This window comes from Fulvivirga marina, assembly GCF_016775155.1.
In the GTDB taxonomy this organism is placed as follows: domain Bacteria; phylum Bacteroidota; class Bacteroidia; order Cytophagales; family Cyclobacteriaceae; genus Fulvivirga; species Fulvivirga marina.
Genome location: NZ_JAEUGD010000043.1, coordinates 173,015 through 225,063, shown reverse-complemented (window position 1 = coordinate 225,063; position 52,049 = coordinate 173,015). Strand labels below are relative to the sequence as shown.

General features: G+C 39.8%; 44 protein-coding genes. 12 read left to right on the top strand and 32 right to left on the bottom strand.

From position 1 onward, the window contains the following. Window positions 1–89: 89 nt before the first annotated feature. The 11 genes from JMN32_RS14645 to JMN32_RS14595 all read right to left on the bottom strand — a co-directional run bounded on the left by JMN32_RS14645 (window position 90) and on the right by JMN32_RS14595 (window position 12,512). The gene (locus tag JMN32_RS14645; protein ID WP_202857087.1) at window positions 90–962 is read right to left on the bottom strand and encodes a substrate-binding periplasmic protein; all 873 of its coding nucleotides are present in this window, start codon (window positions 960–962) and stop codon (window positions 90–92) included. A gap of 158 nt (window positions 963–1,120) precedes the next feature. Beyond that, the gene (locus tag JMN32_RS14640; protein WP_202857086.1) at window positions 1,121–1,981 is read right to left on the bottom strand and encodes a substrate-binding periplasmic protein; all 861 of its coding nucleotides are present in this window, start codon (window positions 1,979–1,981) and stop codon (window positions 1,121–1,123) included. A gap of 69 nt (window positions 1,982–2,050) precedes the next feature. Further along, complete coding sequence (gene uvrA / locus JMN32_RS14635; RefSeq protein WP_238354479.1) at window positions 2,051–4,909, bottom strand: excinuclease ABC subunit UvrA; 2,859 nt, start codon at window positions 4,907–4,909, stop codon at window positions 2,051–2,053. 96 nt (window positions 4,910–5,005) lie between these two features. Continuing rightward, window positions 5,006–5,911 (bottom strand): aldo/keto reductase, encoded by a 906-nt coding sequence (locus tag JMN32_RS14630; protein WP_202857085.1) that lies wholly within the window; start codon window positions 5,909–5,911, stop codon window positions 5,006–5,008. An 11-nt stretch (window positions 5,912–5,922) separates the two neighbouring features. Further along, the gene (arsM, locus tag JMN32_RS14625) at window positions 5,923–6,894 is read right to left on the bottom strand and encodes an arsenosugar biosynthesis arsenite methyltransferase ArsM (RefSeq protein WP_202857084.1); all 972 of its coding nucleotides are present in this window, start codon (window positions 6,892–6,894) and stop codon (window positions 5,923–5,925) included. Continuing rightward, window positions 6,894–7,712, bottom strand: coding sequence for a purine-nucleoside phosphorylase (locus JMN32_RS14620; protein WP_202857083.1), 819 nt, complete (start codon window positions 7,710–7,712; stop codon window positions 6,894–6,896). The genes arsM and JMN32_RS14620 overlap by 1 nt, the downstream gene beginning before the upstream one ends. A gap of 70 nt (window positions 7,713–7,782) precedes the next feature. Then, entirely contained in the window at window positions 7,783–8,838 is a 1,056-nt protein-coding gene (gene arsS, locus JMN32_RS14615; RefSeq protein WP_202857082.1) for an arsenosugar biosynthesis radical SAM (seleno)protein ArsS, read from the bottom strand. An 11-nt stretch (window positions 8,839–8,849) separates the two neighbouring features. After that, entirely contained in the window at window positions 8,850–9,185 is a 336-nt protein-coding gene (locus JMN32_RS14610; RefSeq protein WP_202857081.1) for an arsenosugar biosynthesis-associated peroxidase-like protein, read from the bottom strand. Window positions 9,186–9,311: 126 nt separating this feature from the next. Next, the gene (locus JMN32_RS14605; RefSeq protein WP_202857080.1) at window positions 9,312–10,283 is read right to left on the bottom strand and encodes a lytic transglycosylase domain-containing protein; all 972 of its coding nucleotides are present in this window, start codon (window positions 10,281–10,283) and stop codon (window positions 9,312–9,314) included. 178 nt (window positions 10,284–10,461) lie between these two features. Next, a complete protein-coding gene (locus tag JMN32_RS14600; RefSeq protein ID WP_202857096.1) occupies window positions 10,462–11,220 on the bottom strand; it encodes an LOG family protein in 759 nt (252 codons plus the stop codon). Between the two features lie 380 nt (window positions 11,221–11,600). Beyond that, window positions 11,601–12,512 carry a TIGR01777 family oxidoreductase gene (locus tag JMN32_RS14595; RefSeq protein ID WP_202857079.1) on the bottom strand — a complete coding sequence of 304 codons (912 nt, stop codon included), beginning with the start codon at window positions 12,510–12,512 and terminating at the stop codon, window positions 11,601–11,603. A gap of 195 nt (window positions 12,513–12,707) precedes the next feature. Between JMN32_RS14595 and JMN32_RS14590 the strand changes: the two genes are divergently transcribed. Beyond that, window positions 12,708–13,625, top strand: a complete 918-nt coding sequence (locus tag JMN32_RS14590) for a DUF6340 family protein (protein ID WP_202857078.1) — start codon at window positions 12,708–12,710, stop codon at window positions 13,623–13,625. 81 nt (window positions 13,626–13,706) lie between these two features. Here JMN32_RS14590 and JMN32_RS14585 read toward each other — a convergent pair whose 3' ends face one another. From JMN32_RS14585 to JMN32_RS14570, 4 genes are all read right to left on the bottom strand, one after another. Then, entirely contained in the window at window positions 13,707–14,843 is a 1,137-nt protein-coding gene (locus JMN32_RS14585) for a M12 family metallopeptidase (protein WP_202857077.1), read from the bottom strand. Window positions 14,844–15,074: 231 nt separating this feature from the next. Next, window positions 15,075–17,915 (bottom strand): TonB-dependent receptor, encoded by a 2,841-nt coding sequence (locus tag JMN32_RS14580; RefSeq protein ID WP_202857076.1) that lies wholly within the window; start codon window positions 17,913–17,915, stop codon window positions 15,075–15,077. 187 nt (window positions 17,916–18,102) lie between these two features. Next, window positions 18,103–19,653 carry a hypothetical protein gene (locus JMN32_RS14575; RefSeq protein ID WP_202857075.1) on the bottom strand — a complete coding sequence of 517 codons (1,551 nt, stop codon included), beginning with the start codon at window positions 19,651–19,653 and terminating at the stop codon, window positions 18,103–18,105. 217 nt (window positions 19,654–19,870) lie between these two features. Further along, complete coding sequence (locus JMN32_RS14570; RefSeq protein WP_202857074.1) at window positions 19,871–20,863, bottom strand: AAA family ATPase; 993 nt, start codon at window positions 20,861–20,863, stop codon at window positions 19,871–19,873. Between the two features lie 211 nt (window positions 20,864–21,074). Here JMN32_RS14570 and JMN32_RS14565 point away from each other — a divergent pair, with 211 nt between their 5' ends. Then, window positions 21,075–21,761 (top strand): metallophosphoesterase, encoded by a 687-nt coding sequence (locus JMN32_RS14565; RefSeq protein ID WP_202857073.1) that lies wholly within the window; start codon window positions 21,075–21,077, stop codon window positions 21,759–21,761. A gap of 63 nt (window positions 21,762–21,824) precedes the next feature. Here the strand turns inward: JMN32_RS14565 and JMN32_RS14560 are convergent, their stop codons facing one another. From JMN32_RS14560 to JMN32_RS14550, 3 genes are all read right to left on the bottom strand, one after another. Then, on the bottom strand, window positions 21,825–22,373 hold the full coding sequence (locus JMN32_RS14560; RefSeq protein ID WP_202857072.1) for a TlpA family protein disulfide reductase: 549 nt from the start codon (window positions 22,371–22,373) through the stop codon (window positions 21,825–21,827). 316 nt (window positions 22,374–22,689) lie between these two features. Beyond that, complete coding sequence (locus JMN32_RS14555) at window positions 22,690–24,255, bottom strand: alkaline phosphatase D family protein (protein ID WP_202857071.1); 1,566 nt, start codon at window positions 24,253–24,255, stop codon at window positions 22,690–22,692. Between the two features lie 141 nt (window positions 24,256–24,396). Further along, on the bottom strand, window positions 24,397–25,392 hold the full coding sequence (locus JMN32_RS14550; RefSeq protein WP_202857070.1) for a DUF6268 family outer membrane beta-barrel protein: 996 nt from the start codon (window positions 25,390–25,392) through the stop codon (window positions 24,397–24,399). Between the two features lie 244 nt (window positions 25,393–25,636). On the opposite strand from JMN32_RS14550, the gene JMN32_RS14545 reads away from it, so the two are divergent. From JMN32_RS14545 to JMN32_RS14535, 3 genes are all read left to right on the top strand, one after another. Further along, window positions 25,637–26,509, top strand: coding sequence for a DUF4846 domain-containing protein (locus tag JMN32_RS14545; RefSeq protein WP_238354478.1), 873 nt, complete (start codon window positions 25,637–25,639; stop codon window positions 26,507–26,509). A gap of 203 nt (window positions 26,510–26,712) precedes the next feature. Next, complete coding sequence (locus tag JMN32_RS14540) at window positions 26,713–28,764, top strand: PrsW family intramembrane metalloprotease (RefSeq protein ID WP_202857068.1); 2,052 nt, start codon at window positions 26,713–26,715, stop codon at window positions 28,762–28,764. A 19-nt stretch (window positions 28,765–28,783) separates the two neighbouring features. Further along, the gene (locus JMN32_RS14535; protein WP_202857067.1) at window positions 28,784–29,638 is read left to right on the top strand and encodes a hypothetical protein; all 855 of its coding nucleotides are present in this window, start codon (window positions 28,784–28,786) and stop codon (window positions 29,636–29,638) included. Between the two features lie 87 nt (window positions 29,639–29,725). On the opposite strand, the gene JMN32_RS14530 is transcribed toward JMN32_RS14535, so the two are convergent. Continuing rightward, window positions 29,726–30,142, bottom strand: coding sequence for a hypothetical protein (locus JMN32_RS14530; protein WP_202857066.1), 417 nt, complete (start codon window positions 30,140–30,142; stop codon window positions 29,726–29,728). Window positions 30,143–30,382: 240 nt separating this feature from the next. On the opposite strand from JMN32_RS14530, the gene JMN32_RS14525 reads away from it, so the two are divergent. The 3 genes from JMN32_RS14525 to JMN32_RS14515 all read left to right on the top strand — a co-directional run bounded on the left by JMN32_RS14525 (window position 30,383) and on the right by JMN32_RS14515 (window position 33,241). Then, window positions 30,383–31,432, top strand: a complete 1,050-nt coding sequence (locus JMN32_RS14525) for a sensor histidine kinase (RefSeq protein WP_202857065.1) — start codon at window positions 30,383–30,385, stop codon at window positions 31,430–31,432. Beyond that, window positions 31,429–32,100, top strand: coding sequence for a LytR/AlgR family response regulator transcription factor (locus JMN32_RS14520; RefSeq protein ID WP_202857064.1), 672 nt, complete (start codon window positions 31,429–31,431; stop codon window positions 32,098–32,100). The genes JMN32_RS14525 and JMN32_RS14520 overlap by 4 nt, the downstream gene beginning before the upstream one ends. Window positions 32,101–32,254: 154 nt before the next feature. Beyond that, window positions 32,255–33,241, top strand: a complete 987-nt coding sequence (locus JMN32_RS14515; RefSeq protein WP_202857095.1) for an MFS transporter — start codon at window positions 32,255–32,257, stop codon at window positions 33,239–33,241. Between the two features lie 18 nt (window positions 33,242–33,259). Here JMN32_RS14515 and JMN32_RS14510 read toward each other — a convergent pair whose 3' ends face one another. After that, window positions 33,260–33,541, bottom strand: coding sequence for a DUF427 domain-containing protein (locus JMN32_RS14510; protein WP_202857063.1), 282 nt, complete (start codon window positions 33,539–33,541; stop codon window positions 33,260–33,262). A gap of 103 nt (window positions 33,542–33,644) precedes the next feature. Between JMN32_RS14510 and JMN32_RS14505 the strand changes: the two genes are divergently transcribed. Beyond that, the gene (locus JMN32_RS14505; protein WP_202857062.1) at window positions 33,645–34,553 is read left to right on the top strand and encodes a diacylglycerol/lipid kinase family protein; all 909 of its coding nucleotides are present in this window, start codon (window positions 33,645–33,647) and stop codon (window positions 34,551–34,553) included. A 34-nt stretch (window positions 34,554–34,587) separates the two neighbouring features. Here JMN32_RS14505 and JMN32_RS14500 read toward each other — a convergent pair whose 3' ends face one another. The 3 genes from JMN32_RS14500 to JMN32_RS14490 form a co-directional block, all read right to left on the bottom strand. Then, window positions 34,588–35,097: an RDD family protein gene (locus JMN32_RS14500; protein ID WP_202857061.1), complete on the bottom strand. Its 510-nt coding sequence runs from the start codon at window positions 35,095–35,097 to the stop codon at window positions 34,588–34,590. Window positions 35,098–35,162: 65 nt separating this feature from the next. Beyond that, window positions 35,163–35,732: a class I SAM-dependent methyltransferase gene (locus JMN32_RS14495; protein WP_202857060.1), complete on the bottom strand. Its 570-nt coding sequence runs from the start codon at window positions 35,730–35,732 to the stop codon at window positions 35,163–35,165. Beyond that, complete coding sequence (locus JMN32_RS14490) at window positions 35,713–36,585, bottom strand: patatin-like phospholipase family protein (protein ID WP_202857059.1); 873 nt, start codon at window positions 36,583–36,585, stop codon at window positions 35,713–35,715. The genes JMN32_RS14495 and JMN32_RS14490 overlap by 20 nt, the downstream gene beginning before the upstream one ends. Window positions 36,586–36,694: 109 nt before the next feature. On the opposite strand from JMN32_RS14490, the gene JMN32_RS14485 reads away from it, so the two are divergent. Both JMN32_RS14485 and JMN32_RS14480 read left to right on the top strand, forming a co-directional pair. After that, window positions 36,695–37,228: a DinB family protein gene (locus JMN32_RS14485; RefSeq protein ID WP_202857058.1), complete on the top strand. Its 534-nt coding sequence runs from the start codon at window positions 36,695–36,697 to the stop codon at window positions 37,226–37,228. A gap of 192 nt (window positions 37,229–37,420) precedes the next feature. Further along, the gene (locus tag JMN32_RS14480) at window positions 37,421–39,943 is read left to right on the top strand and encodes a M14 family metallopeptidase (protein ID WP_202857057.1); all 2,523 of its coding nucleotides are present in this window, start codon (window positions 37,421–37,423) and stop codon (window positions 39,941–39,943) included. Window positions 39,944–39,961: 18 nt separating this feature from the next. Here the strand turns inward: JMN32_RS14480 and JMN32_RS14475 are convergent, their stop codons facing one another. The 9 genes from JMN32_RS14475 to JMN32_RS14435 form a co-directional block, all read right to left on the bottom strand. Further along, window positions 39,962–40,228 (bottom strand): phosphopantetheine-binding protein, encoded by a 267-nt coding sequence (locus tag JMN32_RS14475; protein WP_202857056.1) that lies wholly within the window; start codon window positions 40,226–40,228, stop codon window positions 39,962–39,964. Next, entirely contained in the window at window positions 40,212–40,841 is a 630-nt protein-coding gene (locus JMN32_RS14470) for a TetR/AcrR family transcriptional regulator (RefSeq protein WP_202857055.1), read from the bottom strand. Before JMN32_RS14470 ends, JMN32_RS14475 begins: the two co-directional genes overlap by 17 nt. Window positions 40,842–40,900: 59 nt before the next feature. Beyond that, window positions 40,901–42,310, bottom strand: a complete 1,410-nt coding sequence (locus JMN32_RS14465) for an efflux transporter outer membrane subunit (RefSeq protein ID WP_202857054.1) — start codon at window positions 42,308–42,310, stop codon at window positions 40,901–40,903. Window positions 42,311–42,326: 16 nt separating this feature from the next. Then, window positions 42,327–45,518, bottom strand: coding sequence for an efflux RND transporter permease subunit (locus JMN32_RS14460; RefSeq protein WP_202857053.1), 3,192 nt, complete (start codon window positions 45,516–45,518; stop codon window positions 42,327–42,329). Window positions 45,519–45,556: 38 nt separating this feature from the next. After that, on the bottom strand, window positions 45,557–46,726 hold the full coding sequence (locus tag JMN32_RS14455; RefSeq protein WP_202857052.1) for an efflux RND transporter periplasmic adaptor subunit: 1,170 nt from the start codon (window positions 46,724–46,726) through the stop codon (window positions 45,557–45,559). Window positions 46,727–46,807: 81 nt separating this feature from the next. Then, window positions 46,808–47,266: a GbsR/MarR family transcriptional regulator gene (locus JMN32_RS14450; protein ID WP_202857051.1), complete on the bottom strand. Its 459-nt coding sequence runs from the start codon at window positions 47,264–47,266 to the stop codon at window positions 46,808–46,810. A 236-nt stretch (window positions 47,267–47,502) separates the two neighbouring features. Beyond that, window positions 47,503–49,416 (bottom strand): M1 family metallopeptidase, encoded by a 1,914-nt coding sequence (locus JMN32_RS14445; protein WP_202857050.1) that lies wholly within the window; start codon window positions 49,414–49,416, stop codon window positions 47,503–47,505. A gap of 5 nt (window positions 49,417–49,421) precedes the next feature. Beyond that, on the bottom strand, window positions 49,422–50,588 hold the full coding sequence (locus JMN32_RS14440; RefSeq protein ID WP_202857049.1) for an AIR synthase related protein: 1,167 nt from the start codon (window positions 50,586–50,588) through the stop codon (window positions 49,422–49,424). Window positions 50,589–50,690: 102 nt separating this feature from the next. Beyond that, window positions 50,691–51,455 carry a LytR/AlgR family response regulator transcription factor gene (locus JMN32_RS14435; RefSeq protein ID WP_202857048.1) on the bottom strand — a complete coding sequence of 255 codons (765 nt, stop codon included), beginning with the start codon at window positions 51,453–51,455 and terminating at the stop codon, window positions 50,691–50,693. A gap of 140 nt (window positions 51,456–51,595) precedes the next feature. On the opposite strand from JMN32_RS14435, the gene JMN32_RS14430 reads away from it, so the two are divergent. Beyond that, entirely contained in the window at window positions 51,596–51,985 is a 390-nt protein-coding gene (locus JMN32_RS14430; RefSeq protein ID WP_202857047.1) for a MotA/TolQ/ExbB proton channel family protein, read from the top strand. Window positions 51,986–52,049: the final 64 nt, after the last annotated feature.

Below are 52,049 nucleotides of genomic sequence, written 5' to 3'. Positions count from 1 at the left end.
TAAAAAGGCTGGCGATAGAATTTTCGCCAGCCTTTCTTTTGAGAGACTTTTGAGACAGCCTCTTTTTGTTTTTTGTCACTGGATTATCCTTATTTCTTCAAAGTTTCAAAAAACTTCATAGCACTCTGACCAAGGTTATCAGCGATTATCTTCTTGTACTCTACACTTGTTATAAATTCATCACTCATAAACTGTCGAAGTAAAGGTGCCCAATCATTATTCTTTGGCATAATTATTCCGAATTGCTCAGTAGTTTCATCTCCACCCGGATGTCTTTTAACCGGTTGTCTGTTCTGAATGGCTTCAAAATAATAAGTAAAATCAACGTTAGTGAACTTTTTCGGGTCTGCGATAATCGCACCCATAGCCTTGCCGAACGAAGCAACATACTCTACCTTGAGTGCCGGATAATACTTTGACTTGATATCCATTATCCACTTCTCATTAGTAGAGTTCTTTATGGTGACCGCGGTCATTCCCGCAAACTTTTGGGCTATGTCGCTTATATTGTTCAATGTAGGCACTGAACTATGCGTAAGTACCATTCCAATATTAGTTATATAGGGAGGACTGAAACTGTAAGCCCTTTTTCTCGCATCAGTAATTGTTGTATTGCTTAGTCCAAATACTCCTCCATGACCCTTTTTAACTTCGTCTAGAAATAGGGTGAAATTATTGGGGTTTTTACCTTGATAGGTCACACTAACCTCAATGCCCTCCTTCTTTTCAACATACTCTTCAAATTTCTTCATCAGGTCTACAGTGATGCCTGTCATTTTTCCATTTTTCTTGGAAGCAAAACCAGGAGATTCCGCGTAGGTAAAAACCCAATTCGCTGACCCTTTGGATTTTGCTACAGCATATGTATCTCCCTTGAGCTGTCCAAACAGGTACGATGTACTAAGCATCAAAGTGAATACTAAGACAAACTGAATTTTTCTTTTGTTAACAAAACGGTTCATGATCATTATTAGTTAGAAAGAATTAACTCATAATAATGATGAATGAAACATGCAAATCAAAGTTTTCTGAACAAATTATGTGCAGATAATCAATTACTTATAAACTTTGGAGTAAATTATATTCATTTACCAACCCAAAACAATAACCGGGCTCTATCTTAGCGTTTAATAGTTTCAAAAAATTTCATGGCACTTTGCCCCAGGTTATCAGCTATTATTTTTTTATAAAGTACACTTTGAAGGAATTCCGTACTCATAAACTCTTCTAAAAGAGGAGCCCAATCATTATTTTTTGGCATAATAATCCCAAATTGTTCTGTATCAATATCACCGCCCGGGTGCCTTTTTACAGGCTGCCTATTTTGGATAGCCTCAAAATAATAGGTAAAATCCGCATTGGTAAACTTCTTTGGATCACGCATAACATACTGCATAGCTACACGTGTTGAAGGAACATATTCTATTTTTAAAGAGGGGTAATACTTATCTCTAATGTTAGCTAATACTTTTTCGTTTGTAGAGTTTTTAACAGTCACCGCAGTCATTCCCGCAAAAATTTTGTTGATGTCAGCAACATTCGCAAGTGTGGGTACTGAGTTATGAGACAATATCATACTGATATTGGTAATGTAGGGAGGGCTAAACGTATACACTCTCCTTCTTTCCTCCGTTATCGTAGTGCTGGTTAACCCAAAAACTCCCCCTTTCCCTTCTCTAACCTGCTTCATAAATAATATAAAGTCATCAGAGGCACTCGATTCATAAGAGATATTAACACGAATATTCTCTTTTTGCTCGACAAACTCCTTGAATTTATTCATCAAATCAAATGTGACACCGGTCATCTTGCCGTTGACCTTTGCTGCAAACCCCGGTGCTTCAGAATAGGTAAAAACCCAATTAGCAGTCCCTTTCGCTTTAGCTTCCGCATAGCTATCCCCATTAAGTTGCCCAAAGCAACTTAAATAGATTGTTTGAAATACAATTAAAGCTAGACACAGTTTCAGATATTTGTTCATTATACTAGTTTAGAATTGTTAAATGGGGCATCCTAAGTTTATTTCATAATGAACATAAAACCAAATATTTTATAATAATTCGTCTTTTAAGAATTTAGCCGTATAACTTTGATCGCTCTTAATAAGATCTTCAGGCGTACCTGAACAAACAATAGTACCTCCACCATTTCCTCCCTCAGGGCCTAAGTCTACTATATGATCTGCTACTTTGATTACATCCAGGTTGTGCTCAATAATCAAGACTGTATTGCCCTTGTCTACTAATCGATTAATTACATCCAACAAATGCTGTATATCCTGAAAGTGCAAACCGGTAGTGGGTTCATCAAGTATGTATAAAGTCTTTCCTGTGTCTTTTTTAGAAAGCTCAGTAGCAAGTTTGACTCTTTGAGCTTCACCACCAGAAAGTGTTGTTGCATGCTGACCTAATGAAATATAACCCAAGCCAACATCATTTAGGGTCTTTATTTTCCGAAGTATTTTAGGCTGGTGTTCAAAAAACTCCACTGATTCCTCAACCGTCATTTCCAATACATCTGATATAGATTTACCCTTAAACCGAACCTCCAATGTTTCACGGTTATAGCGTTTACCTTTGCAGGTTTCACAAGGCACGTGTACATCAGGCAGAAAATCCATCTCAATCAAACGCAACCCCGCTCCCTCGCAGGTTTCGCACCTACCTCCTTTAACGTTGAAGGAAAACCTGCCAGGTTTATAGCCACGGATCTTAGCCTCTGGAAGTTCTGCAAACAGCGCTCTGATATCTGTAAAAACTCCAGTATAGGTAGCAGGGTTAGAACGAGGAGTACGGCCTATAGGTGACTGATCTACTTCTATTACTTTATCAAGGTGCTCCAGACCTTTTACACTTTTATAAGTTAAAGGCTCTCTTCTAGACCTATAAAATTTCTGATTGAGAATCGGGAACAGTGTATCGTGGATTAAGGTAGACTTTCCACTACCTGACACACCGGTAACCAGAGTTAGAGTACCCAACGGCACTTCTAGGTTTACATTCTTTAGGTTATGTCCATTAGCTCCGGTAAGCTTGAGTTTTTTTCCATTGCCCTTCCTTCTTTCAGAAGGCACCTCAATATTGCGCTTGCCCTTAAGGTAGTCGGCTGTAGCGCTGCCTTGTTTAAGAAAATCCTTGGGAACACCCTGAGCCACTATGTGACCACCATGACGCCCAGCCCCAGGACCAATGTCTATAATATGATCAGATGCAAGCATCATATCTTTATCATGCTCCACTACTATGACAGAGTTACCAAGATCTCGCAAATCTTTGAGCGCCTTAATTAGCTTCACGTTGTCTCTTTGATGCAGGCCTATACTGGGCTCATCCAAAATATAAAGAACCCCAACCAGCTGCGTGCCTATTTGTGTTGCCAACCGGATACGCTGAGCTTCTCCTCCGGACAAAGTTTTTAATGGCCTGTTCAGGTGAAGATAGTCAAGCCCTACATCCAGTAAGAACCCGATTCTTTTCCTAATTTCTTTAAGTACTTCGGCTGCTATTACATTTTGCTTGTCAGAAAGCCTCAACTCAAGACCATCAAACCAACTCCACAAAGTCTTGATATCATACTCCGCAAGCTGAGATATATTCTGATTATCAATCAGAAAATGTAGAGCTTCCTTTTTTAGTCTGGCTCCATTACATGCCGGACATGTAACTGAAACAGTAAAGTCGTTGACCCACTGCTGGATCTTATCCGAACCGCCCTCTCTTTGCTTCTCCAAAAACTTAATAATCCCCTCAAACTTGGTATTCCAGTCAGTACCCGGGTATTTTACCGACTTTACAGCAACCGGAACGGAATCGCCGTAAAGCAAAGTTTTTATAACATCTTCAGGAATGTCTTTAATCGGCGTGGTCAGGTTTACTTTATACCTTTTAAGGATGGCTTCTATTTTTTTGAAAATCCAAATATCTCTAAATTCCCCAAGGGGTAATATACCTCCTCTACTAATACTTAGTGATTTATCCGGGATTACTGATTCCTCGGTTATTTCTTCAATAACACCTAATCCATTACATTTTGGACATGCACCATAGGGGGAGTTAAATGAAAAAGTATTTGGAGCAGGTTCATCATAAGACAGTCCCGATTTAGGGTCCATCAGGTATTTTGAGAAGTGGTGAGTTTGGTTTTCCTGATCTAAAAGCATCAATACACCTTCCCCTTGCTTTAGGGCTGTTGCCAGTGATTGGCTAATTCTGTACCGATCACCCTGATCAACCACTATCCTATCAATGACCACCTCAATATCATGAGTCTTGTATCGATCTACCTGCATTTTAGGTGTCAGTTCCTGTAGCTCTCCATCTACACGAACACGAGAGTAGCCACTTTTTCTAATCTGCTGAAAAAGCTCGCGATAATGCCCTTTACGCCCCTTAACCACCGGGGCAAGAATAGTCAGCTTCTCCCCATTGAAAGCTAACAATATATGATCAAGAATCTGATCCTCGGACTGCCTCACCATCTTTTCTCCGGTAGAGTACGAAAAAGCTTCTCCTGCCCGGGCATATAACAGCCTCATAAAGTCATAAATCTCTGTTACAGTCCCTACAGTCGAACGAGGGTTTCTTGAGGTTGTTTTTTGCTCAATGGAAATTACCGGACTCAGCCCGTTGATCTTGTCTACATCTGGCCTCTCTAGGTTACCGATAAAAGAACGTGCATAGGCACTAAAACTTTCCATATACCGGCGCTGCCCTTCTGCATAGATAGTATCAAAGGCAAGAGAAGACTTGCCACTACCACTAATTCCGGTAATGACTGTCAGTTGATTTCTGGGAAATGTAAGATTCACATTTTTTAGGTTATGCTCACGAGCCCCCAGTATTTCTATGTTGTCATAGCCGGTTATATCGTAGTCATCCCTTTGTTTCTTTGCGTCCTCGTCAGTAATCATAGGCTATGGTAATAGTTGATTAATAATCTACAAAATTGAGCTTTAGATTGCTTATATCCAACTGCTCTTTAACAATCCGGGCAATGCAGTAAGCTATTATGGAATAGGATACCCCCTGGCTATTTCGAGAAGCTCAAACCAGTCTTCTCTTTCCATGTCTGTATTCAAGGATTCAACTGATGATCTGACTCTTTCCGGGTTCATAGTGCCCATAACGGGAATTATAGCAGATGGATGCTTCAGTAACCATGAGAGAAGTAAATTTCCGGTTTCCACACCATATTTTGCCGCAATCCTCTTTACCTCCTGATTTTCAACTAAAGACATTACATTTTCCCTGCCTCCCAATGGCGACCATGCCATGGGGTTGATCGTATTGGCCATCAGGTAATCCAAAGTACCATCAAACATCGCTTCACTTTTAAACAAGGAAATTTCTATCTGGTTAGTGACCAAAGGCTGATCGCTATATTTAGACAATAATTCAAATTGTATATTAGTAAAGTTTGAAACGCCAAAGTGTAGCACTTTACCTTGTTCCTTTAATTGACTAAAAGCGGCACTCACCTCTTCTACCGGCATAAGCGGATCAGGCCGGTGTATCAGCAAAAGGTCAAGATAATCTGTCTGCAGATTTTTTAGGGATTGCTCCACGGAACTAATAATATGTGCCTTCGTGGTATCGTAATGTTGGATCCGGTGAGAGGGCCTCTGATCCGATATGAGCTTAATACCACATTTGGATATTAATTGTATCTTATCTCTTAGGACAGTGTTACCCTTCATCCATTGTCCAAAAACACTTTCACATGTATAACCACCGTATATATCCGCATGATCGAAGCTGGTTATACCAACATCAAGTGCTGCATTTATCAACTCTTCAAACTTTGCTTGTGTGAGTTCATTGACATGCCATTTGCCGAGCACCAACGGGGAAAGTTTTAATGGGGAATTTGACACTACTTTCAGCTGATTCATACTCAGTTTTCTATTCTCCATATTTTTAGCTATTAACAGCATCCACCCCCATCATAAAAATAAGTTGAGTCAGAGATGAAAATATCTTCTCTATTTAGTTTTGCCAATGCAGTTGCTGTTTTATCGCAAATTGCCAGTGGCTGATTCTGCATTAAAACGTGCCCTTTTTTATCATCAAAGTATTCATTTTCTCCATAGTAGATTGCTGTTTTACCAGTAAATACACAAGGTCCATCTTCTGGCATTGGATCTTTGATGGCGCATACCTCAACACTTTCAATGAATATATTTTCTGAAGTATCATAATGTTTTGAAGACAAAATACGGTAAGCTCGCTTGGCACGTACTTCTATTGTACCAAAACCAATATCAGTAATCATTTTGATGTAATCTTTTAGCGGTAGTGCACCGCTAAGACATAATGCTCTTAAACGTTCATCATTTTGAAGGTTCTCGGGCATCTCTTGCTCACAAACAGGATCCGACAACACTAACCTTCCATGAGGTTTTAGCACCCTGAACATTTCCGTCAGGGCCTTTTTAAGGTCGTCCTTAGTAAAAATGTTGAACAGACAATTTTGAGCTGCTACATCTACATAACTATCTTCAACTGGCAAATCAAGCGCATCTCCTTTACGGAGATCAACATATTCTGATTTAAACCATGAGTTCAATTCTTCAGCTTCTTTAAAATTTTTAGCACTGGCTTCCAGCATCTCATCCACTACATCCAGCCCTATTACTCCTGCTGTTTGTCGGCTAAAATATGTAAACTGCAAAAGTTCCATACCTCCTCCAACACCTACATACAAAACCTTAGGGTTATTAACAAGGTCTCGCGGGTTTACCGTACTACCACACCCATAATTCATATCCAACATTTTCTTAGGGATTTGGAGTCCGGGTAGTTGCCAAACAGGGGTTGTGGTACAGCAAAGCCCGATATCAGGGTTTTCCGCTGCCTTCTTATATACATCTTTGGTCGTTTGCAAGTATGTCTCCATCACAATCTCTTTATTAGTTCAGTATAGAGTTCTGTTAGTTTTGGTTCCGCCTGGCCCGCTGCTTCGATGATCTCTTCAATGTCGACTGGCATAAGGTTATCAGGGTCGCAGTCATCCGTAAGCACTGAAATTGCACAACATGGCAGACTCATATGATTAGCTACTATCACTTCAGGAACGGTTGACATTCCCACTACGTCTGCGCCTATATTCCTTAGAAAGCGATACTCTGCCCTGGTTTCTAAGTTAGGACCAGATACAGCTACATAAACACCTTTATTGAGTGTAATACCTTTTTCAATAGCAATATCTTCTAGTGCTGAATTCATTATCGAGTCATAAGGGTTACTCATATCAGGGAACCTCGGCCCGAGTTCATCAAGATTTGGTCCTGTTAACGGGTTATCAGGCAATAAGTTAATATGATCTTCAATCAGCATCAAATCTCCTTTCTTCCAATCCAGGTTCATACTTCCTCCGGCGTTAGAAACAAACAGGTACTCAATACCCAAGAGTTTCATAACTCTAACCGGAAAAGTAACCTGTTTCATGTTATACCCTTCGTAAAAGTGAAACCTACCCTGCATGGCTACTACCTTCTTACCATTTACCTCACCGTAGATTAGCTTTCCACTATGAAACTCAACCGTTGCTACTGGAAAATGAGGGATGTCTTTATAGGCAATTTCTTTTTCCACTTGGATTTTAGAGACAAACTGGCTGCCTAAGCCAGTGCCAAGTATTACACCCACCTGAGGGGCTATAAAGCCTTTCTCCTTTAAAAAGGAGGCTGTTTCTTTTATTTGATCAATAGTCATTAGAATAGTTTTATTGGCTTGCGGGATTGCCCCATGATTTAAAGCCTGTAAATTTAGCCAACACCAGATATTATGCAACAGTACCCTGACAACTGGACCCTGCACCTGCCGTGCATCCATAGCAATGCTGACTAATGGCGATATGACGATTCTCCAACTTCTCCAAGTCAAAGTCACATATATGCTGTCCTGCCTTCTGATCAACTTTCAGCCCCAGCATCTGGTTAAAGTCACAATCATACATATGACCGTCATAATCAACAGAGATTGTATTGCGACACATAACACCTTTGACTGCTGCTGGATTAAAAGAACCTACTAGCTTTTCCATATACTCCTCATAATTTTCTGTTCTAACCAAAAAATCAAGAAACCGGCTAATTGGTAGGTTAGTAATGGTAAAAAGGCTATTAAACTCAATATCATAGTGGTTTTTGAGTTCCTTTTTAAAATCTCTCTCAAGCTCTAACTGATTACCAGGTAGAAATGCTCCTCCTGGGTTGTACACCAAGTCAAGGTATAAACCTGACCCCTCCTTACCATAGCCGGCAGCATTTAACATTTGCAAAGCTTCTATTGACTTGGCAAATACCCCTTCTCCTCTCTGACGGTCCGTCTTATCGGGTTGATAAAATGGCAAGGAAGACACTACTCTTACTTTGTTTTTCTTAAAGAACTTCGGAAGATCACGATATTTTGGGTTTGCCAGAATTATAGTCAGGTTTGAACGCACAATGATTTCTTGAACCCCAGCTTTATTGGCTTCTTCAACAAACCACCGGAAATCCGGATTCATTTCAGGAGCTCCTCCGGTAAGATCCAATGTATGTATCTGTGTTTTACTCATTATATCCAGACATACTTCCATAGTCTCCCTGCTCATCACCTCCTTTCTATCTGGGCCGGCATCAACATGGCAGTGCTTACAAACTTGATTGCACATATAGCCGACGTTAACCTGAAAAATTTCAATACTTGCAGGTTTTAAGGGGAATTCATCAAGAGCCTCAATCTTTTTACGAAATGTTGGCAGCTTATCATCCCCAAAAATACCATTAGACAAAAACTTTAACTGCTCCTGTCCACTAGCTAGAGTGTGATTCCGTGACTTCAACGTTTTTATCATCCTTTGATATTTTACATGGAAAGCTTCTTGACTTTGTTCATCATCTGCACGCCATGAACAAGTGAAGCGCCTCCTCGAATAGCTGTTGTCACATGCACAGCCTCCATCATCTGCTGTTCTGTAGCTCCTTTTTCCAGTGAGTCTGAGGTATAAGCGTCAATGCAATAGGGACATTGTACAGCATGTGCCACAGCTAAAGCTATCAAAGATTTTTCTCTGGATGTAAGCGCTCCGTCTTTAAATACATCTCCATAGTAATCAAAAAATTTCTTGGCCAACTCAGGCTGAAAATCTGCTACATCTCCAAACTTTTTTAGATCCGCAGGATCATAATAGGTCTTTTCCATCGTAAGTTTTGTTTCTAAGTCTCATAAAATTAACGCATCTTAATATGCTAAGTTTAAGCGGTTCCCAATATATGACAGGCTTGTCCGCTTAAAGACAATTATACGAAACTTACGATGGAACCCCTTCTATGGATTTAGTGGAATGGCTATTCGATAAGTTTTATTTCTTTTTACATCAAGGTGATCTTGCCTCAACCAGGGATTATGGCGCTTCAAAAGTTTGTAGTTAATACCCTGATCTTTAGAAAAAGCGACAAGGTCTTTAATGTCATGGTCAATTTCAACATATCTCAATTCTTCAGGATCATATAAGTGTCGCTTATCTATGTTGAAACCATATTTTTTCGGGTTCTCAATTATTTCCTTAATTGCCAGTATTCTGAAGACATACCTTGAAGTTTCTTCGTTTAGGAGAAGATCGTAATAAGAATCTACTTTTTGATTGTTGAGAGCTCTTTGAAGTCCTGCCATACCTCTGTTATACGAAGCGGCAGCATTAGTCCAATTATCAAATTTTCTGTGAGCTTTTTCCAAGTACTTGCACGCTGCCTCTGTAGCCTTCAATGGGTCATATCGCTCATCAACTTCTTTGGTAATTTCAAGGCCATTTTCCTCTCCTGACGACTCCAGTATTTGCCAAAAACCAACTGCATTAGCTGGTGAAACAGCATTAACAAACCCTCCTTCAATAGCTGTCAAATATTTAAAATCATCTGGTATGCCATTTTTAGCCAATATCTTTTCAATCTGTGGAAGCCACTGATGTGCCCTTTTTATTAAGAAAATAGTACTGCTATGCCAATACGTATTAATATGTAATTCTCTATCTAACCGTTCTCTTACATCGGGAATTTCTAATGGCACTCGCTCTCCGGCAAAATATAATTCTCCAGGAAGCTCTAATGAAACAGCATTAAGATATCCGGCATACTCTCCTGCAGGTGGATTATCTACTTTATAAAATGCATAGTTACCTTGGTTTTGTTGCTGCGGAACAGCATGTATATCCGAAGTCCTTGATTGCTCACTATCATACTTTATGTATGCACATACTAAAATAAGTGCAAGCAACGAAATAGCATGGGGAAAATATTTCATAAGTGCGAGAGTTTAAAAAGTTAGACTACAAAACATCTAATGTGGCAAAAACAAAAATAGTTCCACTGCCTGGTTGCGCCAAAAAATAAAATTACGCGAAATAGATATTCCCAAAAAGGGAAAAATTGTGTCAGGTCTGAATTACAAAACATTCAGACCTGAAAAACCTTTCAATACCTTAGAAGTTAGGCGATAGCATATACTTGGAGTAGAAATCATCTATAGCATCTACTGCCTCCGCCTCTGTTTCCACGACCTTAAACAAATCAAGGTCTTCTTCATGTACATTATTTGCTGCGAGAAGCATAGTTTCTTTAATCCAGCCAATTAGCCCTCCCCAATACTCTTTACCTACCAATACAATTGGGAACTTACCAATTTTCTTGGTTTGGATAAGTGTAAGGGCTTCAAAGAGTTCATCCAGGGTACCAAAACCACCTGGCATTACTATAAACCCCTGAGAGTATTTTGTGAACATTACTTTTCTTACAAAAAAGTAATCAAACGTTATGAGCTTATCAGGGTCTATATACTCATTCCCTTTCTGCTCAAAGGGGAGGATAATATTAAGTCCTACAGATTTACCACCTTCAGACTTAGCCCCTTTATTGGCAGCCTCCATAATTCCAGGCCCTCCACCGGAAATAACTCCGTAGCCATGCCTTACCAACTTAGCCGCTATATTTTCGGCCATTTTATAGTACTGATGATCATCACGGGTTCTGGCAGAGCCAAAAATAGTAACACAAGGACCAATTTTAGCCAATTTCTCAAATCCCTCAACAAACTCTGACATCACTTTAAAGATCACCCAGGAATCATAGCTCTTGATTTCGTTCCAATCCTTCTCTTCAAAAGCCCGGACAATTTTTTTCTCCTCCTCAGTAAGGTCATCAATGTTTTTTATATTGTCCAGTTTCGTCTTTTTTGCATTCATCTCTTTCATCTGTTATCAATTGTTTTAATGTCTAAAATGGAAATGTCATAGATCAATAATTGCAAAATGATCATTCCGCATAAATTTTATCTTTAAGATCATATACCCGTTTTTGAGCAGGGTTAATTCTTCAGGTAGCAGATAAGAAGTTTTAAGGCACGTTTTTTCACCTCAGTGAAATACGCAATGCGTTATTCATAATCTGATACACTTACATTTATAATCCAGTAAATAAGTTATTACACTAACTTTTTCCACGGTTGGTGGGCCTGAAAATTATCAGGGGCTGGATAAATATTTGACTGTTTTGAACAGCACATTTTTCAAAGCAGCCGCTAAACTTAAAAAATATTATAAGAGTAAAAAATGTTTTGCTCACATTAATTCTCCAAAAGGTTATGAAGTGCTCCCTTTATTTCAGGATATTTGAATTTAAATCCCTCTGATTCAATCCTTTCTGACGAAACCCGGCTACTTCCTAAAAGCAATCCTGCCATTTGCCCTAGCGCCAACTTAAGGGCAAAGCTAGGAACTGCCGGAAGAAAAAAGGGCTTACCCATTTCCTTCGCTATTGATTTGGTTAAATCACGATTTGTAACCGGATGTGGTGCCACACCATTGTATGAGCCAGACATGTTCTCATTTTCCATGGCATAGATAAAAATATTACAAAGATCATCAATGTGTATCCAGCTCATATATTGATCGCCACTACCAAGAGGGGCTCCAAGCCCTAATTTGACAGGTTTTCCCATCTCCTTTAATGCACCTCCATTTTCGCTCAGCACCACCCCCACACGCACTTTAACTACTCTTATGCCCAACTCACGAATTAAATCGGCCTCTGCCTCCCAGGCTTTGGTCACTGTCGCCAAAAAATCATCGCCAAAGCGACTCCCTTCCACCTGCCACCTGTCTCCATTGTCAAAACCATAATAGCCAATTGCAGAGGCGGAAATAACCGCTTTTACATTATTGGGATAATCTCTCAAGGCATCTTTTAACAATGCAGTTGATCTGGTGCGACTTTCAAGTATAACTTTTTTCCTTGCCGGTGTCCACTTCTCATCTGCAACTCCGGCTCCGGCCAAATGAATAATATAGCTAACGCCATCAAATGCTTTGATATCTATGGTTTGCTTTTCAACATCCCATACAAATGCTTCCACATCTTTGACCTTGCCTGGAGAACGACTCAAATAGCGGATTTTATATCCTTTTTCCTGCAATAACTCTGTAAGCCTGGAGCCTACAAGACCGGTGCCTCCTGTTATAAGTACAATTTCATTCATACAGCTATTTCAATAAGAATAATTCAACCCAATAACAAAACGGAACAACGGGCATAAGGTTATTAATAACTTCTCAATTTCACTTATCTGACTGTCAACTCTTTGGACAACAACATCTCAACAATATTTTTTATTTAAAACATGGTTTTCATTATAATTTTAAACGAAATTAAGCGGCAAAAAACAATACCATCTATGCGCTTAATATTCGCATTCCTTTTCATCAGCTACTTATTTACTGCTTGTAGCACTTTTGTTCCGGTAAAGAGGACGTTGCCACCGGACATAAAACTCTCAACACAAAAAGGTAAGTTTTTATTTATCAGTAGGTTTTCTGCTGACAGCTTACCATTTAGCAACGACAACAAAATCGAGGTATTTCGTATAGGCTATAACAGCTTCATCGAAGGCTTAAGTGCTGGCTTTGATAGTAGCAGGCGATATAATCTTACCCCACTCGATGGCATGGTGGAAAAGACAGCTGTGACCGAGCCAGGCTTACCACTAGACAAAGTACAGGTAAATAATATATGCCAAGGGCAACAGGTAAACTATCTCCTGGCACTGGATGCTTACAATTTATACTTCGACCAGGAAGTGGAAGTAGTAAAGCAAGAAGATGGCACGAAGGAGAGAACGGCTTATTACGACCTGGTGGCAGAATCATTTATTTCCATGTATGATGAAGAGGGCAAACTTCTAGACCAGTTTCGCGATGAGCAAAGGATAGCACATGATGAGCGTTCCGTTATCAGTGGGCTTCTGGCGGTGGGTCCTTCAATGGGAAAAGCTGATCAAAATGCGGTATTAATATCTTCCAAATTAGGTAGAGATTTTATACAGAAATTTTATCCGCGAGTCATTTTCGAACAACGTCAATTTTATCACACCAAAGAGTTTAAAAATGCATACAGGTCATATTTAAGTGAAAACTGGGATACAACGGAATCTGAATTACTAAAGATCACTGAATCACAAAAGCCTGAAATAGCAGGAAGAGCGGCATATAATCTGGCAGTGCTATATGAAAATATCAACAGGCCGGAGGATGTGGATTACTGGTACAGAAAAGCGACAAACCTACTAGGCAACAAGGTGCCTATTCTGAAATGAGCCAAATTCTAATAAATACAATGACTTATATAACCTAAGGTGCACCTTACAACTGTGATACACCTTAGGTTGAAAACAGTTTTACCAATTATAGCTTGCTTCTCTTGCAATGCTCGTATTACCATTGGCATTACGTGCTGCTACCCAGATGCGATACCCAGACCTATATTTACTCTTAAGCTCTCTGGTCCAGGAAGTTGATGAGCGAATTCGATATAACTTAGGTCTTACATCCTGACCTGGGAAGAGCGTATATATCCAGTATTCGGAAGCTCCGGCTACGGCATTCCATGTAACCGTCAATGTTTCATCACCGTCATGTACGGCCCTAACACCGCTTGGAGTAGCCAGTTGAGTTGCATTATAGATAAAAGCTGCACCAGCAATATCACCTGAAGATAAAGCAGTTCTTTGAGCGGTAAAGGTTGAGCCGTCTTTTCTTGTAATGGTTGGATTTCCATTTGAAGAGAAGGCACTGGAAGGATACATCATGATCGAACCAAAATCAAAGGCCCCATTATCAAATCCAGATGAGTTAAAATTATACATTTCAAAATTGTGCACTGCTCCGGAATTGATATTATTCCAGTTTATATTTACTGAATAATCTCGATCCGCTCTGGTATGTTCATGCCAAAGACCAAGGGCATGACCAATTTCATGAATGGTATTTCCCTGCGTACAGTTTGATCCCAAGTATATATACTGCCTTCCCCCAATCATTCCTATATGCGAGGAACATCCATTAGAGGGGATGAATTCTATATAATTCGTTTGGGTGGTTCTTTGTACAAAGTCATAGTTAGTTCTGGATTCCCAGTGAGCAATTGCGTTAGTAACTCTGGAAGCATTGGGTAAGCTAGAGTTAATTACATAAGGAACAACTCTGTTGGGCCATCTATTTGCCACCACAGCCTGACCTGCACTTTCAACACGACCAGCATCTGATCCTTCTTCAGCGGCTGTCATCAGAACTATTTGCTCCTCTGTTAAAATAATATCCCCCTCCATGACAGTAGTCCCATTATAGCTAGTCAATTTCAAAGAATTAACATCATCTCCGAAAGTTTGTATTTCACCGGGTTCGGGCGAATGCAATTCAACAGGACAATTACAAGACAGATCTTTTTCAACAAGTGCTTCGGTCATCTCTGCATCCTGACAGGACGTCGCAAGCATTAGTGGTAAAATGAAAACAAAATAAATGTTCTTTTTCATGTTTTTAGATTTGGTTGATTTAATTCAATCAATTTACCACCCATAATCACAACATCTATTCTTTAAATATTAACAAATAATTAAATCGTACTCTTATTTGTTAAGTAAAAAAAAGACTCCCTTCTATATGCCTGATAATTAAGGAGAAGTATCAATACTAACCACTTTAAAGCACAAAAGGTCACCAAGATTGGTGACCTTTTGTTATATATTAAAAAACTACTTCTGGTATTAAAAACTGTAGCTATACTTTACAGTAAATGTTCTGCCAGTATCAAACGATGTGAATATCTGATCGTCTGCTTTGTAGTTTTTCCAAACCTGATCTTTTGAATCTCCGAGTATATTGTCCACTCTTAATGTAATCTGAGACTTTTTATTCGAGCCTATCTTTCTTGATGCGTTCAGGTTAAGGCTGTGGAAAGGCTTTACATACACATCCGGTACCTGTCCTACACCAACAACCGCCAAACTTTCACCCTGAACATTATAAGATAAGTTAAAATTGGTATTGCCTTCGGCATCTGAGAAATTAAGATAAGTGTTGATCAAAAAAGGAGCTTGTCCAGCCATGACTCTGTCTTCGTCCACACCCTCACCGGTTCTGGCTTGCTCTACTCTCGACTCAAATTCAGAAGTGGTTTCTCCAGTTACTCCATCTTCCAGAACTACAATTTCTGTCATATCTACTTTAGAAGCTGCCAGAGTCAGGTTTGTACCAGCTGAAAGTCCCTCCATGAAACCTAGTCTCTTCCTGCCTTCAATTTCAACACCATAAACCTGGCTTCCTCCGATATTTCTCCAGGTAACCTCAGTCGGCTCTGTCTGGAAACGAACCATTTCTATATGACCTGAGAATTTTTTATAGAAACCTGAAACTGCAATCATTTGATCTCTACCAAAGAAGTTCTCTATTCTCAAGTCAAAGTTATCTACATCTGTCTGCTTCAAGTCAATATTACCACTGTACCTAATTCCCGTGATAGGATCAAGAATTTGAGCTATTGACTTTTCTCTGAATGAAGGGCGCGCCACTGTTCTTCCATAAGATGTTCTTATGTTCATATCATCACTCATGCTGAATACAAAGTTTACAGAGGGCAAGAGGTTTAGTTCATCCAGGGTCCTTTCGTCATCGTAAACTATGATTCCGGAGTTATCCTGACCAGTATAGTTCATGTAAGCCTGCTCTACTCTTAAACCAAATATAGCTCTCACACTACTATGTAAAAATATATCACCCATACCATAAGCAGAGTATACAGAAGATCGTGCATCATAATTATTAGCCGCTTCGTACCCCCCTTGTATATAGGTGCCTTCTTCAGTTTGTGCATTCCAAATGTTTTCTTCCTGAAGCAGGTAATCAGGATTATTCTGAACGATACCCTTATTTTGCAGAGAAAATGCATAGGTATCAAACTCTCTCCATTTCAATAATGCTGCCGCACCGAACTTCAGCTTATTATTATCACCAAACTCATAGGTTGCATCAATTCGCGCACTTTCATTATTCTCATTCATATCTCTCCAAAAGCGGCTTACTCTACCTCCATCACCACCATCAATGGAATATAATGGTTCTCCATTTTCACCTACTTGATCTACCTCGGCAATAAGAGCCTCTCTGTAATCAGGGTCATAAACTCTGGCCCAAGTAAAGGTGTTATTCCACTCTAATGACAATTTGTTGAAGTTATGTTTTCCATAAACCGACGGACTGGTAATGGATCTTTGCGAATATGTCAATACATCTTGATAAGCAGTCTGACCTGTCTCTTCAAGATCACGAGAGACTCTACTCGTTGCTTCTATAACTGCATTTTGGGTTCTGAAAAATGTTAACCCAACCTCATGCCTATTAGTTTTAATAGCTCCTGTCAGCAGTGAACTCCAAAGTATATCATTTCTACCCAGATCTCCATTACGAATCCTTTGTGCATCTAACTGATATATATCTTTATCGGCATCCTTAAAATAGTAACCCCATTCAGCATTCTCATAATATTCATATCGGTTTTGATAGTTAAGAACCAGCCCATAGCCTATTTTGTAGTTTCCTTTATCAAGTTGGTTTCCGTGGTTAATGGAAAAGCTTGTATTCAAAAAGCTATTTTTTCTAATGGCATTCATAGTCGGGTCCAGGCGCCTGGTTGCATCAATGGTGGGTCCTGGATTGGTAGCAATGTTCGGGTTTTCAAAAGAAGATGTAGGATCATCGAGTGGCAACTCTCTGGTTCCATCATCAATCCCCAGCAAATCAGTTTTTCCTCCTTCATACGCCAGAAAGTCTCCGTTTAAATTCATCTTTGGGTTATATCCAAAGCCTAATGAAACGGAAGTTGTTTTTTCCTCAGGAAAACTTTTAGTCTCGACATTTACAGTACCTCCTGTAAAGTCTCCTGCCAGTTCTGGTGAAAAGGTCTTATATACAATGACATTTTCAAGAACACTGGTAGGGAAGAGGTCGATCTGTACATCATTTCTGTCTGGGTCTAACCCAGGTATACTCATGCCATTCAAGGTAGTTCGGTTATACCTATCTCCCAAACCTCTTACATAAACATACCTTCCTCCTTGTATAGAGACTCCGGTAACCCGTTTAATAGCTCCGGAAAGGTTACTATCACCAATCTTTCTAAATGTCTGAGATGACATTCCATCCAACACGTTTGCTGATTTTTTCTGCAATGTTAGAATTGCAGCTTCTGAGTCTTTAATTACTTCAGCAGTTACCACAACTTCTGCAAGTTGCTCAACATCAGTAGATAAGGTGATATCTATTGTGTTAACTTCGCCAGCAACAATTTCTACGTTCTCAACAGTTTTAGTTTGGTATGAAACAAACTGAAAAACTATTGTATGTGTACCTGCATCCAAAGGCAAAGAGTAGTTACCTTCAAAATCAGCAACCGTTCCAGTAGTAGTTCCCTGTCTGGAAACAGTGGCTCCAATAAGTGCCTCCCCTGTTTCTCCATCGATTACTTTACCTCGCAAATACCCTTTCTGAGCTAATACAGAGGCTGTAAGTGCGACATAAAAAAAGATAAAAGTAATTGAAAATTTTCTCATTTGTTCATTGTAAAATTTGTTGCAAAGGTAAATTTTGACAGACAGGGGTTTGGAATATAAAAATTACCAATTGTTTAACTTTATGTTTCCTCGCAATACCTCACTTAACATAGACTTAACACAGGTTCTCCTAAAATGCAAAAAGGCCCTACCTTACGGCAGAGCCTTTTACTACATATTTTAACTATTATAACAGTGCTGATATTGATGCAGCTGACCAAGCATCAAATACTGAAGCATCAGAAGCTCCTGTAGCACTTGTGCTTGAAACTTTTCCTGCCGCAGAAGTTTGATATGAAGCAGGAACATCACATGCATCCGCACCATCTCCATCGTAAACTGATACTGCAGAGAACTCAATAGTTGTGAAAACAAGGTTATCACCGATCAAGTTTGTATAAGCATCCGTCTTATCCGCACATGAATTACCTGGATCAAAGCTAGCTCTGATTTTGATAGTAGCGCCACCTGTAAATCCAGAGTATTTTACGTTATTCACTGTACCTTGGGCTTTAGATTTAAAATCAGCAGCAGATCCACCTCCGTCTACAGAAGTAATAGTTCCATTCTGGATGGTAAATTTACCAGTAGAGTTTTCAGCACCTTCAGGACCATCTATTTCAAGACCTTCATCTGAACTTGCAGCAGTACTAGTGAACACAAGGAAGTTACTTACAGTACCAGAATATGCCTGATCGACATCAATTGCATCATCACCTACAGTGTAAACCAACAAGTTGGTAATGTTTACAGATCCACCAAAGAACTCAACGCCATCATCAAAGTTAGCAAAGATCTCAATGTGTGAAATTGTAGTACCAGAACCAACACCACCTAATGTTAATCCATTGATGTCATTACCGGCAACGGCATCGATAGTAGTACCACCATGTCTGATAGAAGCATACTTTAAGATTCCTCTGTTGTCATTAGCAACATTTCCTCCATACTGACCAAGAGGTTCAGAAGCAGGAACACCTTCAATCTGAGCAGTTGTACCAGCGTCAGGAGAGATAGGTGCATTTCCAAGAATTACAACACCACCCCATAGTTCATTGTCTCCAGCATCAAGGTTGGTACCTTTTTTCTGACCTACAGCAATATTGTCAGCTGTAGCAGTAAATATAATAGGCATATCAGCAGTACCTTCAGCGTTAATCATACCGTCTCTCGCGATCATCAACACAGAAGCATTGGTACCTTCACCCGGACGACCTTTAATGATTGTACCTGGTTCGATAGTCAAAGTAGCTCCATCAGTTACGATCACTCTTCCTGCCAGTTCCCAAATTCTGTCAGCAGTTAAAGTTTTGTTAGCAGTGATCAAACCAGAAAGCACTTCATTTGGAAGTGGTGTAGGAGCATCACCAACGCTAAGTACGTGAGTAAAAACTTCAGTATCTCCATCAGCATCAGTTGCTGTAAAAGTAAAAGTAATGTTTGAATCTGCGTCAGCCTCCTCAGCAGTGTAAGAAAAAGCATAAGTAGCAGAAGTTTCTCCAGCATAAGTTTCTGCATCAAATGCAGCACCTCCCTTGGTAACAGCCAAAGCAGCAAGACCATCTTTGGCCTCTAATGTAGCGGTACCAGTATAAGTTCCTAAATTGTCAATTGTAGCAGTCGCAGGGATACCAGTAATGGTTACACCATTATCTGCTACAGGATCGTCATCATCACCACAAGAAGAGAGGCAAAACATCACTCCAAATGCAGCTAATAGTGATAAAACTTTTTTCATTTTGTAATAAAATTTGAGTTTTAAATAGATTTCTCTTTTTCAATTGTAGCTCAAAGGTGGGTATTTAGTGTTAAGTCAAGCGGATGCACGTATTATCGATTTGTTAAACAATATGAAGTTATTTTTACCCTAATATTAAGAGAGGGCTGCCATATTTAAATGACAGCCCTCTCTTAATGGCTTCAGTTTCAGCAAACTGCTATTTCATATACATTACCTAATTGTTAATAGGTACTTTATTCAAAATCGAATTTATAATCTTATATGTGCTAACATTATCAGCTTCAGCCTCATAGTTCAATATAATTCTATGGTTTAGCACGTCTCCCGCAATTTCTTTGATATCTTCAGGCAGCACATAATCTCTACCTTCAAAATAAGCTATCGCTTTAGCTGCCAGGTTCAGATTGATGGATGCCCGTGGCGAAACACCAAACTGGATGTATTCAGCTTCTTCATTTAGCCCGTAAGATTTCGGATCGCGAGTAGCATACACAAGCTCCACTATGTAGCGTTCCAAAGACTCTGATATAGCTGTCTGATTTATTTCATTGCGTATAGCAAAAATATCCTCTTTTGTTAGTACAGTGTTTACAGTATAGTCGAAGCTCATGTTAGATATCCTTCTCATCACTTCCAGCTCTTGTTCTTTGGTTGGGTAGTCTACATGCACTTTCATCATAAACCTGTCTACCTGAGCTTCAGGAAGTGGATAAGTACCTTCCTGGTCCACTGGGTTTTGAGTTGCTAATACTAGAAATGGTCTATCTAACTGAAAAGTTGTTTCCCCTATGGTTACTTGCTTCTCCTGCATAGCTTCAAGTAGGGCTGATTGTACTTTAGCAGGAGATCTGTTAATCTCATCTGCCAGAATTATATTAGCAAAGATTGGCCCTTGTTTTACTTCAAATTTGGCAAGTTTCTGGTTGTATATCATCGTACCGATCAAATCGGCCGGCAGCAAATCAGGTGTAAACTGAATTCTTTGAAAATCCAGATGCAATACTTTGGCCAGAGTACTTACTGTCAATGTCTTTGCTATGCCCGGAACACCTTCCAGCAAAATGTGGCTTTGCGTAAATAAACCTATCAAAAGTCGGTTGATCATAGCTTGTTGGCCTACAACCACTTTCCCTACTTCCGTAAATACCTGTTTTATTTTCTCCTGATGTGCTCTCTTCTGATCAATTGTTGTTACTGACTCTTCCATTCCTAAGATTGGTTAATTCTAAAACTCACGGCTGAGCAGTTTTGCCCACCTTTCAGTATTTTTATCTATCAACTGTAAAACTATACAATAATATATATTTCAGCTGAAAAATTTTATAAAGGGTTAAGCCGGCTTAATAATCGGTTCACAAATATGCATGTTTACCCAATAATCTTTTTAACTTATACTTTCTTGTATTGTTGTTAAAAATATGAAGCAATTTGTTGTTGGCGACATCCATGGTGCATACAAAGCACTTATTCAATGTTTGGAGCGATCTTCATTTGATTATGAGAATGATCAGTTAGTTTGCCTTGGAGATGTTTGCGACGGATGGCCGGAAACCAATCAGGCTATTGAAGAGTTGCTCAAGATCCGGAATCTGGTATTTATATTAGGCAATCATGATCACTGGACTTTGGAATGGGCCTTGGGAGGGAACGTTAATGATATATGGCTTAGCCAAGGGGGGGCTAATACTATAAAAAGCTACCCTGGAGGAATGCCTGATACTCACGTCAACCTTTTACAAAATGCCCGATATTACTATCTTAATAAAAACAAATTGTTCGTGCATGCGGGTATAGACCCTGAAGTACCACTGGAAGTTCAGGGACCAAGTACATTTCTATGGGATAGAAGCCTGTACCGGACAGCCATGGCTCGCAGGATAAATGGAGATCAGAAAAATATAACTCCTTATGATGAGGTATTTATTGGTCACACGCCTATCCATAAATATAATGACCGTCCCATAAAATCGTGTGAAGTTTGGTTAATGGATACCGGAGCAGGCTGGGACGGTACGCTTACACTTATGAACATAGAAACCAAGGAAGTTTTTATCAGTGACAGGGTGGATAAAATGTACCCGCCAGGAAGCGGAAGAATAAAATAAAAAAGGATGATTCCGGAATATTTCCCCTAATCACCCTTTGCAATTATGTTACTTCGAAGTAATTTACTCCTCTATCAATTCCTCTATTTCAGACATTTTCTTTTCAGAATATCCTCCTGATGTGGCGTAGATTACCTTCCCGACTTTGTCAAGGACAAAGAAGTAGGGAACATCTCTCTTTTCGAATTCAAGAGAATCCTTATAAGGCTTTAGCTTGCCCTTATAAAATAAAATATAAGGTAGCAATTTTGCGTCAATATTCTTCATTGCTTTATTCTTAGCTGTACCAGTAGCTGCTGCATTTACACCCGTAAACATCGGGATAAAGTAAACGTTGACGTCATAAGCAAATGAAGCAAAAAGGCCGGTATTTTCCCTTATGAACTTATTGTATACAGGGCTAAACCAGGTGTTGAGGTCATCCTCAGATTTCTTGGAATAGGCCATGCCAAGAAGTGTATACTTTCCTTTGGTATCCTCAGGAAGGTTAACAACAGCGTCCTCAACAGTCTCAGCTTCCAAAGCGGGGAAGCTATTGCCTACTACCTGAGCATCAGCAGTGTAAAATAATGCCAACGACAGAAGCGAAAGAATGGCTAATTTAAGTTTCATATTATTGAAGTTTAAATAATGATAATGTTCTGAATTACAGAATACAAATAACGAAAAACCATGCCAGATTAAATATTCCAGTTAGTTAGACGACTATAACCCAAGTTGTAACCGCTTTTAAAGCGGATTGATGTTCAGAAAGCATTTGGCAATGGTAGGCTAAGAATATACATATCTCCGTATATAATTAGATTTAACATCTATGGCTTCCCAATGTTTACTATGAAGAATTTTGATAGGAGGGTACTGGTTGTTGAATCAAATATTAAGCAGGCTTCCGCAACTATAAATACCGGAAGCCTGCAAGTATTTGGTGTCACTCTGAAAAGAGCAAACGATGACTCCCGCTTTTAACGGTTACCGATTTGCCTAACGCTTGGCGATCACTTGGCTTTTTAACCGTTTCAACAAAGTAAAAGTCAGCCTTGACCTCCTCAGGGTATAATGACAGCAATAAGTAACCATGGTTCCGCAAGTTTGAATACTTCAAATGTGGGTTGACGGGTGAATTAGTAATTTTCTGCTCATGATGCTTTACCGAATCTACAGGAAAACGCTCATCGGAGTTACCTGAATTAATGCTGGTAGTACCAAACTCCACAGCAAAGGCACCTTGTCCGGAAACCGGATCATAGTCACCAAAGGGATTAACAGTAACTTCAAAAGCAAAGGCTGAATGCGTATCCCCTGTAACAAAAACAACATTATCTATTTTATTGCCTTTTATAAATTCAGAGATTTTCTTTTGCTCTACAGGATAGCCATCCCATGAGTCAAGATTAATATTAAAGGTTGGTCGCCCCCAGTTGAGGTAAGAATAAATAACCTGATTGCCGATAATTTTCCAATGTGCTTCGGTAGTGCTTAACCGTCTTTCAAACCACTGCATCTGCTCCGAGCCTAACATTGCCCGACTCTCATCTTCAAAAGCAGGGTCCTTAATACTATCTACCGGAGCGGTTCGTCCCTCAAGCCGCTCGTCAAGCATGATAAGTTCTGCTAACTCTCCATATTTAAAATTCCTATATAAGTGACTTGAAGACCTGACAGGAAGCCATTCGTAATATGCCTTTCTGGCCGCTTCTCTTCTGTCAGCATACGGCCCTTCCTCAGGCTGATGGTTCTGAGCACCTTCGGTATATGAGTCGTTGGCGATCTCGTGGTCATCCCAAATGGTTATAAACGGGTGACTTTGATGTGCAGCCCTTAGATCGGGATCCAGCCTATATTGTGAATAGCGGAGCCTATAATCTTCTAATGATATAATTTCGTGCTCTGGAAAATGTTTTCTACCAAGTGTAGTATCTCCGTAGGTCCCAGCGGGGTACTCATAGATATAATCTCCCAAGTGAAGTATTGCGTCTATATCATTACGCTCAGCAAGCTTCTTATAGGCATTAAAATATCCCCATTCATAATTGCTGCAACTCACTACTGCAAACTTAAGGCTGTCAACCAAAGCTTCCGGGGCCGTATTTGTCCGACCTGTAGGCGAAACTGAGCCAAGGGCCTTAAATCTATAGTAGTACTCTGTATTAGGAGAAAGCTGGTCCACATCGACCTTTACAGTATAATCTACATCAGGCCCAGTGAAAACTTTACCTGAGTTTACTATACTGGTAAATTGGGCATCAGTAGAAATTTCCCAATCTACCTCTATAGTTTTTAATGAATCTTCCGGTGTCACCCGGGTCCAGATAATCACCATGTCTTTCAGAGGGTCTCCAGACGCCACACTGTGGTAAAAAGGTTTTAGGGAGCTGTCATAATATTGGGCTATACCATCTTTAGGTAACTCTGGGGGTTGCTCTTCATTCTTTTTTACAGGACTACAGGCCGTAATTAATGCTATAAGTAAAATAATGGCTTGATAATGCTTCATAAATTTGCAGGGTTATAAACCGGCTATATGTTTTTGTTGGCAATTTGACCAAAATTTAGCATATATCAGTTACTTCCGTATTACGCTCTGGTGAATTTTTTAGTAATACACCAGACAAAACCCTGAAGAACACAAAGAGAGTTACTTTAGGTACATTTTTTTAGGAGGAACAATGAAGAGTCCGAATTTTAGATAAGGGGTATCATCAGAAGTCAGGTCAATGACAGCGTCTTTACGCCCGTCTCCAGGCTCAGCCAAGAAATAGCGCAAATTTTTAGATAAGCCCATGTCAAGACCTAACCATAGCCAATCATGAACCTCATGCTCTATGCTCAATCCGATATTAATATCCGATTTACGAAGTGTCAGCCCATTACTTTCTGTTGATAATTCAGCATTATTCACCGCATATCGCCACCCTTTCACCTCTGTTAATGCCGTAATATAAAACTTCTCATTGGCTCTGTAGCGAATTGCAGCTCGCTTGGGAATGTTAAGATCAAGTGTCCATTTTTTGCTTAATCTGCGCTCATAGCTTACAAGCGGATAAATTTGTGGTCTGCCAAGGGTATATGAGATCATAAGCCCCGCCCCGATCTTGGTGCGATTATTAAGCTGTTTATTATAAGCAATATGTGAATAGTACTTAGTCGTATTTTTATTGACCACAACCTCATCGCTTTTTACTTCTCCTCCAGCTATGAGCGTTATTTCCCTGGTATCATCAAGAGACTTCTGAAATAAGAACCGCGCTCCCAAACTGGTAAAACTTTTCTTTTCTATATGATCATAAAGCTCATATCGTTCAGGGGAATCTTCAAAGTCAAGCACAAAATTGTGCCGATCATACTTGAATTGTACGCCAAACAGCTTGGAGTCATTGATTACAAGAGGAATACCCAAACGTAACTTAAGCTGACTATCTCTTTCCACTTCGGAACTGGAGTTTCCAAATTCATCAGAAGCACAATAAGTATTATAATCGTATAATGTATTATAGCTAAACTCTGCAATTTTAGGCCGGTAAGGAATAGCAATTACTTTATCAAGCTCAGGTGCATCTTGTTCTACCTGTGATATAGCCTGTGATAGACAGAGCAGCTGTAAAATGATTGCCGTGCTTAAGATTTTCTTCATAAAAAGAGTTTAACCATTGCCTAAACCACCACTATCGACATTAAGTTCCTAGAATGCAGTTTACAAAAAAATTTTATGAATATGAGTTTATACCTAAAAATTCTAATTAGTAACTCAAAGTACCTTCTGTTACTTTACAGAATTAGGTCTATCTGACTTAATGTCTATTGAATTACCTCTAAAATCATCAGAAAAGTAATAAAGTAGAAGTATATGCTAAAACATACTATTTGAATCAATGCACATGAAAGCCTGCTCCACATTATTAATCATCTTTTCTTTCATGTTTCAGGCATGTGGCCAAACGAGCAACGAGAGCCCATCAAAAGGTGAGTTCTCAACCTCTCCAAAAAAAGTTAAGCCAATAATTAACATTAAAGGCAACACCATTGAAACAAGAATAAACACTCCACCAGGCTTTGAAAGGACATCTGCAGAAACACATTCTTTTGGAGAATATCTCAGACAATTGCCACTCAAACCGGACGGCACAATGGTCAGATACTATAATGGAATACCAAAGCCAAATTTCAATATTTATACCGCTGTTGTTGATCTCAAAATAGGAGAACGAGACCTACATCAATGTGCTGACGCTGTAATGCGATTAAGGGCTGAGCACCTGTGGAGCCAAAAGGAATTTGAAAAAATTCACTTCAACTTCACTAATGGTTTTAGAGTGGATTATTCCGAATGGATAAAAGGCAAAAGAATTGCTGTAAAAGGGAACGATGTCTCATGGTATCAGGCAGGCTCTCCGTCTAACACCTACAAAGACTTCTGGAAATATATGGAAATTATTTTCAGTTATGCCGGCACGCTATCTCTGGCTAAGGAGCTTACACCCATAAAAACAGATCAGTTGCAGGTTGGGGATGTATTTATCCAGGGAGGCTCTCCAGGTCATGCTGTAATAGTAGTAGATGTTGCCACAAAGCCAGAAACAAGGGAAAAAATATTTTTACTGGCCCAAAGCTACATGCCAGCCCAAGAAATACAGATCCTTAAAAACAGGAATGATAAGGGTATTAGCCCTTGGTACTCCTCAGGTTTTGGTGAGGTATTGGAAACCCCTGAATGGACTTTTACTAATATGGATTTGAAAAGGTTTGAGTAGAACTCTATTACCCTACCTATGTTTTTATTAAGAAAACTTATACCAGATAAGCAACGGCTATAGCAAAATAATTATATTAGTAATTTGCACCCAACTCAATATCGCTGATGTTTTTTGTCTTTTTGATTCTCCTTTTAGTAGGATCTTATATTTACTGGAAGTTCACAACTACGTCCGATGCTAAAGCTTTGCTCAAATCTCCTATGTCCATTGCGACAATTACAAGCATTACATTTTTAACCGCATGCTACCTTCTCGTAGAGCAATTACCAACTCCTAAACCTACGGAAATAGCTTATGCTTACAACCCTCAGGACAGTGTACGTGATGCTGTAAAACATGATTTAAAGTTTGATGGTTTGGATGATTATGCCGATAACCTGGTTTATCAACATGAATTTATTACCACATATATGGCATTGCCAGATTATTGGGAGCTAAGTGATGGCCACCATTATAAAGAGATAGAAAAACTACAAGAATGGTATAACCACCAATATGGCAAAGGAGACACCACACTGGGGGCCTTTGGATTAGGAGTAATATATTTTCTGGAAGACAACTATGATGAATCCCTGAATTGGCTGAATAAAATTACTCCAACCTCAGTACCTTATGTAAATTACTACCTGGGTAAGATATATGAAGCTAAAGACACTAAACAAGCAAACGAGTACTTTTGGAAAGAGTTAGGAACCACGAGCAACTATTTTGGAAAAACAGTCAACCTGCTAATCGATAAATATACCCAAAGTAAAAATTACTCCAGGCTTTACGACCTACTGAATTATGGCAGTGCCTCTCTATATTTTTCTTATTCCCTAACCCGCCAGATTTATCTATATGATTTACAACCGGTTCAATATTTTATTTGGTCATTAGGTACCATTTTTGACCCTATTAAACCATTGGGCCTGCTGGCAGCCCTAGCTATTGCTGCGATATGGTTGATCTACCTGATCAGGCTGGACATATTTAACCCAGACAGGATTATTTATTTCATCTTGATGTTGTTCTCAGGAATGCTCTCAGTCTTGGGTGTATTGCTAATAATAGACCTAAAAGATATTTTCCTGAATTGGGATATGGATGGAAACTTTTTCGGAGATCTTTTCTATGCCGTTTTTGCCATAGGTGTACCGGAGGAACTGGTTAAAATATTACCATTCATTCTACTGGCACTGTTTACCAAGGTACTTAAAGAACCTATCGACTATATTATCTATGCTTCTGCATCTGCTCTTGGGTTTGCTTTTGTGGAAAACCTGCTCTACTTTCAGGATGTTGCCGATGGCATTATTCACGGGCGGGCATACCTTTCGGTAGTGGGGCACATGATGGCTTCATCCATTGCTGCATATGGACTGGTTATAAGCCGGTTTAAAAATAATGCTTACCATCCTGCACTGGCTTTCGCCATTTCTTTTTTGATCGCGAGCGTGGTACATGGTCTATACGATTTCCTTTTATTTCAAAACCTCGTTTTGATCTTTATCCTGTTTTTCATTTTTATCGTTCAGGTATGGATAATAATGATAAACAACAGCCTCAACAACTCGTCTTTCTTTGACTATAAAATGGCACATAAAGCAGAAGGTTCAAGGTTATTTCTGACTGTAGCCTTAACTTTCATTTTAGGTATTGAGTATATTATGGTTGGTTGGGATTACGGCCCTTCAGAGGCTCACCAAGCACTGGTTGGAAGTATTTCATCAGCAGGCTTACTAATCGTGTTCTTCGGCTCCAACCTGAGTTCTTTTAACCTCGTAAAGGGCTACTGGAGAGATGTCTACTTTAGCAGCCGGGAAAAAAGGGGATATGGCACATTGCCTCAATCCAAGATGATCATAAGCTGGTTTTTACTTAACTCAATCAAAGCACACAACTATGTAGGGCTCAACATTTATATTAAAAATGATCCTTATAATCAGGCATTAGCTGACCTGCTTAAGGAACCAATTACAGGTACAATTATAGACAGGATCATTCTTCATGATGAAGATGATCCCGACCCGCATTGGTTTCTTGTTAAATTGAATTCCGAATTGCCTTTGGTTGGCTTGGAGTCATCATATGTGCTGATCAAATTAAGGTATCAGAATGAGTCTCTGAAGTACCACGATGATCTTCATGCCTACTTCAGAACCATCCCCAATTTGCAATTACTGCAAAGTGAAAAAACATTTAAAAATTTATTTGATTCACATGGGTGGGTAAAAATCGGCAAATTTGTCACAAGTAAAACCCTTATTTAACGCAATTATAATATCAATAATGAAAAAACTTTTATTAACCTATGTGCTATTTAGCCTCTCTTTTTTGTATTCCTTGGCTCAGGATGAAGTTTTGTTTAAAGCAAAGCTTATCCCAAACACAACATATAAGCTGGTAATGAGTACAAGCTCTGTATCCACTGTAAATTTTGAAGCTGACCAACAAATACTGGATCAGATTGCTGCCAGTGGAACAACTTTACCGATGGAAGTAAAAGCAGAGCAAAACTTTGCTACTACCATCGAAACAGGTGATACAGGCGAAAGCGAAAAGTTTCAGTTTACTACCATTTATGACGATGCCTATGCCTTGCAATCTTTAAATGGTACTCCTGTCCCTACACCGGAGAGTCCACTTAAAGGAGCAAAAATATATGGACAGGTTTCAGGAGATATTAGCTTAAAGGTGGACTCTGTCACCGGAAACTTGGCTCCGGAATTTGAGTCATCAGTTATACAAATGACCGAACAGCTGATAAAAAATATAAAGTATCCTGAAAAGCCTATGAAAGTTGGTGACCAATTTAATCAGGAAGTACCTATGACCGTACCCATGGCAGGAGCAAGTCCTATGCAGATTCTTATTATAACCACTTATAAATTAAAGAGTATTACTGATAACAAGGCTCACTTTGACCTGACTCAGGAATTAAAGTTGAATGGTGATATGGAAGGAGGAAATATGGAAGCCAAAGGCAGTGGTACAGGATTTTCTGTATATGATATAGCTCACCATTTTATCGTTGACACAAGTTCTGACCTGAATATGAATTTATCCGTAAAATCGGATCAATTCACTGTAAAGGCAAAAGCAAATGTAAAGACCTCTCAAAAAACAGAAATTAGCAGCAGGTAGCCCCATGATATAACTCGTGTTGATGCCAACTAAAAAGCAAGCCACCCGAACCTCTCCGGGTGGCTTTGCTCAATAAGCCAGAAACAACTACTTATTACCTTTCTTGCCTCCATGATGATGGCCTCCTCTATGTCCTCCGAGACCTTCATGCCTTGGGTGTGTCACCATCCATTCAAGAAGTTTTACATACTGCTCCGGACTTAGCGTCTCCTTATAAGTCGCCAATTTAGCTTCATGAAAGCCTTGCATTTTCTCTCTTCTTAATTCGCGAACTTCCGTATTTTCTTCATGGAAAGCCTTCACCTGTTCAAAGTGCTCTATACTTGCTTGCTTTAGTTTGGCCTTTTGATCATCAGAAAGGTCAGGAAGAATCTCACTCACTTTTTCCATTTCTTTTTGAGACATTTTTTCCGGGTCTAGATCTTTCTTACCCATCGCCTGACCAAAGGCCATAGTAACACCCAACATGAGCATTACAGTAAATAATAATCTTGAATTTCTCATTTTTAATTTCTTTTGATTCTTGATTGCATCAACGGTAAAATTCAGGCTTTTGTGCTGTAATAATTAATGTATTCAATCAACAACCGGGTATTTTCAACGAACGGAGAAGAAGCTGAGGTTAACAGTCAAAATCTCAAACTAAAACACAAGATTCGATGTCAGGATTAACGTTGGTTGAAAAAACAGGTCATTACATTGAAACCTAAGCTCTTGCTGCCCTTAAAAAACGTAAATTAGAATATGGTAACACAACGCACTCAGCTTGTAGCCTTGTCCATATTATTATGGATAGGCTACTTTCTTATTCATTATTACTTCCTGTCGTTTCCCTTCGACTCAGAAGCATCCATAATTCTCGCAACGCGGGTGGTAGCTATTCACGCCATACTATTCTATGTCAATTATCACATATTACTTCCTAAGCTCCTGGATAAGAATAAGTATGTTACTTATTTTCTCTCTCTGGCTATACTCATTGTTTTTACCTACTTTTTATTCTCGCTATCTAATGAGATGCCTTTCATTCATGATGCTCAGGAGACCGGCCGACATAGACGGTTTCACGAAGCTCCAAGGCTAGAACGAGCCTTTAGAAGCCGGATCTTCATTAACAACATCATTTCTTCACTAGCAGTACTATTCATAAGCTCTACCTACTGGACTATAAGAAGGAACCAACAAAGGAAACAGCGTGAGATTAATTTGATGAATGAAAATCTGCAAACAGAGATGAAGTTTTTAAAGTCTCAGATCAACCCTCACTTTTTGTTAAACGCCATGAATAACATCTACTACATGGCTACCACAAGAGGTGAAAAAACGCCGGACATGATCATGAAACTCTCTGAGATGATGAAGTATGTACTTTACGAAACCAATGCAAAGCAAGTATTACTAAGTCGTGAGATAAGTTATATTAATGATTATATTGACTTTCAGCGTATCAAATTTGAACAGCAGCCAGATATACGGGTCGATTTTTCAGGCGCAGACGGGGATAAAAACATTAGCCCTATGATATTGATCCCCTTTATAGAAAATGCATTCAAGCATAGCAATTTGGGTGATGATACAAGTTTTGTAGAGATAAGATTGTCGACCTCCGGGCATTCGCTCCAGATGTTAGTGAGCAATACAATAAGCAGAAGCAGCACAAAAGACAAAACTGGTGGAATAGGGCTTGAAAATGTTAAAAGAAGGTTGGAGTTTCTCTACCCAGACCAATATGAATTAAGTATAAATGACGACGAGCACGTGTTTACAATAAACCTAAAACTTGAGCTAAAATGAATTGTATTGTAATTGACGACGAATTTCCCGCCCGTGCTATCATTGAAAGTTATATATCCAGGATTCCCTACCTCACTCACCTTCAAAGCTTCAAAAACCCTATTGAGGCTTTAGGCTTCATAAAGAAAAACAAAGTGGATCTGATGTTTGTAGATATTCAAATGCCTGAACTTACTGGAACAGAGTTTTTACGTTCCCTCCAAAACAAGCCTGCTGCTATTTTTACTACGGCATACCCTGATTACGCTCTCGAAGGCTATGAGCTTGATGTGATCGATTACCTAGTGAAGCCCATCTCTTTCAAGCGATTTTTGGTAGCAGTGGAAAAAGCCCACGATAGAATAAAAAAACGGTCAGAAGAAAAAGAAGATTACTGGATCATAAAAGCTGACCATCAAACACACAGGCTTCGATATTCAGATATAAATTATATTGAAGGGGCTCGTGAATATGTGACTTACCACCTAAAGGAAGGGAAACTGATGAGCCTGGAGGCTTTGAAAAATCTAGAGCAAAGCCTCCCGGACAATTTCATTAGAATTCATAAATCATACATCGTTAATAAGAACAACATCAGCTCCAAAGGAAGGCATTGGATAACCGTTGCTAATAAAGAACTACCAATAGGTAAATCTTACCGGCAGCAGATTAAAGACATATCTCTATAAAAATCAGGAAACCGACTTTTTGTACATTGTAAAAAAAGAAATGGGAGGAAACCTACTGCAAATCATTTACCTAACCCAGTCTCTGAAATTTGAAATCAGAGAAACGGGGATTGTATTAGCATCATATGGATTAGGGGCTATGGCTGGTTAATTAATAGGAGGGTGGTTATCGGACAAGATTGGTAATTTTCTGGTTCAATTTCTTAGCCTGATTCTTGGAGGAACATTTTTCCTCTTCCTGCCTATGATCACTGTTTTCGAATGGCTCACTGTCGCGGTCTTTCTGGTAAGTCTTACCATAGAATCGCTAAGGCCTGCAAACATGGCTTCCATAGCTTCTTACTCCAAACCAGAAAATCTAACCCGTTCATACTCACTCAACAGGATGGCGATCAACCTTGGGTTTTCCATTGGACCTGCACTTGGAGGCATACTGGCTTCTTACTCTTATGAGTTTCTATTTTATGCTGATGGACTTACCTGTATTTCTGCCGGCATATTTTTCTTCGCGTATTTCAGAAACAAAGCTCCAAGGGCTGTTAAAAAAGCCACTAACAAAGACAATGGATTAGCAAATAAGTCTCCTTACCGTGACTACCCCTTTTTAGTATTTGTATTGCTCGTTGCAGGCTTTGCTATCGTATTTTTTCAGCTTTTCAATACCCTTCCCTTATTTTACAGGGAATCCCATCATTTATCGGAGGGGACAATTGGTATGTTACTTGGGTTGAACGGCCTTATTGTTTTTCTGTTTGAAATGGTATTGGTTAATCATTTTGAAAAACGAGTACCTATTATCAAAATGATTGTTTTAGGCACCTTCTTATGCGGAGCATCATACGCTATGCTCAATTTTGCCGGAAATATACCTTTGCTCATTCTAGCTATGGCAATACTGAGCTTTGCAGAAATAATGGCCATGCCTTTCATGGTTACCTACGTAATCAACGCAGCAGATAAAAACAGCCAGGGAAGTTATCTCGGGCTTTACTCTCTGGGCTGGGCAACTGCATTTATGCTGGCACCCTTCTTGGGTACCCGCATAATAGCTGGTTTAGGCTTCGATATTCTCTGGTGGATTTGCGCTGCCACAGGCGCTTTCTTGAGTGCTCTGTTCTTCTTTATCTTAAGAAAAAACTAGTATATCAAAGCCATTGACCTATTGTACCACCTCTACACCTTTCCAAAAGGCGAGCCTTCCTTCAATGGGCTTTGCAGCCTCTTTGGTCTCAGGGTAGTACCAAACTGCATCTTTGTTAACATTATCATTTACTTCAAGCGTATAGTACGATGCTGTTCCCTTCCAGGGACACACTGTATTTGTTTCCGATTCTTTTAGAAACTCTTTGTTTACAGCATTAGCAGGGAAGTAATGATTTCCTTCAATTACTATAGTATCGTCGCTTTCAGCGATGGTTTTACCGTTCCAAATGGCTTTCATAGATTTCTATTTTAATGAGGGACTAATATATGGAGTTAGCAGCAAAATCTATTGTCTGTTTAATGACACGTGCATACCTTTAAGGGTTAACCCTAAAACTTAAATGTTAAAGATCGGCTTTGTAGTCAATGGCAAAAAAGGACGGCAAAAACGCTTCAATCAGGAGTTAGATAAGCTGGATAATGTCATTCGTAACCTGAACATAATTGTTAAAGAGACATCCAAGACAGGTCACGCCATAACTTTAGCTACTGAACTTGCAGATGCCGGGTGTACTCACATTATAGCAGTCGGTGGTGATGGTACTTTAAATGAAACTGTTAATGGAGTTAAGAAGTCCTCCAACCTCTACTGCAAAGTGGGCATGCTCACTTATGGCACCGCGAATGATTTTGCAAGAACTATTTCTGCACCAAAGTCTCTCCAAGAACTTCTGCAAGCCATAGAAAAGGGAAGCTATAGAAAACTAGATCTTGGTCTGATTGAACGGAAGGCAGGGGAACTTCTTTACAAACGCTATTTTATCAATATTGCTGACTTGGGAATTGGCGCTGAAGTTGTCAAACGGGTAAACAATTCGTCTAAAATCTTCGGGTCTGATGTTACTTTTTTTGGTGCCATCATCAGAACTTTCTTTAGCTACACAAACCAGCCTGTAACCTGTATAACAGATGACTGGAAATGGGAAGGAAAAATCAATTCACTGGTTATTGCCAACGGCAAATATTTTGGAAGCGGTTTATGTATAGCTCCTGAAGCTGACCCCAGCGATGGGAAATTCTCTATTGTGATATCCGGAGACATTGGTCTGGGGGATTACCTGAAAAATGTGGTCAAAATCAAAAAAGGAAAAATCCTAACACACCACAAAGTAGAGTACAAAGTGGCAAGAAGCCTAAAAATAACATCTCCTTCAGCAGACTGCTGTATTGAAGCAGATGGCGAGTTCATAGGCGGCACTCCTGTAACCGTACAAGTAGTGAAAGAAGGTATTGATTTTATTTACCGATAAATGCGCCGGAACTTACCGGAGCATTTATTATTCATTATTTTTTCACTACAAGAGTTCCGGCAAGCATATCATGAAGTGCCTGCTTTTTTTCAGTAAAGCCAGCCATTATATACCCTATGGCCAATATTAAGCCAGAAATTATTTTACCAAAATATCTTCCTGTAGCCTGACCAAAGCTGATCTTATTGCCATGCATGTCAGTAACAACAAGTCCAAGAGCCATTTTACCTACTGTAGCCTGTTTGTTACTCGACTCCATTAATGCAAAATAAAGCCAATAGAGAATTATACTAACAATTTGAATAAGGACTATTGAACCAGAGAAAATACTTGCCACCCCCATCATCTCTTCTTCAGACATATTGCCTGATGAAAATGAATTAAAGGTTCCTAACCCTAAAAGGCCCAATAAAGGTGAGATAATGATCCAATAGCCTATCGATAGAATAATAGCATCAATGATATAGGCGACAAACCTAAGCCAAAACCCTGCGTATTCAACCGGCCTTTGCTCAGAAACAGGTGAATCTAATGTTGTTTCCATAATTGATTTAATAAGTTTTGATAAGCCTTCAATCTATAAATTATTATTGAATTTTAAAAAATATTCTAAGATTTAGCTAACACTAATGTAGCCATAGACCTCTGACCTTCAACCAATACTGTTTTGATAGGCTCTACCTTTTCAAACCCTGACTCATAAACAAGCGTGCTAATATCTTCTGGTGTCAGTAAATAACTAAATGTATCATTGTCTGACTTTTCCATGCCCAAGGTAGAAGCCATCCGTATGAAGAGGATACCGTGCTGATTAAGAACGCGTTTTAATTCCTTGATCATCTCAAAAAATGTATCGCGATCCGGAGCAAAATGCAAAACAGCACTACAGATAATAGCATCAAAGAAATAGTCCTTCCAGGGTAGCCTTTCTACTTTTCCTTCCAAAAAATGGTCTTTCGGAATGGCTTTATGCATCATGTGTAACATTCTAACGGCCAAAGGATTACTATCAACTCCATACACATCATACCCATTATTAAGGAAGTAGGTCATGTTTCTTCCCTCTCCACACCCAGCATCTAAAAGCCTTTTTTTTCCTTCAAATCGTCCTTTAAGGATTTGGTCAAGCAAGTAAATATCAATATTGCCAATTGCTTTGTTAAGTTCCGAGTAATGCATGTTTTAATGATTTATCAAATTCCTGGCGTCCACAGTCTATTAATTCCTTACTTTTATAAAACTCAAAGGTACTGCAAGTCTCTCTCGATATACGAACAACAATATCAGGCCTGCTGTGTTCAATAATATATTCAGAAATTCGGTCTTGCATCAAATCAACAGATTTTGCAACAAGGTCAAAATAGCTCAACCTTTTAACTTTATTATTACTATTCTTAAGGAAAATACTGTTCCATTTCTCAAGTAGCGGAGCAAACCGTCCTTTATCTTCGGCAGATTGTGGGTTATCAGGCTTTATACAAGGTACTGCTGCATTAACATCAGAAACTACCACAATATCATCCTCAGATCGTTTTACATGGGCTATGGGAATAGGGTTAAGCACACCTCCATCAACAAGTTCAACACCGTTAATGATACTAGGTTTAAGTACTGACGGAATAGCAGCTGAAGCTCGGAGGGCTGTAAACAAACTTCCAGAATCAAAAACCACCTCTTGCTTATTGACTATATCAGTAGCAACTGCAGAAAAGCCTATATCCAAGTCTTCAATGTTGCAATCATCAATAAACGATTTCATTTGATTAAAAACACGCTCTCCCCGTACAAAGCCTTGCGTACTTAAAGTGAAATCCATCAACTTGAATACATCAATTTTATCCAGATTACAAACCCACTCTTTGAATTCAGGTAACTTCCCGGTTGCATAGACGCCACCAACCACTGCACCCATTGAGCTTCCGGAAATAGATCTAATTTCATAACCTGCATCAAGCAGAGCCTCTATGACTCCAATATGAGCTACCCCACGAGCCCCTCCACTTGATAATACCAGTGCTGCTGTTTTTTTCATAAGTAAATAAAGTTAGCAATGTGGCAAAATGCACCAAACTATTACGTAATTTTCAAATATCTGTATACTACAGCAAGTCAAAATCAATATATTTAATACTTTGCCATGTATGGACAAGCATTTACACTCCTATTTTGAAAGACTGGAAAGTTCAAAGAACAAATTACTATCATTGGTAGAAGGGGCTTCTCATGAGAAACTTAACGCCAAGCCTAATGACCAAAAGTGGTCTGCTTTACAAGTGCTGTACCACATGAAAGAGGCCGAGAAGTTACCCTTGGCTTATATGAAGAAAAAAACTCTTGATCCTGATGCTTTATACCCATCTACAATGAAGCAGAAATTCAGAAGCTATTTATTACGAATTTTTCTTTTTCTTCCAGTCAAATTTGAAGCCCCCAGAGTGGTAAAAGAAGGCATGCCGGAAGAAATAACTCTTGAAGAACTTAAAACGGACTGGGATAATGTAAGGGAGGATATGCATGAATTTCTTGACAACCTTGCGCCTGCCCTACACAATAAAAAAATCTTTAAACACCCAAGGATAGGCATGATCAACATCAGGCAAACTATGGAATTTTTCCAGTCACACTTTGATCATCATGTACCCCAGGTGAAGAGTCTCATCAAGAATAAACCCTAAGGAAGGATAATATCATTTGGCCGCAAAAACCTTGGTATTGAGGGGTTTTAAGAATTTAAAGTTGTAGTCTCGCAGGTTTTTATTCCGTACATTGACTTTATACCCAATTACATGAGCTTACAACCTCTACTCAAAATTAGTACGCTTAATTGAGTGACTTTATATAGCTTTAATCATGAAATACTTTATTCTATGAAAAAAACACTGGCTTTAATTGGCTTACTAGCTACCTGCATAGCAGGACACTCTCAAAACCTAAAATCTCCCGATGAGTTCTTAGGTTATGAATTGGGCGAACGCTTCACTCGCCACCATAAAGTTATCGAATACTTTAAGCACGTTGCTGAATCGTCTCCAACAGTAAAACTTCAACAGTACGGGGAGACCTATGAACATCGACCGCTAATGATCGCTATCGTGGCTTCTGAAGAAAATATGTCAAGGCTGGATGAAATTAAACAAAACAACCTCAAGCGGGCAAAGCTACTGGAGGGGTCGGCTACTGATGATCACACTGCCATAGTCTGGCTGAGCTACAATATTCATGGTAATGAGGCCTCTTCCATTGAAGCCTCTATGAAAACTATCCATGCTCTTGTTACAGAAGAGCGCAGTAAAGCGTGGCTGCAAAATACAATAGTGATCATAGACCCGTGCGTAAACCCTGATGGTAGAGATCGGTATGCCAATTTCTATACTCAATATGGAGATAGACACTTTAACCCTAATGGGGATGCCAAAGAGCACCACGAACCATGGCCGGGCGGCAGACCAAACCACTATTTATTTGACTTAAACAGAGATTGGGCATGGCAAACGCAGATAGAATCATCAAGCAGATCTGAGGAGTATCACCAATGGATGCCACATATTCATGTTGACTTTCATGAGCAGTATATAAACAACCCTTATTACTTTGCTCCGGCGGCTGAGCCCTTTCATGAAGTGATCACTCCATGGCAAAGGGAGTTTCAGACCATCATTGGAAAGAATCATGCAAAATATTTTGATACCAACAACTGGCTATATTTTACCAAGCAACATTTTGACTTGCTCTACCCTAGTTATGGGGATACTTACCCCACTTATAATGGTGCTATAGGCATGACGTATGAGCAAGCCGGACATGGTTATGCAGGCTTGGGTATCATCACCGAATATGGTGATACATTAACGCTAAAAGACCGGTTAGTTCACCACTTTACCACTGGTATCTCCACAGTTGAGATCACCTCAATTCATGCCTCCAGGGTGGTAAAAGAGTTCGAAAAGTACTTTGATCAGAACACCAGAAATCCAGAATCAAAATACAAAACCTACATAATTAAAACAGGGAATGACGCTGACAAGGTCAAAACTTTAACTCAGTTTCTCGATAAGCAGCACATCTCTTATGGCAAAGCCAATTCGGGCAAATCGTTAAGTGGATTTAGCTACAGAAGAAATAAAATGGCTTCTGTCAAAATTGATAACAACGACTTGGTGATCAGCGCTTACCAGCCAAAGTCAAGATTATTAACCGCTCTGTTTGAGCCGTTAGTAAAATTATCAGACACACTTACCTACGACATTACGGCTTGGTCTCTTCCTTATGCACACGGTCTGGATGCCTATGCTCTTACTGATCGTATTAGCGTTACCGACAAATATGATCCACAAAAGCCTAAAAGCAGTGCACCCCCTGCCCACACCTATGCCTATATACTTGACTATAGGAGTTTGCAAGATTCCAAATTTTTGGCAGCAATCCTTAATGAAGGCATAAACGCAAGGGTCTCACACAAACCTATTCAAATTGAAAATCAAAATTTCTCACGCGGCTCCATAGTCATAACCAGAAGAACCAATGAAAACATGGGCCGTGACTTTGATGACATGATTCATAAACTGGCGAAAAAATACGATAGAAATGTCATTGCAGTATCCACCGGCTTTGCGCAAAATGGTGTGGATTTAGGCTCCGGGGATGTGGCCCGAATAAATACTCCAAAAGTGGCCGTTCTGGCTGGCGAGCAAACTTCTTCACTAAATTTTGGAGAGATCTGGCATTTTTTTGAAAGACAATTGGAATATCCAGTTACAAACATTGGCACAGATTATTTCAATGATATAGACCTTTCAGACTATGACGTGCTCATTGTTCCTCATGGGCATTATAGTTTGTTCAATGAAAGTACATTATCAAAAGTTAACAGTTGGATAAGAGGTGGAGGCAAAGTAATCGCTATTGGAAGTGCGCTTAATGCCTTTAAAGACAAAAATGGTTTTGGTCTTAAAGAATTCGCTTCTGACAAAGAGAAAAAGGACGACGAGAAAAAACCGAGCCTTGAAGAACAGTTAAGAAGCTATGCAGACCAGGAGAGAAACCAGCTTAGCAATGCTATATTTGGTGCTATTTTTAAGATAAAGCTTGACAACACCCACCCATTAGCCTATGGTTATGACAAAGCCTACTTCACATTGAAAACAGGCAATCAGAATCTGGCTTTTTTAACCGAAGGTGGCAATGTAGGAGTTATCAAAGGAGAGGCCGAACCTATCAGTGGTTTTGCTGGATACCGGGCAACTCAGAAATTACAGAATAGCCTGGTGTTTGGTGTCGAAAACATAGGTAACGGACAAATTGTTTATATGGTAGATAACCCGATTTTCAGAGGTTTCTGGGAAAATGGCAAGCTTTTGTTTGCTAATGCCGTATTTATGGTAGGCAACTAAAGATAAAGCCCGGCTCGCTTATGAGCCGGGTTTAACAACATTTTCAAGATATTCCACGATATCTCCGACGGTTTTAATATCAACCATATCTTCATCCTTAATTCGGATAGTAAATCGCACCTCCAACCTAAAAACAAGATCGGCCAGATCCAGAGAGTCCATCCCCAGATCTTTCAAAAGATCGCAGTCCATTGAAATTTCAGACTCCAAAATCCCCAGGTCCTTTGTTAAAACATCCCTTACTTCACTCAGTAACTTCACTTTATGTTCAACTAACGCTTCCATACTCTTTTTTCAATTCACTTATTAATTCATCATATTCATTTATCTTTTCTCCGCTAACAATACCACGGGTGTTATTAAAAATTATCGCACTACCTAATCCTGATATCTCATCACTACTGCCAAGGTTGATTAAATCTAATCGACCGAAAAGTATCTCCTCCAAACAATAAAGCTGCAGCTTTACATATTGCGAAATGTTAACACCTGCCACTACCCAACCCTGCTGTCTTGATTCATCAACAAATGTTATCATGCGTTCCGCCAAGTACTCTCTAAAGTTATCATAATCACTTACAGACTCAGGAAAATACTTCCTTACTTCATAAATAAATGATGAACTCAATTTTCTGATATGCTTAAAAAAGTGGTGTTGTACACTAACCAGGGATACCAGAGCACAGTCCTTCTTACTCGCAGCTCTGCTGATCCCCAGTTTAGCATTATCCAGAAATCGTTGCGTCATAGCACGAATCAGCTGTTCTTTATTTAGATAAAGATCATAGAAATGCTTTCTTGATACAGGCGTAGCTGCCACTATATCATCAATCGTCACACGCTTGGGGCCATGCTTTAAGAAAAGCTCAAAAGCCACCTTTTCAATAACCGCCTTCATTTTTAATCCATTAACATTAAAGGCACTGTGGAGATATACTCCATCAGTGCCTACTCATACTACAAATCAACCTGCTTCCATCCACCACCCAATGCCTGATAAAGGTCAACTATGGCAGTAAGCTTTTTATATTGAGTATCTATCAGGTTCAATTCTGCAGATAGTTCATTATCCTTTGCTGTCAATACCTCAAGGTAGCTCGCATAACCATTGATAAGCAACTCCTCTGAATAGGTTACAGCTTCACTCAATGCATCACGCTGCTTCAGTCTTAAGTCATACTTCTCACTTTCTGCAGTAATAGTCACCATGGCATTACTTACCTCACGACCTGCATTTAAAACCGACTTTCTAAAGTTCAGCAAAGCCTGTTCCTGTTCTGCCTGTGATATTTTATATTGAGCTTTGATCTTCCCCTGATTAAAAATTGGTTGTGTCAAACCTCCAACTATGGTTGCAAACAGAGAACCCGTATCGAACCAGTTATCAAATTCTATACTTTGAAAACCACCGGTTGCAGAAAGTGTCAGCGAAGGGTAGAATTGTGTACGAGCAACATTGGTTAATTCAAACGCCTGCACAAGACCATACTCTGCTTCTATAATATCAGGCCTGTTACGCATCAGCTGAGCAGGAAGCCCAACGTTGATATCGACATCTAGCTCTTGCTCTTCAAGCTCCCCACGCTCTATCTCCTGCGGAACTTCTCCCAACAACAGAGAAAGTGTGTTTTCAACTATTTGGATCTGCTTTTTAAGGTCTGTTTCAAGAATTTGAGCACCATATAGCTGAGCCTCACTCTGCTTAACCGAAACCTCTGTTTGTTTTCCTGCCTCCTTAAGACTCTTCATAGTTTCAAGACTTAAGGTTCGGTTTTCTACAGTTTCTTCCGCTACTATCAATTGAGCATCCAAGGCCAATAACTGATAATAAGTACTGGCTACAGAAGCAATCAGCTTAGTCTGCACCACCCGGTATGCCGCCTCACTTTGCATATAAGCCGCATAGTAGGCTCTTTTGTTGCTTCTTATCTTACCCCATATGTCAGCTTCCCATGAAAGGTCTGCTGCCAGTTGATACTGATCTATACTCCCATTAAAAAAGGATCCAAACTGACTATTCTCCGCCAATTCCTGATGAGTAACGCTTGCTCCAACACCAACGGAGGGCAGGAATTCAAGTTTCTTCTGTTTGAAGTAAGCCCGTGCTGCGACTATCCTTTGCGCTGCTATCCCTATATCCTGATTATTGGCAAGGACATCACCAATAAGCTTATTGAGGTATTCATCTGGAAACAGGTCCTGCCATGGAATATTGGCAAGGGTTGTCGAATCTGTTGCTGTAAAATTCTTATACAACCCCTCTATTTCTATTTCAGAACGATTATAATTTTTGGTGGCGAGGCAGGACGATAAAATAACTGCCAATACCAGTCCCGACAACCCCGTATATATATTTCTTATTTGCATTTTTTCCTTTTAAAGATTATTCAGTCAATGCTGCTAGTGATTGCTTTTGGTAGCCATTGTGCATGTAGGTTTCGGCATCATCTTCATGTATTACTTTTCCACTTACCTTTTCCTGTAACCCCTGGAAAATGATAAACAATACAGGTATTACAAATACTCCGAAAATAGTACCTATGAGCATACCGCCTACCGCTCCCATACCGATAGAACGATTACCCACAGCTCCAACACCTGAAGAAAGTGCCAGTGGCATAAGCCCGAGAATAAAGGCAAATGAAGTCATTAGGATTGGCCTCAACCTGGCTTTGGCACCATCAATAGCGGAAGCAACCAAACTCATTCCTGCTCTTCTTCTCTGTATGGCATACTCTACGATCAAAATGGCATTCTTTGCCAGCAAACCAATCAACATGATAAGAGCTACCTGAAAATAAATGTTGTTATCAAGGCCAGCTAGGTTCACAAACGCAATAGCACCGGCCACACCTACAGGAAGTGAGGCAATGACCGAAAGAGGTAATATGTAACTCTCATATTGAGCACTTAGAAGAAAGTAAACAAAAACAAGACTAAGCAAAAAGATAAGTATCGCCTGATCTCCGGTTTTAACTTCTTCACGCGTGATACCTGAAAACTCAAAAGTGTAATCGTTAGGTAAAGTCTGAGCTGCTACTTCTCTAATGGCACTTACGGCATCTCCTGAACTATAACCAGGATTAGACTTACCATTGATGGTAACAGCATTAAGCATATTAAACCTGCTTACAACCTCGGGCCCATAAACCCTTTCGATATCCACAAACTCACTTATAGCCACCAGCTCGCCCTGAGTGTTAGTTACATATACGCCATCCAAAGACTCTGCTGTAGCCCTATCCTCAGGTTTAGCCTGCACCATAACGCGGTACTGCTTTCCAAACCTGTTGAAATCCGTAGTGTACAAACCACCATAATAGCCTTGAAGCGTATTGATGATCTCATTCACTGACAGTCCTGCCTCCTTAGTCTTTTCGACATTGATGTCCATTTTAAACTGCGGGAAGTTAGGGTTGAAAGATGAAAGCGCATATTGCACCTCAGGTCTTGCATTCAGAGCCCCCAGGAACTGCCCCATTGTACCTGCCAATTCATGCCAGCTCGCCGTTCCTTTATTTTGCAACCTCATTTCAAAACCGTCAGCATTACCAAAACCCTGAACACTAGGAGGAGTAAAGAATAGCACTCTTGCATCTTTAAAATGTGCCGTTCTTGCAAAAAGTTGACCTACAACCGCCTGCACTGATTCCCCCTCGCCTTTTCTTTCATCCCAGTCCCTAAGACTAACTACAGAGAATGCGTAGGAACCTCCATTTACCCTGTTCAGCAAACTGAATCCCACAATATTCATCCTGGCATCCAGGATATCCATGGATGCATAAATTGAGTCTAACTCTCTAACCACTTCCTCTGTCCGCTCCAGTGTGGTGCCAGCAGGCATTGTCACATCGGCAAAGATTATCCCGCGATCCTCATTAGGAATAAACCCTGATGGGGTAGACCTGAAAAGCACAACGGAAATAGCCACAAATACCAGGAGACCAACTATAGCCACTGCCTTTCTTTTTACAAGAAATCTTAAGGAATGAATATACTTGTCGGTTACGGCATTAAAAGCCGAGTTGAAAGCACCAAACAGCCTTGCTTTAACTCCCTTCTTATGTGTTTCTGACGGGTCGTGCGGCTTCAACAGCAATGCACATAGTGCAGGGCTTAAGGTAAGGGCATTAACCGCCGAGATCACAATGGCGATAGCCAGAGTAAGGGCAAACTGCTGGTAGAATACACCTGCAGGACCTTTTAAAAACGAAACCGGTATGAATACGGCCGACATAACCAATGTAATAGAGATCACTGCACCGGTAATCTCACTCATCGCCGAAAGGGTTGCTTTTTTGGCAGATTTTGCTCCTTCATCAAGTTTAGCGTGTACTGCCTCTACCACCACAATGGCATCATCCACCACAATACCAATAGCAAGTATTAAGGCAAACAGGGTCAGCATGTTGATAGAGAAGCCAAACAGCTGAAGGAAGAAGAATGTACCTATGATAGCTACCGGAACAGCTATGGCAGGGATCAATGTTGACCTGAAGTCTTGCAGGAAAATAAAGACCACTATAAACACCAGGATGAAAGCTTCCACTAATGTTTGGATAACATGATCAATGGAAGCATCCAGAAAGTCTTTAGTGTTATAAGGAATTACATAATCCAAACCTTCGGGAAAAGTAGCTTTGTTTTCCGAGAGCACAGATTCTATCTGCTTAATGATCTCCTGAGCGTTAGACCCGGAAGTTTGGAATATACCTACGGCAACGCCCTGGTTACCCATGGCTATATTTTTAGTTCCATAGTTAAAAGCTCCCAGCTCTACATCTGCTACATCTTTAAGGCGCAAATAGTTACCATTCCCTATTGATTTGATGATGATATTTTCATAATCTACAGCCTCTGAAAGCCGCCCTTTATACCTGATGGCGTATTCGTATATACCTTCGGCATTCTCTCCAAACTTACCCGGAGCTGCTTCAATATTCTGCTCTCGCAAAGCATTCTGGATATCCGAAGGCATTAGCTTGTAGGCTGCCATCTTTTCAGGCTTAATCCAAATTCTCATGGAGTAATCCTTGGATCCGAATACAGTTACCTGACCAACCCCTTTGATCCTTTGTAATTGGGGCACCAGGTTTATTCTGGCATAGTTTTCCACGAAAGTTTCATCGTAATTATCATTACCTGAAAACAAGGAGAAAAACATTAAAGCACTGGTTTGGCTCTTTTGTGTGGTAACACCCGTTTGCAACACCGCTTGAGGTAGTTTGCTATTAGCCTTGGCTACTCTGTTTTGAACGTTCACAGCAGCAATATCAGGGTCAGTACCCAGCTCAAAATAAACACTGATATTGGCGGCTCCATCATTACTGGCTGTTGAAGTCATATAGGTCATCCCCTCCACTCCATTGATCTCCTCCTCCAAGGGAATGACCACACTATTTAATACTGTTTCTGCATTAGCCCCAGTATATATCGCCTGCACCTGAACCGTGGGAGGAGCTATTTCCGGATATTGCTCTATGGGCAATGACGTTAAGCCCAGAACCCCTATTATAGTTATAAGAATAGAGATCACTGTAGAAAGTACGGGACGTTCTATAAATTTCTTTAACATGATATCGTTTTATTAAACTATGTTTTAGATGCAGCCTATTATTTTCCTGAGGCCACTGATGCAGTTGAAGGTGAAGAGGCGCCAGCCACATTTTCACCTTGAGGCGTTATCTGCATACCATCTTTAAGTTTGTTGGCTCCTGCTATAACAATCCTGTCCCCTTCCTCTAAACCAGACTTAACTATAAAATCTTTCTCAACACTTGTCACAACTTCCACTGGTGTAGGTTTAACCTTATTATCTTCTCCAACTACATAGATTAACTTCTTATTTTGTAGTTCGAAAGTTGCATTTTGAGGAATCCTGAAAACACTTTTATGAACAACCGGAAACCTAATTTCCCCGCTGCTGCCACTTCTTAGCAAAAAGTCCGGGTTGGGAAAAGTAGCCTGTAATTGAGTACTACCTGTACGTGTATTGATCAGCCCATTTATGGTTTTAATTTCGCCTTTATACTCATATTCTGATCCGTCTATCAACACAAGCGAAACTTCCGGCAACTCATCTATCAGACTTTTGTTCTTATCAGATTTAAACTGCCTGTTGATGGCAAGCAACTGTTTTTCATTAAGAGAAAAGTAAGCCCTTACGCTACTGATATCTGCTACAGTGGTTAATGGCTGAACTTCGTTACGTCCTACCAGAGCTCCTACTTTATAAGGGATACTTCCCAACACTCCCGACACCGGACTTTTTAGGTACGCATAACCCAGATTTTCTCTGCTGTTATTATAGTTGGCAGTCGCCTGATATAAAGCTGCTTTGGCTGCTGATAAATTGCTTTCGGCTGTTGCTAATTGTTTCTGACTCACAATATTCTTTTCAACCAACGGCTTAAGCTTTTCAACTTCCAGCTGCGCCGCCTCCACATTTGCCTCAGCTGCTGTAATAGTTGCTTTGGCAGCATTAGACTGCTGCTCGAGTTGATCTGCATTAATCTTGAAAAGTAGTTGCCCTGCCTTGACCCAATCACCTTCCTGTACATAAATTTCTTCTATAAACCCGTCAATCTTTGGCCTGATTTCAACATTTTGCTCCCCTTCAATGCTTGCTGCATAATTTGTATATGAAGTAACGTCTTGCTTCGAAACAGCACTTACAGGAAACGGTGGTGGTCCGGATGGTCCCTGAGCCTGCTGTTGCTGCTTTGCACATGATGCAAATACTACTGACGAAATAATGGCTCCATAAATAAATTTTCTCTTCATTACTTGCGTGATTTTTTTTATTTTTAACCTCCTGTTATTACTAGTTAGTTCTGTATTTAAAGAACTAATACGAGAAAAAAATTATTTGGTTTTACTTTCCCATTCTTTATATAGCTTGGGCAACTCTTTCCCCATGTACTCTAAAAAATTGACAAGGTCTTTGATAGCCTTATTAAAGTCTTTGGTTTCCTTAGTGCGGTGTTTAAGCACTTCCTCGAACATTTTGGACCAGCTGCATTTTTTACAAAAGCCATCCATAACATGTTCTCTCCAAAGTTCAATCTTCGATTTAAAATAACGCTTTCTGTCTCCGGGTTTAGTAATATATTCGGCCCTGTTCAGTTTTATAGCAATGTTGAGAGCATTACTTGTTGCACTTTTGCTCAAGTTTAAGGTTTCTCTTATCTCATCAAAAGTCAACTCAACTTTATCACTTACTAATAAAAGCCCCAATACCCTTGACACCGCTGGGGAAAGGCCTTCTGACTCCAGCATCAAGCCGATCTTCTCTACCAACAGTTTTTGCTCATCACTTAGCATAGGTACTTTTTATAGTTTATACAAAACTAATAAGTTTTTTTAGTTCCGCAACTGAAGAACCATAAAATTTACTTTCTAAAATTGGCTGTATGTAGTTTTAAAATAGGAGGGAAGAGACAGGAGAAACCGGTTAAAAGATTTCTCCTGTATAATATTATGCTTGCAAAGCAGCCTCATAGTTTCATAAGAGGCCACCATTGGTATTTACCTGATAACCTTTTAGGTTACTTTAGCCATTAATTTTCAGTTTTGCTTTGTTCCTCCCAATTTAACATTTCATCTATAGTATTGGTCGCTACAAAGTGATAATTGGGTCTGGCTTGTTCATAAATGTTTATAGCACGCTCTTTACCTGCTTCTGTCTTGAGCAGTTCACCATAGAGCGGAGTTAAGAATTTCCTTCTCCCTGTATTGACTAGAAAATGTTCCAGTTTAGAGTATGCAGGTTCGTAATTATGCTTAATAGCCTGTAGTAACCATGCCATCAACACCTCTGAATTGCCCGTTTGGGTAAAGCCAAAAGTTTTGTCTAGTTCGGTCAATCTGTTATTATCAAGTTCAACAGGTAGTACCCTGACAAAATGTAACCACTCATGAGACGACCACTGTGTAGTATCCAGCTCACTAGCAGGGGTTCCGTTAATAAACTTTTCAACCTGCTTGTCCACATTGGCAAACTTGTCTGACTGAGGCACGGGAGCATCTTCAGGAAGCCCCGGCTTATAGATCCACTCCTCTATCTTCACTTTACCGATGTTTACTCTTTCCTTATCCAGAAGATTTATTTGTAGCTGCTTTATAAACTCTTCAGTAGTCATTACCTCGAAAGCGTTTTTACTGAAGTAATCTTTCAAAAAGGTATCAAACTTTTCTCTTCCGACCTGCTCTTCCAGGTATCTTAAAAACAAATACCCTTTATCATAAGCGATCGAAGTAACCCCTTCATCCGGGTTTCTGCCTTCCAACTCAAGTTTAAGACGGGTATCCATTTCATTGTTATCATTCCGCATCTCTTCAATTTCAGCTTTCAGGTCCTGAGCCGCTAAAGATGCCAGCATTTCTGAATAGTCACGACCATACAGTCTTTCCATAATGCGCTGTTCAAAGTATACCGTAAAACCCTCGTTAAGCCAGAAATCATTCCAGGTCGCGTTGGTCACAAGATTTCCGGACCAAGAGTGGGCAAGTTCATGCGCAACCAGCGACGTCAGCGATCTGTCTCCTGCAAGTATCGTAGGTGTTGCGAAAGTCAACCTCGGGTTTTCCATTCCTCCAAAAGGGAAACTAGGAGGTAACACGAGTAAATCATAACGTCCCCATTGGTATGGTCCGTACAATTCCTCGGCAGCCGTTACCATCTCTTCTAACTCACCAAATTCATATTTCGCTCCATCAATCACTGAAGGTTCAGCATAAACGGCCGTTCTCGGACCTATTTCCGCAAACTCAACATGGCCTACGGCCAGGGCCAACAGGTAGGCAGGAATCGGCTGGTCCATTTGAAACTTATAAATACCATTTTCGTTCTTCTGTTGCGGATTTGCAGCACTCATTAGCGCCAGCAGGCCTTTTGGAACTTCAACCTCTGCACTGTAAGTAAAACGAATACCAGGTGAGTCCTGAATAGGCACCCAGCTTCTGGCTAATATGGCTTGAGATTGGGTAAATAAAAATGGATGATCTTTCCCTGCAGTCTGAACAGGAGAAAGCCATTGCAAAGCTTCTGCATCCGACGAGGTAGAATAGTAAACATTAACCTTTTTAGTATCAGGCTTAATTTTGATAGTCAGAGGGCTACCCATAGCATCCGTTTTCTGGCCCACGTCATAGGTCGCTTTCTGCTCATCATCGCCTAAGGTTATGCTATCAATCTTAAGGTCTTTGGTATCAAGAATAAGTTTTTCAGCATCTTCAGCATTTTCAATGGTCAATGTCGCCTTAGCCGTTATATTTTTTTCTTCAAAATTAACTTTTGCTTTCCAGTCAAGGTGTTTTACAACCGACTCCTTCGGGCGTGCATAACTATGCGGATCGTCTATTTTCATGGTCTTTGAGCTCTTTTCTTCATCCTCATGTTTTTCTTTTTCCGGTTGGCATGCCGAAAAACCTACCATGAGGATCAGCAATGAATAAAATAACTGCTTTAACATATCTTTTAATTATAAATGAATTCTCCTTTTGGACTCTGAATAGTCACCTGCTTTTTCTCTGAAGCTTCCACACGACCAATGATCTGTGCATCAATACCAAAGCTTTTAGAAATGGAAATAATGTCCGCAGCATGCTCCTCCTTCAGGTAAATTTCCATTCGATGACCCATATTAAACACCTTATACATTTCTTTCCAATCCGTACCACTTTCCTCATGTATGATGCGGAACAAAGGCGGCACTGCAAACAGATTATCTTTAATTATGTGCAAATTATCAACAAAATGAAGCACCTTGGTCTGAGCTCCACCACTGCAATGTACCATTCCGTGTATATGCTGACGATAGTTTTTAAATACCTCTGCCATCACCGGAGCATAGGTACGTGTTGGTGACAACACCAGTTTACCCACATTTACAGGGGCATCATCTACGGTATCGGTTAGTTTATACCCTCCTGAAAATACAAGATCCATGGGCACATCCGGGTCAAAACTTTCCGGATATGTTTCTGCATAGATCTTATTGAACACATCATGACGGGCTGAAGTAAGGCCATTGCTGCCCATACCTCCGTTATATTCTGTTTCATAACTGGCCTGCCCATAAGAAGCCAGGCCAACAATTACATCTCCGGCCTCAATATGATCATTACTGATCACATCCTTTCTCTTCATTCTGGCAGTAACGGTACTATCAACAACTACTGTTCTTACCAAATCACCCAGGTCAGCGGTCTCACCACCAGTGCTAATGATGTTGACACCATTATCCCTGAGCATCTGCAGCACTTCCTCAGTTCCGTTGATAAGGGCCGCTATTACTTCCCCGGGAATGAGATTTTTATTACGTCCAATGGTTGAGGACAACAATATATTATCCAATGCGCCAACACAGATCAGGTCATCAATATTCATGATGATGGCATCTTGAGCTATACCTTTCCAAACGGACATATCTCCTGTTTCCTTCCAATAGATATAAGCCAGGGATGACTTGGTTCCGGCACCATCAGCATGCATGATATTGCAATACTCAGGATCATTGGCTATGTAGTCTTCTACTATTTTACAGAAGGCTTGAGGGTAAAGCCCTTTATCAATATTCTTGATGGCATTGTGAACATCTTCTTTAGATGCTGATACTCCACGTTGTGCGTAGCGCTCGCTCATAGTTGTAATTTAAAGAATGAAGAGCTACAAAAATAAGAAAAGTGATGAGAGTTAGACGGATTAAAGCCACATCAAATTAAAATCAGTCTGGGGCACACTCACCTAAATGGTTAAGTCTCCATTCAGCTTACCCCAGGCAGCATTTTTATACGTTCTGCTAATGGGTAATTGATTTTCTCCGATGCTAACCTCCTCCTTGCTATAGGCTGTCACTCCATTTTTGTTGACAATAAATGACCGGTGGATACGGATAAACATTTCAGGCAGACGTTCTTCAAGCTTACTGATTTTCTCTTTGGTAACAACACTGGCCCCAGTGCGCCGATGTATTTTCACATAATCACTAAGACTTTCGATATAGATTACCTCATCATAGGCCAGCGATTTCAGTTGTCGCTCAGAGCGTACTGTAAACTGCCCCACCTCATACTTTTGCTTTTCTTCCTTAAGGCTATCAATATCTCTCTCTTTACTGAAGGTTCGACGAATCAGTAATATGAATGAGAACAGAAAAACCACAAAGTAAAGTGTAATAGCCAGTACAAAAACATCTGAAGATACCGGACTCATATTGTTATATGAATACTCCGCAAGAAAAATGAATGCAAGCATGATCACAACCATTTCAAGGTACAATGAGGCCACAAGCATGTATATGGAGTAGAGCACAAATACTCCATACTTTCTTTTAAGTAGAAACTTTGGTACCAAGTAGTAATTAAAAAAATAACAGGTGCCAGTAACTACTGGCATAAGCATGGAGACAAAGTAAAAACTCTCCTCAAATGAAGAATAATAAGGGGCAAAAACCACTGATAGTAAGATCAGCGTTGTGAGCCAAAACATGATGTGTACATAACTTTTCATAGTGGCGAATATCCCCTTTTAATGATAATCAGAGCAATTTAATCGACGGATTACAGGTTTACAGCCGGATTTGACATTGCCAACTGTAGCTACCCAACCTAGCTTTGAACTGTATAATTAATCAATTAAATTTAACTATCATGACAAAACTATTTTTTGAAGGTGGTCCCGCATTTATGGGCATACTTACATTGGTCCTTTTGGTAATTTTCACTCTGGCGGTAGCCAATGCCATCTATTTATTATCAGGCAAAAGCTATGACCCTCTGATTATGAAATCAAGATTGGGTTATATTAAAAGCACTGGCTTATTTGGGCTGATTATTGGCATACTTGGACAACTGATAGGACTTTATCAGGCTTTCTCAGCTATTCAACAGATGGGAGAAGTATCTCCTGCCATGCTTGCCGGTGGACTAAAAGTCTCTATGATCTCATCCATGTACGGCTTCCTGATTTTTATTATAGCTTATCTTCTTTGGTTTGGCCTTGAAGCTTTGGCGGTCAGAAACAAAGCCGTTGAAGTTTAATAGGGGTCAATAAAAAAACTGCTTCAGAAATTATGAGATAATTAATTTCTGAAGCAGCTTCTAA

What these genes read in the sequence shown, in the direction of transcription:
- JMN32_RS14645 (WP_202857087.1), bottom strand. Translation starts at nt 962, where the DNA reads ATGAACCGTTTTGTTAACAAAAGAAAAATTCAGTTTGTCTTAGTATTC.
- JMN32_RS14640 (WP_202857086.1), bottom strand. Translation starts at nt 1,981, where the DNA reads ATGAACAAATATCTGAAACTGTGTCTAGCTTTAATTGTATTTCAAACA.
- uvrA (WP_238354479.1), bottom strand. Translation starts at nt 4,909, where the DNA reads ATGATTACTGACGAGGACGCAAAGAAACAAAGGGATGACTACGATATA.
- JMN32_RS14630 (WP_202857085.1), bottom strand. Translation starts at nt 5,911, where the DNA reads ATGGAGAATAGAAAACTGAGTATGAATCAGCTGAAAGTAGTGTCAAAT.
- arsM (WP_202857084.1), bottom strand. Translation starts at nt 6,894, where the DNA reads ATGGAGACATACTTGCAAACGACCAAAGATGTATATAAGAAGGCAGCG.
- JMN32_RS14620 (WP_202857083.1), bottom strand. Translation starts at nt 7,712, where the DNA reads ATGACTATTGATCAAATAAAAGAAACAGCCTCCTTTTTAAAGGAGAAA.
- arsS (WP_202857082.1), bottom strand. Translation starts at nt 8,838, where the DNA reads ATGATAAAAACGTTGAAGTCACGGAATCACACTCTAGCTAGTGGACAG.
- JMN32_RS14610 (WP_202857081.1), bottom strand. Translation starts at nt 9,185, where the DNA reads ATGGAAAAGACCTATTATGATCCTGCGGATCTAAAAAAGTTTGGAGAT.
- JMN32_RS14605 (WP_202857080.1), bottom strand. Translation starts at nt 10,283, where the DNA reads ATGAAATATTTTCCCCATGCTATTTCGTTGCTTGCACTTATTTTAGTA.
- JMN32_RS14600 (WP_202857096.1), bottom strand. Translation starts at nt 11,220, where the DNA reads ATGAATGCAAAAAAGACGAAACTGGACAATATAAAAAACATTGATGAC.
- JMN32_RS14595 (WP_202857079.1), bottom strand. Translation starts at nt 12,512, where the DNA reads ATGAATGAAATTGTACTTATAACAGGAGGCACCGGTCTTGTAGGCTCC.
- JMN32_RS14590 (WP_202857078.1), top strand. Translation starts at nt 12,708, where the DNA reads ATGCGCTTAATATTCGCATTCCTTTTCATCAGCTACTTATTTACTGCT.
- JMN32_RS14585 (WP_202857077.1), bottom strand. Translation starts at nt 14,843, where the DNA reads ATGAAAAAGAACATTTATTTTGTTTTCATTTTACCACTAATGCTTGCG.
- JMN32_RS14580 (WP_202857076.1), bottom strand. Translation starts at nt 17,915, where the DNA reads ATGAGAAAATTTTCAATTACTTTTATCTTTTTTTATGTCGCACTTACA.
- JMN32_RS14575 (WP_202857075.1), bottom strand. Translation starts at nt 19,653, where the DNA reads ATGAAAAAAGTTTTATCACTATTAGCTGCATTTGGAGTGATGTTTTGC.
- JMN32_RS14570 (WP_202857074.1), bottom strand. Translation starts at nt 20,863, where the DNA reads ATGGAAGAGTCAGTAACAACAATTGATCAGAAGAGAGCACATCAGGAG.
- JMN32_RS14565 (WP_202857073.1), top strand. Translation starts at nt 21,075, where the DNA reads ATGAAGCAATTTGTTGTTGGCGACATCCATGGTGCATACAAAGCACTT.
- JMN32_RS14560 (WP_202857072.1), bottom strand. Translation starts at nt 22,373, where the DNA reads ATGAAACTTAAATTAGCCATTCTTTCGCTTCTGTCGTTGGCATTATTT.
- JMN32_RS14555 (WP_202857071.1), bottom strand. Translation starts at nt 24,255, where the DNA reads ATGAAGCATTATCAAGCCATTATTTTACTTATAGCATTAATTACGGCC.
- JMN32_RS14550 (WP_202857070.1), bottom strand. Translation starts at nt 25,392, where the DNA reads ATGAAGAAAATCTTAAGCACGGCAATCATTTTACAGCTGCTCTGTCTA.
- JMN32_RS14545 (WP_238354478.1), top strand. Translation starts at nt 25,637, where the DNA reads ATGAAAGCCTGCTCCACATTATTAATCATCTTTTCTTTCATGTTTCAG.
- JMN32_RS14540 (WP_202857068.1), top strand. Translation starts at nt 26,713, where the DNA reads ATGTCCATTGCGACAATTACAAGCATTACATTTTTAACCGCATGCTAC.
- JMN32_RS14535 (WP_202857067.1), top strand. Translation starts at nt 28,784, where the DNA reads ATGAAAAAACTTTTATTAACCTATGTGCTATTTAGCCTCTCTTTTTTG.
- JMN32_RS14530 (WP_202857066.1), bottom strand. Translation starts at nt 30,142, where the DNA reads ATGAGAAATTCAAGATTATTATTTACTGTAATGCTCATGTTGGGTGTT.
- JMN32_RS14525 (WP_202857065.1), top strand. Translation starts at nt 30,383, where the DNA reads ATGGTAACACAACGCACTCAGCTTGTAGCCTTGTCCATATTATTATGG.
- JMN32_RS14520 (WP_202857064.1), top strand. Translation starts at nt 31,429, where the DNA reads ATGAATTGTATTGTAATTGACGACGAATTTCCCGCCCGTGCTATCATT.
- JMN32_RS14510 (WP_202857063.1), bottom strand. Translation starts at nt 33,541, where the DNA reads ATGAAAGCCATTTGGAACGGTAAAACCATCGCTGAAAGCGACGATACT.
- JMN32_RS14505 (WP_202857062.1), top strand. Translation starts at nt 33,645, where the DNA reads ATGTTAAAGATCGGCTTTGTAGTCAATGGCAAAAAAGGACGGCAAAAA.
- JMN32_RS14500 (WP_202857061.1), bottom strand. Translation starts at nt 35,097, where the DNA reads ATGGAAACAACATTAGATTCACCTGTTTCTGAGCAAAGGCCGGTTGAA.
- JMN32_RS14495 (WP_202857060.1), bottom strand. Translation starts at nt 35,732, where the DNA reads ATGCATTACTCGGAACTTAACAAAGCAATTGGCAATATTGATATTTAC.
- JMN32_RS14490 (WP_202857059.1), bottom strand. Translation starts at nt 36,585, where the DNA reads ATGAAAAAAACAGCAGCACTGGTATTATCAAGTGGAGGGGCTCGTGGG.
- JMN32_RS14485 (WP_202857058.1), top strand. Translation starts at nt 36,695, where the DNA reads ATGGACAAGCATTTACACTCCTATTTTGAAAGACTGGAAAGTTCAAAG.
- JMN32_RS14480 (WP_202857057.1), top strand. Translation starts at nt 37,421, where the DNA reads ATGAAAAAAACACTGGCTTTAATTGGCTTACTAGCTACCTGCATAGCA.
- JMN32_RS14475 (WP_202857056.1), bottom strand. Translation starts at nt 40,228, where the DNA reads ATGGAAGCGTTAGTTGAACATAAAGTGAAGTTACTGAGTGAAGTAAGG.
- JMN32_RS14470 (WP_202857055.1), bottom strand. Translation starts at nt 40,841, where the DNA reads ATGAAGGCGGTTATTGAAAAGGTGGCTTTTGAGCTTTTCTTAAAGCAT.
- JMN32_RS14465 (WP_202857054.1), bottom strand. Translation starts at nt 42,310, where the DNA reads ATGCAAATAAGAAATATATATACGGGGTTGTCGGGACTGGTATTGGCA.
- JMN32_RS14460 (WP_202857053.1), bottom strand. Translation starts at nt 45,518, where the DNA reads ATGTTAAAGAAATTTATAGAACGTCCCGTACTTTCTACAGTGATCTCT.
- JMN32_RS14455 (WP_202857052.1), bottom strand. Translation starts at nt 46,726, where the DNA reads ATGAAGAGAAAATTTATTTATGGAGCCATTATTTCGTCAGTAGTATTT.
- JMN32_RS14450 (WP_202857051.1), bottom strand. Translation starts at nt 47,266, where the DNA reads ATGCTAAGTGATGAGCAAAAACTGTTGGTAGAGAAGATCGGCTTGATG.
- JMN32_RS14445 (WP_202857050.1), bottom strand. Translation starts at nt 49,416, where the DNA reads ATGTTAAAGCAGTTATTTTATTCATTGCTGATCCTCATGGTAGGTTTT.
- JMN32_RS14440 (WP_202857049.1), bottom strand. Translation starts at nt 50,588, where the DNA reads ATGAGCGAGCGCTACGCACAACGTGGAGTATCAGCATCTAAAGAAGAT.
- JMN32_RS14435 (WP_202857048.1), bottom strand. Translation starts at nt 51,455, where the DNA reads ATGAAAAGTTATGTACACATCATGTTTTGGCTCACAACGCTGATCTTA.
- JMN32_RS14430 (WP_202857047.1), top strand. Translation starts at nt 51,596, where the DNA reads ATGACAAAACTATTTTTTGAAGGTGGTCCCGCATTTATGGGCATACTT.